The following is a 56966-nucleotide window of genomic DNA, read 5'->3' as shown; positions in this document are numbered from 1 at the left end:
TCGTTCCGAAGGTCCCATCACGCGTCACTGGCTGACGGATTGCCGAAGCACCGTGAAACACAAGGTGGCTCGCGACACGAAGCCGAGACGCTCATACAGCGCGATCGCGGCATGATTGTCGTCTATGACGTGGAGAAACGGCGTCTCGCCCCTGCCCCTGATGGCCGTCATCAGGACCGTGACGAGCCTCTGGGCATAGCCAAGGCCGCGATAGTCCGGATGGACACAGACCGCGCTGATTTCCGTGAACCCGTCGAGGCGCATGCGCTCCCCGGCCATGGCGGCCAGTCGCTCCCCGTCACGAATGCCGATGTAGCGGCCCAGCTCGCGGGTCCTGGCCAGGAACGGACCGGGTTTGGTCCGTGCAGTCAGCTCCAGCATCGCAGGGATGTCGCGCTCGTCCAGCACCTCGACCGCGGCATCCCCCACGGGATCGACCGCCCCGACGGCAACCATCTGGCGGACGCTGGCTCTGAGCCGGACGCCAAGGCCGCGCACATCGCCCGGGGGTACGGGGGTCACGATCGCAACCACATCCTCATTGGCAAGGTCGGCGAGTTCAGACCACGCCGCATCGCTGTCGTCCGACATGGCGGCAAATGGCGCAATCGCCGCCGGATAGCGACGAGCATGCGCGGCGCCCTCCGCAAGCGCTCGGTGCCCGGTGGTCAGGGCTGACCAGACGGGGCGATCCAGCGCTGCGTGCTGCTCGGCAGAAAGCTCCAATTTGGACATCGAACCAGCCTCCAGACGATCCGTCCTCAGCTCCGGTAGACCGGCTCTTCGAGGTCGAGCATGCGCTTGACGGCCTCGAGGTGCAACCGAGCCGATTCCGCATCTCCTTCGCGCATCTGGCGATAGGCGGCCTCGGCGATCTCGGGCGCGACCGGCACCACCTTGCGGCCGGTCGACAGCGCCAGGCACTGCACCTGGCAGGCGCGCTCAAGGTAGTAGAGATCGTCCCAGGCTTCGGCGATGGTCGGCGCCAGAACCATGACGCCATGATGCTTCATGAAGACGATGTCGGCATCACCGACAGCCCCGGCGATGCGATCCCCCTCCCGCGCGTCGAGCGCCAGCCCGTTGTAGTTCGCGTCGACCGCGGTTCGCCCATAGAATTTCAGCGCCGTCTGCCCGGCGAAGATCAGCGGGTCGCCTTCGGTCATCGACAGCGCGGTGGCGTAGGGCATGTGGGTGTGGAACGCGACCTTGGCGCGCGGCAGCGCCTTGTGGATGCGGGCGTGGATGTAGAAGGCGGTCGCCTCCGGGCGGCCGTCGCCGGCAACGACGTTGCCGTCGAAGTCGCACACCAGGAGCTTCGAGGCCGTCAGTTCGCGGAACGCATAGCCGTAGGGATTGACGATGAAGAGGTCGTCATAGCCGGGGACCAGCGCCGAGAAGTGGTTGCAGATGCCCTCTTCGAACCCGTGCCGCGCCGCCATCCGGAAACAGGCCGCGAGGTCGATCCGCGCCTGCCAGACGGCCTCCGAGTCGAGATCCGGCTGGTTCGGGCCGGGCCTCGACGACGACGCGGGTGTGAACGAATGGGCCATCATCTGTCCTTGGCAACGCGCATCCTTGCGCAGGTCCGGCATCGCCTTGAAACGGATCGGGCAAGGCGCGTCAACGCCCTGCCCGCATCATACCCGTCATGCAGTTGCCGACCGCCGCAGGTGGACGCGGCGGCGGCGAACGCGATCAGCCGCTCTGCTTGGCCACGAATGCGGCGAATGCATCCAAATATTGCTGCAACACCGTCTTGAGCGAATCCTTGACCAGCTCGCCCTGGGCGTCGAAGGCGTCGCCGACGCCATTCAGGTAGATTTCCGGCTGCCCCATGACCGGGCCAGAGATGCCAGGCATGATGTTCTGCAGATGCTTGGCCGCCGCCACGCCACCGAGCGGGCCCGGCGAATTGGAGATGAGGCCGACCGGCTTGCCCAGGAACGAACTCTGCCCATAGGGACGCGAGGCGACGTCGATCGCATTCTTGAGCACGCCGGGAATCGAGCGGTTGTATTCCGGCGTCAGGATCAGCACGCCGTTCGAGGCCTTCAGCTTCTCCCGCAGGGCGAGCCAGTCGGCCGGCGGATTGGCTTCGAGATCCTGGTTGAAGAACGACAGGCCGTTGAGCGTGGTCACGTCGATCTTCAGGCTGGCCGGCGCCAGCTTGGCGAGCGCATTGGCGATCTTCAGGGTGAAGCTCTCCTTGCGGAGACTGCCGACGAGGGCGACGATCGAATAAGGTGCGGGCATGGGGAATCCTTTGAGGAGCGGGGTGTGGAGCGCACTTAAGGCGCGCGAGCAGGAACATGCAAGTGCATGGACCATCCTCACGCGAAACACTGCGTTTCATCGCAAGCAACGCCCGAGTGTTCCCGACCCTTGCCCGCGTCGTGGAGCTCAGCCGGTCCCCTTGAGACAGCGCGTGAATTCCGCCACCGCCTGATGTGTGAGCCAGATCGCCTGCCCGTCGACCGGCTGCGCCCATGACGAGACCTTGGCGATCACGATGCCGTTGGCGGCATCGACGAACAGGTTCTGGCCGTGAATGCCCATCGCGAACATCAGCTGCGGCGCGTCGTTTGTGACGTACCAGCCGCTGCGATAGTGCATGTTGCGGCTGATCGCGGCAAAACTGTCGCGCCATTGGCCGTCGCGCCAGGCCTGCACATCGCCATTGTGCCTGATGTCGTCGATCCAACCTTCGGGAATGATCGTGTGAGAGCCCCGCCGCCCGCCTGACAGCACGAGCTGGCCGAGCCGGGCGACGTCGCGCAAGGTGGCGCAGAAGCCGCCGGTGCAGCGCGGCGCGCCGTTGCGGTCGAGGGTGATGAAGGCCTCGCCGCTCGCCCCCATCGGCTTCCACAGCAGGCTGCCGGCGAGGCTCGCGAAGCTGCGGCCGGTGGCGCGCTCGATCGCCCATCCCAGCAGATCGGTGTTGGACGAGACGTAGCTGAAGGCGCCGCCATGCGGCGCCGCCTGAGCGCGCATCGTCGCAAAGAAATCGTGCAGGTTCGGCGTCGTGCCCGGCGCGACCGGCTCCCAGCCCGCGGCGTCGGCATAGGCCTGCAGGCCGGCACCATCGAACACGACGCCCGCACGCATGTCGAGCAGCTGCCGGATCGTAGCGCCGCGATAGGCCGTGGCGGCCACTTCCGGCACATAGCGCGTGACCTCGGCGTCGACATCGAGCTCGCCGCGGCCGGTCAGGATGCCGGCCATGAGGCCGGTGATCGACTTGGTCGCCGACATCAGGATGTGCGGCGTGTCGCGGTCGGTGCCGCCGTCATACATTTCGAAGACGATGCGGCCGTCCTGCAGAATCAGGAGCCCGTCGGTCGCCGTCGCCTTCAGGAAACCGTCGAGATCGAGCGTGCCGCCCTTGGGCAGCCGCACGCTGAAATCGTCGAACGACACGAGGCTCGACGGCAGCGTCCAGGCGCTGCCCGGCGCGCTCTCGATGTCGGCGACCGGCAGGATCGCGCGGATGTTGTGAAAGGCCCAGCGGCTGAACGGCGCAGTGCGCCAGTTGGAGAGATCGGCGTTGGAGGGAGAGGGATCGGTCGACATACGAATCCTGCGGGATTTCCGAGGTGCTCGACATAGGGGTTCGCAACAGGCCCGGAAAGCCCGGCATTTCGCATATGCAAAAACGCTCAGGCCGCCCGAAGGCGGCCCCCTCTCTCCTCCGTCATTGCGAGCGAAGCGAAGCAATCCAGGGCTCGGTTGGGACTCTGGATTGCTTCGTCGCGGAGCCTGTCCTCGGGCTCGCCGGAGGCGAGACCCGGGGGCTCCTCGCAATGACGCTAACCGATATTCAGATCACCGGATTCCACGGCGCCGGAATCAGCCGGTACTTGGCGCCGTCCTTCTCGACATAGCCCACTGAAGGGAACGAGAAGTGGAAGCCGATCACCTTGGCCTTCTCGGCGGCGGCCATGTCGTAGAACCTGTGCCGCGTGGCCTGCGCCATCTCGGCATCGGTGTCGAACATCACGTGCCAGTCGGGGTTGCGCAGGAACAGCTCGGGAACGTTGGTGACGTCGGCCTGGATCAGGACCCTGGCGTTGCCGGACGCGACCGCGAACGAGGTGTGTCCCGGCGTGTGACCGGGCGTGCCGAGCGCGGTGATGCCGGGCGCGACCTCCTTGTCCCACTCGTACTGAGTGATATTGCTCTCGAGCCCGCCGAACACCTTCTTGAAGTTGGCGAAGTTGCCCTTCATCAAGTCGGTCTGCGCCTTGGCGGCGTTCTCGTCGCTATTCCAGAACGCCCACTCCTTAGCCGGCACCTTCAGCTCGGCGTTCGGGAACGCCAGCGAGCCGTCCGCGAGCTTGAGGCCGTTGATGTGGTCCCCATGCATGTGGGAGAGCACGACGACGTCGATGCTCTTCGGATCGACGCCGGCGGCAGCGAGGTTCTGCAGCGTGCGGCCAACCGCGCCCTTGCTGGCCTCGAAGGCGCCAGCGCCGTTGCCGGTGTCGATCAGGACCAGCTTGGAGCCGGTGTTGATCAGCTGCGGATTGAAGGGGATCGTGATCATGCCCTTCGGCATGTAGGCGCTTTCGGCAGCCGCGAGCGCGTCGTCCTTCGCCGTGTTGACGACGAACGTGTCGGGCATCGGGAAGGTGCGCGCGCCGTCATTGACGGAGGTGCATTCATAGTCGCCGACCTTGTAGCGATAGAAGCCGGGCGCCTGCGCGCCGGCGGGTGCAACCGCTGCGCGTGCCCGTCCGGCCAGCGGCGGCAAAGCGGTTGCAGCCCCGGCGAGGGCCGCACCGGCCAGAAATCGACGGCGATCCAATCGGGTCATGACAAATCTCTCCTCAGTGCTCCATGCGGCTGACACCGCCCCCAGACAAACGGGGCGGATTGTCTCCGCATGCGGGCCAAACGCAAGCCCGTCAGCAACGTCCGAGGAGCGACGTTAGGTCACTTCTCTTTGTTGGGGTCGATGAGGAATTTTTCGCCGGTGGCCCGTTTGGCGTACACGGCAAGGTTGGCCGGATCGAGCGCCTCGGACAAGGAAACCACCTTGGTGTAGTGGCTCGCAAAGGTCGTCTTCAGCTCGTCGACGACGCGCTGGCGCAGCCGCTCGGTATCCGCCTTGCCGATCTTCATCAGGAACGGAAACAGCAGCCAGCCGCCGACGCTCCAGGTCATGCCGAAGCCGCGCGTGATCTCGGTCGGGCGCGTGTCGAGGCTACCGTAGATGTAGACCTGCTTGTGCACGTTCGAGCCGTAGCGGCTGTAGGAATGCTTGCCGGACTTGTTGATCGCAGCTTCCATCGCGTTGAGGATCTGGCCGGCGAGCTTGCCGCCGCCGATCGCATCGAAGGCGATGGTCGCGCCGGTCTCGACCAGCGCCGCGATCAGGTCGTCCATGAAAGTCGGCGCCGTCGAATCCACGATGTATTTCGCGCCGATGCCGCGCAACAGCTCGGCCTGATCAGCGCTGCGCACGATGTTGACGAGCGGGATGCCGTCCTTGAGGCAGATCTTGTTGAGCATCTGCCCGAGATTGGACGCGGCGGCCGTGTGCACCAGCGCAGTATGGCCCTCGCGCCGCATCGTCTCGGTCATGCCGAGCGAGGTCAGCGGATTGACGAAGCAGGAGGCGCCCTCGGCCGGCGTGGTGCCGGCCGGCAGCGGCAGGCATTCGGAGAGCTTCAGGCAGCGATACTGGCTGTACATCGCGCCGCCGATGGCCGCGACCGTGCGGCCCATCAGCGCCTTGGCGGCATCCGAGGAGCCGGTCTTGACCACCACGCCCGCGCCCTCGTTGCCTACGGCCAGGGACTCGTCGAGCCGGCCGGCCATCGCCCGCATCCCCGCCTCCGACACCTTGGCGGTGATCACGGGCCGCTCCTTGGTGCCGGACGCCTGCATGGTCGCGAGGTCCGCCGCGCCGACGAGGAGGCCGAGATCGGACGGGTTGATCGGCGCCGCCTCGATCCGCACCACGACCTCGTCTGGTCCCGGCTCGGGGGTCGGCACGTCGACCAGCGAGAGCTCGAGCTCGCCGCTGCGCCTGATCAACGTCCGCAGTTGCAGGCCCTGTGTCTCGACACCCATGCGTGCCTCCCTTTTTCTTTGCTTTAGCTTGGTCCAGACTCAGGCCAGCGCCTTCAGCGCCGCCCTGCCCGCATACTTGGCCTGCGCGTCCAGCTCCTGCTCGATGCGCAGCAACTGGTTGTACTTGGCGGTGCGGTCGGCGCGCGCCAGCGAGCCGGTCTTGATCTGCCCGCAATTGGTGGCGACCGCGAGATCGGCGATCGTGGAATCCTCGGTCTCGCCGGAGCGATGCGACATCACGGCGGTGTAGCCGGCCTTGTAGGCCATCTCGACCGCGGCCAGCGTCTCGGTGAGCGTGCCGATCTGGTTGACCTTGATCAGGATCGAGTTGGCGCGGCCGTTGCGGATGCCGTCGGCGAGACGGTTGACGTTGGTGACGAACAGGTCGTCGCCGACGAGCTGGCACTTGTGGCCGATCAGGTCGGTCAGCTCCTTCCAGCCGTCCATGTCGTCCTCCGACATGCCGTCCTCGATCGAGGCGATCGGGTAGCGGGCGACCAGATCCGCAAGATACTTGGCCTGCTCGGAGCGCGAGCGCGACTTGTTCTCGCCCTCGTAGACGTACTTGCCGTCCTTGAAGAATTCGGTCGCGGCGCAGTCGAGCGCCAGCATGACGTCCTCGCCGGCGGTGTAGCCGGCCTTGCCGATCGCGCTCATGACGAAGTCGAGGGCTGCGTCCGCCGACGGCAGGTTCGGCGCGAAGCCGCCCTCATCGCCGACATTGGTGTTGTGGCCCGCCTTCTTCAGCTCGGCCTTGAGCGTGTGGAAGATCTCCGAGCCGCAGCGCAGCGCCTCCGCGAAGCTCGGCGCGCCCACCGGCATGATCATGAACTCCTGGAAATCGATCGGATTGTCGGCGTGGACGCCGCCATTGACGATGTTCATCATCGGCACCGGCAGGGTGCGGGCCGAGGTGCCGCCGACATAGCGATACAGCGGCATGTCGTAGGAGATCGCCGCGGCCTTGGCGCAGGCGAGCGAGACGCCGAGAATCGCGTTGGCGCCGATCCGGCTCTTGTTCTCGGTGCCGTCGAGCTCGATCAGGATCTGGTCGATCTGGACCTGGTCCTGCACCGACATGTCGCTGAGCGCCTCATAGACCTCGTCGTTGATGGCTTCGACGGCCTTCAGCACGCCCTTGCCGAGATAGCGGTGCTTGTCGCCGTCGCGCAGCTCGACCGCCTCGTGGGCGCCGGTGGAGGCGCCGGACGGCACCGCGGCGCGGCCGACCGAGCCGTCCTCCAGCACGACGTCGACCTCGACCGTGGGATTGCCGCGGCTGTCCAGGATTTCGCGGCCGATGATGTCGACGATGGCGGTCATGGGGTCCTCTTACGGCGTTTCCGGGTGGGCATTGCTGCGCCGCTTCTACCGCAAGGTCACGGGGGCGAAAAGGCCAAGTGGAGCAGAACTCGCGTCGAAATCACGAACCGGATGACGCACGCCCGGCGATTGGCTAAACGGGCGCCAATCGCGACAGGTGACACGACATATGGCGAAAAGATCCAACACCACCATGACATCGGCCGGCCTTCAGCTGGGCCGCCATGTGGCCGCCCCCGACAGTCCGGAAACGGCAACGCTCGACCGCGTTCCCAATCCGCAGAAGGACACGGATTACCTGGCCCGCTTCACGGTGCCCGAGTTCACCTCGCTGTGCCCGGTGACGGGACAACCGGATTTCGCCCATCTGGTCATCGACTATGCCCCCGGCCCCTGGCTGGTGGAATCCAAGTCGCTGAAGCTCTATCTGGCCAGCTTCCGCAACCATGGCGCGTTCCACGAGGACTGCACCGTCGCCATCGGCAAGCGCCTCGCCGCCGAGATCAAGCCGAAATGGCTGCGCATCGGCGGCTACTGGTACCCCCGCGGCGGCATCCCGATCGACGTGTTCTGGCAGACCGGCAAGCTGCCGAAGGGCCTGTGGGTGCCAGACCAGGGCGTGGCGCCGTATCGTGGGCGGGGGTGAAGCTGATCGAGGAAGGAGGTACGCCGTGAACGGCGCAGTAAAGCATGCCCGCCTGTCGGTGCACTGTCCCAAGTGCACCATAACCGTCACGTGGCCGCCCTCGCTGTCAGCAGAACACAAGGCGAGGATCGCAAGGGAAATCCGCCGCAGTCAGATTGCGGGCCACAAATTGCTCGCCGCCGAGTTCGGCTTCTCCATGGCGGAAGCAAAGGCCCTGACGCTACACGTCACACAGACCGCGGGCACGTGTCACCGCTGCCGCCGTCCCCTTTCCCGGAAGGACGATGTGATCGTCTGCGAGATGTGCCGGTCGGCAAATCTCGACTGGTAGTCGCCGATCGCGCGCGGGCCTGAAGGCCGCCGGTCCCCGGCGCCTCGTACGCACTTTCGCACTACCGCTAAACTACATTATTGAGAAGTGCTTCCAAACCTCTCCCAGGCGGGTCTTACGAGATTCAATTTGCATGGATTTGATCTCTTTCGTTTTTACATCTCTCCCCCGCATCACACATCCTTCTCCGCTTATGACAAACTTGCTTTCCTGCAAAAACGACTTCGGGAAAGGAGTCGCCAAAACGAAATCCAGGAGGGAGGCAAGATCGCTTTTCGATCGATTCGAGTTCTTCTTCGACCCCTTCAACATGATTACCCCGTACATTCTTCCGTTTGAAAACGGGTAGGCTGCATCATCATTGAAGTCGGTATCAAAAGAGACGAGCGTGTATCCGAGCCGCGAGCAGTACTGGAATGAAAGTCGTCAGACCGACCCTGATTGCCTAGCTCTACCGCACTAAGCACCTTCACCTTCTTTTTCCACCAAGATCGCTTCCTAAAATTATCAATGATCGACGCTGGAATATTTTCGTCGAAATACAAGAGCGGCTTCTGCTTGCCCGTTTCGCCGGTGCTTAGCCTAATACCACTCAAGCTCAACCGAGGTGCTTCGGCAACGCCAAAGGTTGCGCCACAAAGGCTTTCAATGACCGCCGGAACGAACCCAGTGAACTCCAAACGCTTCTTTGCTTGGGTCCTCGCGATGGCGTTGCAGCGTCGTGGGACGACCAGCGGTGGCGGACCGTAAATGCGGGTACAGCAGCCGCAGCCCAGCGTCGATCCATGGTTCTGAGTCGCCCGACGGGTGCGTTCCCGTTTGACTTTCCCGTTCTCTGCAACCACCAAACCGCTGCTCCTGAAAGCCGATTTTTCCTGCGCCTTCAAACCGATCACCCCTGTCCAGACCTTCCGCGAAAAATATTCTACTTTCGTTTTATCAGAATTCGTGATTGACTATCGTCGTCCCGTCTCGATCAGAGGGGCGCTTCGCGGTCGTCACGGACGTTGAGGCGGGATGCGGTGGGCGTGTCGGGTTCGCAGCGTGATCAGTCATGCGGACGAACGAGCCTGATACGCCGGCGAAGTCGTATGGTCCTGGCCTCCCGACGCTGAGGCTCCGCTGGCGGTGATGATGATCCGCCGGTCACGGGGGCAAGACAGCCCGGTCCCCGGGGAGAGTACGTATAAGCCGCCCAACCATCGCGCGGGGAATGCCGGGATGTCTCGGCTGAACCTGTGGTTCCTGCCGCCTGCATTTTTTTCTGCAGGCGGGCCATGGGGGCGGCCAGCTCCCGGCATTCCCCGCGCCCTCTTCTCAGAAAGAGGGCATGTCCCAAGGCAAAGCTCGGACGCAGACGCGCCGCGAGATGGCGGCGGTGCGTCCCGCGGCCAACGAAAGCGCCGATATGTCTCAGCCGCGCATCTTCAGCATCGAGAGCGAGAAACGCCCTCGGCGCACTTTCCCAGGACCATCGCAGCTAACGATGGGCATTTTGCCCTCGCCCGTCTCCACGTCGTCATGCCCGGGCTTGTCCCGCCTGCGCGGCGGAAGCCGCTTCGGCGCGGCGAAGGCCCGGGCATCCACGTCCTTCTCAGCGCACCGAACGACGTGGATGGCCGGGACAAGCCCGGCCATGACGGAGCAACAAATTAGCAGGCGTTGCTGCCGCGACGGGACCATGTCTTCAGATGCAATGGGCCCGCGCCCGTGTCCGACATGGCCGTCAGCTGACCGCCGCATCCGCCGGCGGCCGCTGCCGCAGCAGCGCGGCGCAGGCGAAGCCGAGCACGACCATCATGATGGCGGCGATCAGCAAGGTCGGCTGCTTGCCACCGTGGACCAGGCCGAAGCCGTAGGCGATCGGGCCGACCGTCTGGCCCATGAAGAAGAAGAACGAGTGCAGCGACATCGCGGTCGCGCGCGCCCCGATCGACAGCTCGCTGGCGAACACCTGCAGGCAGCCATGGATCATGTAGAAGCCCCAGCCCATCAGCAGCATGCAGCCGAACTGCAGCTTCCAGCCCGGGCCGAAGGCGAGCGCGGCAAGCTGCAGCCCGACCAGGGCAGCGCCCGTGATCATCATGCCCTTGACGCCGAGCCGCGGCAGGAAGTTCGAGACCGTGAACGTGTAGAACAGGCCGCCGACCGCGAAGCCCGCGATGACGATGCCCGCGATCGACAGCGAGGTCTCGCCGAGATCGAACAGGAACGAGGCGATGAACGGAAACAGCCCGAACACGCAGCAGCCTTCGACGAACACCGCCGAGAAGCAGAAACGCGAATTGGGGTTGGTGAAGATGGTGCGGTAGCCCTTCCTCAGCGCGGCGAGATCGGTGGTCGGCGCATGCGTGACCTTGGCGCCGCGAAAGCCTGCGGCCACCGCGAAGGAGGCGATCAGCCCGAGCGCGCCGAGGATCGCGAGCACGCCACGCCAGCCGATGAAATCGCCGATGATGCCGGATGCCGTCGCGCCGAGCAGGTTGCCCGCCATCGAGCCCGCGAGCGTGCGTCCGATCGCGACCTGCCGCTTGTCGGGCGCGACGAGATCGCTGGTCAGCCCGAGCGCCACCGGAAACACGCCGCCCGAGGCGATGCCCGCGAGGATGCGCGTCGCGAACAGCAGCGGAAACGAGGTGGCGAGCGCACCGAGGATGCTCGCGACACCGAGCAGCGCCAGGCACAGCGTCATCAGCCGCGCCTTGCCGAACAGATCGGCGGCGGCGCCGATCGCCGGCTGGATCAGCGCGTAGATCAGCGCATAGCCCGCGGCGATGCTCGCCGCCGTGGTGATGCTGATCGCGAAATCCTCAGCGACATGCGGCAGCACCGGATCGAGCGCCCGCGTCGACAGCGCCGCCGAGAAGCCCGCCAGCGCGATGATGTTCACCGCTGGTGGAAACTTTCCCGCGGACTTGGCGGCGGTCTGGTGCATCAGCGCCCGGCGTCCGCCGACGGCGCCTTGGCGAGTGCGTCGAAGGCCATCAGCGTTCGCAGCAGCCCCTCGAACTGCGCGAGCGGGACCATGTTCGGCCCGTCGGAGGGCGCGTGATCGGGATCGGGATGGGTCTCGATGAACACACCGGCGACGCCGACGGCAACGGCCGCGCGTGCGAGCACCGGCACGAATTCGCGCTCGCCGCCCGACGATGTGCCCTTCCCGCCGGGTTGCTGCACCGAATGCGTGGCGTCGAAGATGACAGGCGCGCCGGTGGTGCGCGCCATGATCGGCAGCGCGCGCATGTCCGAGACCAGCGTGTTGTAGCCGAACGAGACGCCGCGCTCGGTGACCAGCACGTTGCGATTGCCGGAGCCCGTGATCTTGGCGACCACGTTGGCCATGTCCCAGGGCGCCAGGAACTGGCCCTTCTTGACGTTGACGACCTTGCCCGTCGCCGCGGCCGCCAGCAGCAGGTCGGTCTGCCGGCACAGGAACGCGGGGATCTGCAGCACGTCGACGGCCTGCGCCACCTCGGCGCACTGGCTGGCGTCATGCACGTCGGTCAGCACGGGCAGGCCGAGCGAGGAGCGGATCTCGGCGAAGATCGGCAGCGATTGCGAAAGCCCCAGCCCACGGGCCGCCAAGGCGGAGGTGCGGTTGGCCTTGTCGAACGAGGTCTTGTAGACGAGGCCGATGTTCAGCCGCGTCGCGATCTCCTTCAGCGCCGAGGCGACCTCGAGCGCATGCGCGCGGCTCTCGAGCTGGCATGGGCCGGCGATCACGGCGAACGGCAGGTGGTTGCCAAACTTGACGGAGCCGAGGCTGACGACCGGCGCGGCAGAGATCGAAGCGTTCACGACATCATCCTCATGAGAGCGCGCGACCATGGCCCAGCGCCGGCTGCCGGATCAACCGGCGTTTGCCTGCGAATAGCAGGGTTGCGGGGATCGGTCATCCCAGCCCCTCCCCGGCCTCTATTTCAGCGCCGAAAACGCCGTCGGCACCAGGAACTGGCTGGTGATGTTGGCGACGATCTGGCCGTCCTCCTCGCTCTTGGCACGCGCCGAGATCCAGTCGGGATCGGACATGAACTTGGTCCACTTGGTCTCGCGCTCGGCGAGCGATTCCCAGGCCAGGAAATAGGTCAGGTCCTGGTTGGATTCGCCGATCAGGGTCGTGAAGAAGCCCACGGGGCGGATGCCGTGCTTCTCCCACAGCTTCAGCGTCGTGTTTTCGAAACGCTTCAGCAGCGCCGGCAGCCGGCCCGGAATGCAGCGATAGATGCGGCTCTCGTAGATCATCTGATCCTCCCTGATCTTTTCTGGCTTCGCGCGATCGGGGAGCGTTGTCGCAACAATCGTCGCGGCCGTCAAAGGTCGCGTTGCGCGCCTCGGCCGTCATTGCGAGGAGCGTCAGCGACGAAGCAATCCAGAGTCCCGCCCGCGACTCTGGATTGCTTCGCTCCGCTCGCAATGACGGCACTTGGCGACAAAGGCCTGCTACACAAGCCGGCTCTGCACCACCGCGGCCTGAATGAACGACGCGAACAAGGGATGCGGCTCGAACGGGCGCGACTTCAGCTCGGGATGGAATTGCACGCCGATGAACCAGGGATGGTCCTCGTATTCCACGATCTCCGGCAGCACGCCGTCCGGCGACAGGCCGGAGAACTTCAGACCGTGCTGCTCGAGCCGATCCTTGTAGGCGGTGTTGACCTCGTAGCGGTGGCGATGGCGCTCGGAGATCTCGGTGGCGCCGCCATACACCTCGGAGACGCGGCTGCCGCGCTTGAGCGCCGCAGGATAGGCGCCGAGCCGCATCGTGCCGCCCAGATCGCCGCTCTTGGAGCGCTTCTCCAGCTCATTGCCGCGCAGCCATTCCGTCATCAGGCCGACCAGCGGCTCCGGCGTCGGACCGAACTCGGTCGAATTGGCCTCTGTGATGCCGACGAGATTGCGCGCCGCCTCGATGACCGCCATCTGCATGCCGAAGCAGATGCCGAAATACGGCACGTCGCGCTCCCGCGCGAATTGCGCCGCACGGATCTTGCCCTCGGCGCCGCGCTGGCCGAAGCCGCCGGGCACCAGGATGCCATTGACGTGCTCGAGGAATGGCGCGGGGTCTTCGTTCTCGAACACCTCGCTCTCGATCCAGTCGAGCTTGACGCGCACCTTGTTGGCGATGCCGCCATGCGACAGCGCCTCGATCAGCGATTTGTAGGCGTCCTTCATGCCGGTGTACTTGCCGACGATCGCGATCGTGACGTCGCCTTCCGGGTTGCGGACGCGCTCGTTGATCGTGTGCCAGCTCGAAAGCGCCGGCGGCACCCGCGGCTCGATGCCGAACGCGGCCAGCACCTCGTCGTCGAGGCCGGCGGCATGATAGGCCTCCGGCACGGCATAGATGTTGTCGACGTCACGCGCCTCGATGACGGCGCTTTCGCGCACGTTGCAGAACAGGCCGAGCTTGCGCCGTTCCTCCTTCGGGATCGGGCGGTCGGTGCGACACAACAGGATGTCAGGCTGGATGCCGATCGAGCGCAGCTCCTTGACCGAATGCTGCGTCGGCTTGGTCTTCAACTCGCCGGCGCTCGGGATGTAGGGCAGCAGCGTGAGGTGGATGTAGATCGCGTGATGGCGCGGCAGCTCATTGCCGAGCTGCCGGATCGCCTCGAAGAACGGCAGGCCCTCGATGTCGCCGACGGTGCCGCCGATCTCGACCAGCACGAAATCGTACTCGTCATTCCCGGACAGGACGAAATCCTTGATCGCGTTCGTCACGTGCGGGACGACCTGGATGGTCGCACCGAGATAGTCGCCGCGCCGCTCCTTGGTCAGGATGTCCTGGTAGATGCGTCCCGTGGTGATGTTGTCGGCCTTGGTCGCGGGCCGCCCGGTGAAGCGTTCGTAGTGGCCGAGATCGAGATCGGTCTCGGCGCCATCGTCGGTCACGAACACTTCGCCGTGCTGATACGGCGACATCGTGCCTGGATCGAGGTTGAGATAGGGGTCGAGCTTGCGAAGCCGGACCTTGTAGCCGCGGGCCTGCAGCAGCGCGCCTAACGCGGCTGAAGCCAGACCCTTTCCGAGCGAGGAAACCACGCCGCCGGTGATGAAGATGTACCGCGCCATGGGACCCTACCTTTAATGCCGCGCGCTCGATTCGCCAAAACGAATCGCTTGCAGCCCGCAACGCTGTCGCGGACCTGTGGGTTACTTCAAAATCTGAATGGTCTCAGGTACTTGAGACCGCCTCATGACGCAGGACGCCAATTGCGTTCCTGCATGGCTTGCCCGCTTTATTGCGACTGCGGGGCCTGCGGTGCGCTCGGTGCCGCGGGGGCCTGCTGTTCGTCGGCCTTCTTGAGCTGGTCGAGCACGCCGCCGCTCGTCGGCGCTGCCGGGGTCGCCCCGCCAGACTGGGTCTGCCCCGGCAGGTTGTTCAGAATCGAGGTCGGCTTGCGATCCAGACCCGCGAGCCAAGTCAGCGCCAGGCTGGTGAGGAAGAAGAGGAGTGCCAGGATCGCGGTCGTGCGCGTCAGCAGGTTGGCCGTGCCGCGGCTCGACATGAAACCGGCGCCGCCGCCCATGCCAAGGCCACCGCCCTCGGATTTCTGCAACAGCACCGTACCGATCAGGACGGTAACAATCATGAGGTGGATGACGATCAAGACAGTCTGCATGGTGACCTTCCGTCACAAGCCCTCGCAGGCCCCGGCCGGAGGCCGGGATCGCGAGAGCTTCGCGGGCTATTCGGAAATTTGCGCGGTGTTACACGATCGTGTCGCGCAACGCCACCCCGCAGATAATTCCAACTGCGCTTCGCACAAGCGTCAACTCAGCCCTCGGAGTCGCCCCTTGCCGTCCGCCCCAATATCTATTATTAGAGACGAATGGATCAAATAATGGACGATTTCAGCCATCGGCTCGCGCGCCGCCTGCTGCTGGAACGGGACGCCCGCGGGTGGTCGCTGGCCGACCTGGCCGAGCGCTCGGGCGTGTCGAAGGCCACCATCAGCAAGATCGAGCGTGCCGAGGTCAGCCCGACCGCGGTCATCCTGGTCAAGCTCGCAAGCGCTTTCGATCTCACGCTGGCCGGCCTGATGCTCCGCGCCGAAGCCCAGTCGGAGCGCCTGTCCAAGGCGGCCGAGCAGCCGGTCTGGCGCGATCCGGACACGGGCTATGTCAGGCGCCAGGTCTTTCTCAGGCCGGATCATCCGATCGAACTGGTGACCGTCGAAATGCCGGCGCACCGCAGCGTGACCTTGCCGGCCTCCTCCTACATCCACATCCGCCAGCTTCTCTGGGTGCAGAGCGGGCAATTGACCATCACGGAAGGCGCGGACCGCCACGTCCTTGGCCCCGGCGACTGCCTCGGCTTCGGCCCACCGATCGACACCACCTTTGCCAACGAGTCGGACGCACCCTGCGTCTACGTCGTGGCGCTTGCCCGGAGTTGAGAATGTCCGCGATTCGAATTGCAGCCCTATCGGACACGCCGGTCGTTCGAAGCGCGCTTCGCGCAATGCTGATCGAAACGGTCGCCCATGGTGGCTCGGTCAGCTTCATGCATCCGCTTCGCGAGGAGGACGCCGACGCGTTCTGGCGGGAATCGCTTTCGGCCGCGGCCCGCGGCGAACGAGCCGTCCTCGGCGCCTTCGACGGTGAGGATGTGATCGCGACCGTGACGCTGCAGTTGAAGCTGCCGCCCAACCAGCCGCACCGCGCCGAGATCGCAAAGATGATGACGCGCATCAGCCACCGCAAACGCGGAGTTGCGACCGCGCTGCTGAGCGCGGTCGAAGACCTCGCCCGCGCGCATGGGCGGACGATGCTGGTCCTCGACACCGCCGAGGATGGGGGCGCCTCATGGCTTTATGAGAGCGTCGGCTTCCAGCTGAGCGGAACCATTCCGGACTATGCCTTGAAGCCGCATGGCGGCCTTACCGGCACGAAGATCTATTGGAAGCGAATCGAACGGGCGGACTGAGGCGCGCGCTTTCGCTCACGTTGCATCTCAACAGCCCTTCGCAATGGCGAGAAAGTCTGAGGCTTTCAGGCTGGCGCCGCCGACCAACGCGCCGTTGACATTCGCGACCGCCATCAGCTCGGCCGCATTGGAGGGCTTCACCGAGCCGCCATAGAGGATGCGCGTCCGCGCTCCCTCCTGCTTGAAGCGATCGATCAGCAGCTCTCTGATAAAGGCATGAATCTGCTCGACATCCTTGGCAGTCGGGGTCAGGCCGGTGCCGATCGCCCAAACCGGCTCATAGGCCACGACCAGGTTGCCGGCCCGTGATTCCTGCGGCAGGCTGAGGTTGAGCTGGCCGCGCAGGATGTCGAGCGTCTGCCCTGCATCGCGCTGCTGCTGGGTTTCGCCGACGCAAACGATCGCGACCAGCCCGGCGCGCCACACCGCCTCGGTCTTCTGGTGCACCACAACATCGCTTTCGCCATGATCGGCACGCCGCTCGGAATGGCCGACGATGATGGCGGTGGCGCCAGCATCGGCCAGCATCTCCGCCGAAATGTCCCCGGTATGGGCTCCCGACGCCTTGGGGTGGCAATCCTGAGCGCCAACCGCGATCGCGTGGGAGCCGCGCGCCCTTTCGGCGAAGCCTGCCACCAGGGTGGCGGGAGGACAGACCAGCAGGTCGGCCTTTCCGGTGACCTCGGCGGCTCCGGCCAGCATGGCGTCGAACTCGGCGGTCGAGGCCTTCAGGCCGTTCATTTTCCAATTGCCGGCGATCAGCGGCCGGATGCGGTCGGTCATGGCGGAATTCCAGCAAATGTTGTGACAGACATCGGCTAGCAGAGCCCTTCGACGAGCACCAGAGCGGGAGCCGTCTTCCCACCGCTTCAATCGGCCTCAGGGCCGAGGTTGCGACCGGGCGGCCGCCTCTTTATAAGCCGTTTCAACTCGGTGACGGCCTTTTGCGGAATCTGCTTTAAGGCGCGGCCTCTTCATCCTTTTTCCTGCAGACAGACTGGACCCATGCTTCGAGGATTACGCAAGGCCTCATCAAACTGGCTCGGCAAGACCATCATGGCGGTGGTCATGGGCGTTTTGATCGTCAGTTTCGGCATCTGGGGCATCGCCGACATCTTCCGCGGCTTCGGGCAGTCGACGGCTGCAACCGTGGGACGCACGGAGATCTCGGTCAACGAGTTCCGGCAGATCTATACCGACCGGCTGCAGCAGATCGGCCGCCAGCTCGGTCGTCCGCTGACCACCGAGCAGGCCCGCATGTTCGGGCTCGACCGCTCCGTGCTGCAGCAGACGATTGCGGAAGCCGCCCTCGATGAGCAGGCTCGCCGTCTCGGTCTCGCCCAGTCCGATGCGGAGACCATGCGGGTGATCCTCAGCGATCCCAACTTCAAGGGCCCGAACGGGGCGTTCGACCCGCAGCGCTTCCAGGCCATCATCCGCAATTTCGGCTTCACCGAGCAGCGCTACCTGGCTGACCAGCGCCGACAGTCGCTGCGGCGGCAGATCACCGGCACGATCGCGGCCGGGCTGGAGCCATCCAACACGATGCTCGAGGCGCTCGGCCGCTTCCAGAACGAGCAGCGCTCGATCGATTACATCAAGCTCGACGCGGCGCAGGCCGGCACCATCGATGCGCCCTCGCCCGAGGTTCTCGCGTCCTATTTCGAAGAGCACAAAGCCCAGTTCAAGGCGCCGGAATATCGCAAGATCTCCTTCGTCGTGGTGACGCCCGAAGAGATCGGCAAGTGGACCGACGTATCTGACGAGGACGCCAGGAAGCTGTTCGACCAGCGCAAGGCGCTGATGGGCACGCCGGAGAAGCGCCAGGTCCAGCAGATGACCTTCCCCACCATGGAGGAGGCGCAAGCGGCGCGCGCCCGGATCGCCGCGGGTGAAGTCACGTTCGACGAACTCGCCAAGGAGCGCAACCTCAACCCAGCCGATCTCGATCTCGGTCTGGTGACGAAATCGGCGATTCTCGACCCTGTCGTTGCCGATACCGCCTTCTCGCTGCCGACCGGCGAGGTCAGCCAGCCCGTCAAGGGCGCATTCAACGTGGCGCTGGTCAAGGTCAGCGCGATTCAGCCGGGCCAGCAGCCCGAATATGAGAGCGTCGCTGCCGACATCAAGAAGGAGATCGCAGCCGACCGCGCCAAGTCGCAAGTCGCCAATCTTCGCGACAAGATGGAAGACGAGCGCGGCGGTGGCGCCAGCGTCGCCGAGGCCGCCAAGAAGCTCGGTCTCAATGCCATCACACTCGAAGCCGTCGACAGGTCCGGCAAGCAACCCAACGGCCAGCCCGTTTCGAACATCCCGCTTGGCCTGGATGTCGTTGCGCAGGCCTTCACCAGCGACGTCGGTGTCGACAACGAGCCGATCTCGTTCCGCGGCGGCTATGTCTGGTTCGAGGTTCTCGGCATCACCCCGCCGCGCGATCGCCCCCTCGACGAGGTCAAGGATCAGGTCGCCGCGCGCTGGCGCGACGACGAAGTCGCCACCAAGCTGCGCGCGAAGGCCACCGAGCTGGTCAAGAAGCTCAGCGAGGGCGGCAAGCTCGCCGACGAGGCGGCATCGCTCGGCGTGAAGGTCGAGACGGCCAGCGCGTTCAAGCGCGACGCCTCGGTGCCCGGCGTCCCCACCGGCGCGATCACCGCCGCATTCCGCACGGCGAAGGACGGCGTCGGCCAGACCGAGGCTGATGGCGGCCGGCGGTGGATTGTGTTCCGTGTCACCGACATCATCGAGCCGAAGGTCGACCTCGCGTCCGAAGACACCAAGAAGCTGAAGGACCAGTTGCAGCGCGCGCTCGCCGACGAGCAAGGCACGGCCTATGTCATGAAGCTCGAGAAGGACATCGGGACGACGATCAACGAGGCTGCGGTGGCCCAGGTGGTCGGCGGCAACAATCAGTGACGGGTTTGCTAGGGGCACGCGTGATGGACGATCTCAAGTCGATCATTGGCAAGGTGGCGACCGGCGCGCCGCTGTCCCGCGAGGAGGCGGCGTCCGCCTTCGACAGCATGATGTCGGGCGAGGCGACGCCGTCGCAGATGGGCGCGCTGCTGATGGCGCTGCGCGTGCGCGGCGAGACGGTCGAGGAGATCACCGGCGCCGTCAGCGTGATGCGGGCGAAGATGCTGCGCGTCGATGCGCCGGCGAGCGCGGTCGACATCGTCGGCACCGGCGGTGACGGCTCCGGCTCGGTCAACGTCTCGACCTGCGCCTCCTTCATCGTGGCCGGCGCCGGCGTGCCGGTCGCCAAACACGGCAACCGCGCACTGTCGTCCCGCTCCGGCGCCGCCGACGTGCTCGCCGCGCTCGGCGTCAAGATCGACCTGAAGCCTGACCAGGTCGGGCGCTGCGTGCGCGAGGCCGGCATCGGCTTCATGTTCGCACCCGCGCATCATCCGGCGATGAAGAACGTCGGGCCGACCCGGGTCGAGCTCGCCACCCGCACGATCTTCAATCTGCTCGGTCCCCTGTCCAATCCGGCCGGCGTCAGGCGCCAGATGGTCGGCGTGTTCTCGCGGCAATGGGTCGAGCCGTTGGCCCACGTGCTGAAGAATCTCGGCTCGGAGGCCGCCTGGGTCGTGCACGGCTCCGACGGGCTCGACGAGATCACCTTGACCGGCCCGACCTTTGTCGCCGCGCTGGAGAACGGTCATATCCGCACCTTCGAGGTCACGCCCGAAGAGGCCGGGCTTGGCCTGTGCGGCAGCGACGGTCTGAAGGGCGGCGACGCCGAAGCCAACGCGGTGGCCCTGCAGAGCGTGCTGGACGGCCTGCCGAGCCCCTATCGCGACGTGGCGCTGCTGAACGCCGCGGCGGCGCTGGTCGTTTCCGGACGCGCCAAGACGCTGAAGGAAGGCGTCGCAATCGGCCGGGATTCGCTCGACAGCGGCGCCGCGGCGGCGCGGCTGAAGCAGCTGATCGAGGTCTCCAACAGCTGATCCACCGGAGCGTGCCATGTCGGACATCCTGACCAAGATCGAAGCGTATAAGCGCGAGGAGATCGCGGCCGCCAAGCGGGCATGCCCGTTGCCGGAGCTCGAGGCCCGCGCGCGTGACGCTTCGCCGCCGCGCGGCTTCGTTGCCTCGATCCGAGCCAAGCATGCGAACGGCGACTACGCGCTGATCGCCGAGGTGAAGAAGGCCTCGCCGTCCAAGGGACTGATCCGCGCCGATTTCGATCCGCCGGTGCTTGCCAAGGCCTACGAGGCCGGCGGCGCGGCCTGCCTGTCGGTGCTGACAGATACGCCGTCGTTCCAGGGCCATCTCGACTTCATGGTCGCCGCGCGGGCCGCGACCGCCCTGCCCGTGCTGCGCAAGGACTTCATGTTCGACACCTACCAGGTGATCGAGGCGCGTGCTCACGGCGCCGACTGCATCCTCATCATCATGGCCGCGCTGGACGATGCCGCCGCTGCGGACATCGAGGCTGCCGCGCTCGCCCACGGCATGGATGTGCTGATCGAAATCCATGATCGCGCCGAGCTCGATCGCGCGCTGAAGCTGCGCTCGCCGATGATCGGCATCAACAACCGCAACCTGCGAACCTTCGAGACCACGCTGGCGACCTCCGAAGCGCTGGCGCCGCTGGTCCCGGTCGAGCGTCTTCTGGTCGGCGAGAGCGGCATCTTCACGCCGGCCGATCTCGCGCGCCTGGCGCGCGTCGGCATCCAGACCTTCCTGGTCGGCGAGAGCCTGATGCGGCAGGCGGACGTCACGGCGGCGACGCGCGCGCTGCTTGCGCGCAATGCCGCCTCCGCCAGCGCGGCTGAGTGACCATGGCCGACAAGTCGCCCGACGCTCCCGCCCTGACCCACATCGACGCCCGCGGTGAAGCCCGCATGGTCGACGTGTCGGACAAGGCCGCGACCGAGCGAACCGCGACCGCCGAGGGCCGCGTCGTCATGAGCCCGGCGACGCTCGAGCTCATCCTGTCCGGCAACGCCAAAAAAGGTGACGTGCTCGGAACTGCCCGCATCGCAGGCATCATGGCCGCCAAGCGGACCTCCGAGCTGATTCCTCTGTGCCACCCGCTGGCGCTGTCCAAAGTCACCGTCGACATCACGCCCGATGCCGCACTACCCGGCTGCCTCGTCAGCGCCACCGTCAAGGTGACCGGGCCGACCGGCGTGGAGATGGAAGCCCTGACGGCCGTGTCCGTCGCCTGCCTGACCATTTACGACATGATCAAGGCGGCCGAGCGCGGCGTACGCATCGAAGGTATCCGCTTGACCGAAAAGATCGGCGGCAAGTCCGGGCACTATCGCGCTTGAAGAGATTACCAAGCCAAATACAACTTCGAATTAATTGTTCGCTAACTCAACTTCCTAACCTCACTTCCATTGCGGACCGATAGCAATGGTTGTGGGAGGGACATCGTAGCGGTTCCATCCCGAAGCGCCGATCGCAAGCGTATTCAGGACCGATGACGACCAACGCTAGTCCAGGGAATGCCCTCAGAGCTTCGACCGACCGCGGTGGACCGATCCGCTGGCTGGTCGGCGGAGGCCTCGTGCTGATTGCAGCCATCGCGATCGGTACGACCATCATGGCCGACAGTTTCCGGGAACGCGCGCTGAACAGCGCGACGCGTGAGCTGGAGAACACCGTCCTTCTGCTGGCGCGCCATTTCGATCAGCAGATGGAGGATCTCGGCGCGATCCAGCGCGATCTCGCCAACTACGTCCGACAGAACCACATCGACAGCGGCGCCCGCTTCAAGGAGCAGATGGGAAGCGCCGCCGTCAATGCCATGCTGAAGGACAAGCTGAGCGCGGTGACCTATGTCGGCGGTTTGAACATCTTCGACTCCGACGGCAACCTGATCAACTCCGGAGCGGCCTGGCCGGTGCCGCCCGTCAACATTGCCGATCGCACCTTTTTCAAGCGGCTGAAATCCGATCCGACCGCGCCGCAACTGCTGATCGAGCCGGTGGTGGGCCGGATCACCGGCACATATGTCGCAGTCATCGCCCTGAAACTGACCAGTCCCAACGGCGAGTTCCTGGGCATCATCAGCCGCAGTCTCGAACCCATCAATGTCGAGCGGTTCTTCGCCTCGGTCGCGCTCGGGCCCGACGCGGCGATCTCGATGATGCATCGCGACGGAACCCTTCTGGCTCGCCATCCACGCCATGAGGGCATGCAGAACCAGAACTACAAGAGCGCGCCGATCTTCCGCCAGATCCTGGCCGGCGATGGCAACACCACGGGCATTTTCAGCAGCCCCGTCGACGGCGAGCACCGCATCGGCGCATCGCACCGGCTGACGAGCTATCCCTTGATCGTGACCGCGACGACGACGGTCTCGGCGGCGCTCGCCGACTGGCGCGAGCAGATGCGCTTCCTGATCGCCGTCGGCGTGACGTCGGTCCTGCTGATCGCCGGCATGCTTTACGTCGTGGTGCGCCGGCTGATCAGCGACCACGACGCCTCCAGCCGCCGCTTGACGCTGGAGAAGGAACGGCTCGACAAGGCCGTCAACAACATGACCCAGGGCCTCTTGCTGTTCGATGCATCGGAGCGCCTGGTCATCAGCAACCAGCGCTACGTCGACATGTACGGCCTGTCTGCCGACGTCGTGAAACCAGGCTGCACGTTTCGCGCGCTGATCGCGCACCGCAAGGCCACCGGCTCGCTGGCGGGCGACGACGTCGAATATGCCGATGCGGTGCTGCGCGACATCGGCCGCAAGACCTCGCAGATCATCGAGACCACGGACGGTCGCTGGATCCAGATCGTCAACGAGCCGATCGCGGGCGGCGGCTGGCTCGCCACCCACGAGGACATTACCGAGCGCAAACGGTCCGAGGAGCAGATCACGCATCTGGCGCACTACGACGCCCTGACGGATCTGCCGAACCGCACCCTGTTCCACGAGCGCCTCAAGGAGGAGCTGACCGGCGTCCCCCACGGCCGGCGCCTCGCGCTGCACTACATCGACATCGACGAGTTCAAGGGCGTCAACGATTCGCTCGGCCACCTCATCGGCGACGAGCTGTTGAAATCCGTCGCGGCGAGCCTGAGCGCCTGTGTCGGCAGCGCAGGGTTCGTCGCCCGCCTTGGCGGCGACGAGTTCGCCGTGGTCCAGACGGCGATCCGCAACCGGGAGGATGTCGAACAGCTGATCGAGGATATTCTCGGCGCGATCCGCGCCCCGCGTGACTGCCTCGGCCATCAGCTCACGACCGACGCCTCGATCGGCGTGGCGTTGATCCCCGAGCACGGCACCGATCTCGACCAGATCATGAAGAACGCCGATCTGGCGATGTACGCCGCCAAGGCCGCGGGACGCCGCACCTGGCGCTTCTTCGAGCCCGAGATGGACGCCCAGATCAAGGCGCGCCACCAGCTCGAGGTCGACCTGCGCCAGGCCATGGCCGACGATCGACTCGAGGTCTACTACCAGCCTTGTCTGAGCCTGCAGGACGACCGCATCGTCGGTTGCGAGGCGCTGGTGCGCTGGAAGCATCCGACCCGCGGCGCCGTCTCGCCGGCCGAGTTCATTCCGATCGCCGAGGACACCGGCCTCATCAACCTGCTCGGCGAACGCGTCCTCCAGGTCGCCTGCACCGAGGCGGTGAGCTGGCCGGACGACATCCGGCTCGCCGTCAACGTCTCGCCGGTGCAGTTCAAGAGCGGCACCCTGGCGCTCAAGGTCGCCAATGCACTTGCGACCTCCGGCCTGCCGCCGCATCGGCTGGAGCTCGAGATCACCGAAGCGGTGCTGATCCGCGACGACGACGCGCTCGACACCCTGCACCAGTTGCGCGCGCTCGGCGTCCGCATCGCGCTCGATGATTTCGGCACCGGCTATTCGAGCCTCAGCTATCTCCAGCGCATTCCGTTCGACAAGATCAAGATCGACCGCTGTTTCGTCAAGGACATCACCGAGAGCGAGGGTTCCGCGGCGATCGTCCAGGCCGTGGTCAACATCGCCGCCATCCGCAAGATGTCGACGACCGCCGAGGGCGTCGAGACCGAGGCGCAGCGGCAGGTGCTGAAGCGGCTCGGCTGCTCGGAGATGCAGGGCTATCTGTTCAGCCCTCCGAAGCCCGCAGCCGACGTGCGGCAATTGTTCGCCGCGCAGCGCGCCAATCCCTCATCCGGCCGCCGTTCGCGCTCGGACGCCGCCTGAGCCGGTTCCGAACCGATAAATACCGTTGCAATTTGAGGCTTTTCCGCAAGCCAGATTCAAACCCTGCCGACCGGTCATGCCTTGAAGTCCACGGCTCCGCCATGATCTACGGGACACAGACGGACATACTCCGTGTTCGCCTGTACACGCTGGTCGAAAACCACGGCGGGACGGCCTCAGGGCCGCCCCGTCGGGTGTGAGCATCGCGCGTCGCAAGCCGCGCACCCGCCCGCTTCGCAGATCAGTTCGGCACCGCCGCCTTGGCGCGGACGTCGGCGTTCACCGTGACGCCCCGCAGCACGTTGAATGCGGCGTGCAGCGCCTTGTCGTCCTTCTCGTCCGGCGGAACGTAGGACTGCGAGCCGGTCTGCTCGGTGCCGTCGGCAGCGGAGAGATGGCCGCGCATGCCGGCCTCGCCCTTGAGGTCGCCGCGATCCTTCAGTTCGTCCGGCACGTCCTGCTTCACCTCGATGTCCGGCGCGATGCCCTGCGCCTGGATCGAGCGGCCCGACGGCGTGTAGTAGCGCGCCGTGGTCAGCGCCAGCGCGCCGTTGCCAGCGCCGAGCGGAATGATGGTCTGCACCGAGCCCTTGCCGAACGAGCGCGTGCCGACCAGGGTCGCACGCTTGTGATCGTGCAGCGCGCCGGCCACGATCTCCGACGCCGAGGCCGAGCCGCCATTGATCAGCACCACGAGCGGCTTGCCCTTGGTGAGGTCGCCGCCGCGCGCGGTGAAGCGCTGCGTCTCCTCCGGATTGCGGCCGCGGGTGGAGACCACCTCGCCCCGCGGCAGGAACGTGCTGGAGACCGACACGGCCTGATCGAGCAGCCCGCCCGGATTGTTGCGCAGGTCGACCACGTAGCCGGCGAGCTTCTCCTGCGGGATCTCCTTGGAGATGCTGGCGACCGCCTTGCGCAGACTCTCGGTGGTCTGCTCGTTGAAGGATGTGATGCGGATATAACCGATGTCGCCGCCTTCGGTGTGATAGCGCACCGGGCGCACCTTGATGATCTCGCGCGTCAGCGTAACGTCGAGCGGTGCGTCCTTGCCCTTGCGCATGATGGTGAGCTTGGTCTTGGTGTTGACGCCGCCCTTCATCTTGGCGACGGCCTGCTCGAGCGTCAGTCCCTGCACCGCCTCGCCGTCGATCTTGGCAATGAGATCGCCCGAGAGAACGCCGGCCTTGGACGCGGGCGTGTCATCGATCGGCGCGACGACCTTGACCAGGCCCTCCTCCATGGTGACCTCGAGACCGAGTCCGCCGAACTCGCCGGACGTGGTCTCCTGCATGTCGCGCCAGGACTTGTCGTTCATGTAGCGCGAATGCGGATCGAGCGACGACACCATGCCGTTGATGGCGCCTTCGATCAGCGCGGGATCGCTGGGCTTCTCGACATAGTCGGCGCGGACACGCTCGAACACCGCACCGAACAGATTGAGCTGCGAATAGGTGTCGGCCATGCCGGCCGCGGCCTTGGCCTTGGCCACGAGTTGCGCGCCGTCGGGACCCGTCACCATCAGGGTCAGACCGACGCCGGTCATCGTGCCCGCCAAGAACAGCCAGTTTTTCCGCATTGTTTGCTTCCCGAGCGTTTGTTGGATGGCCGGCCGATCTAAAGGGTCCGCACGCATCGCCGGCGCGATTTGTGTTGCGAACTCACACCACATTTCCGGTTTCTTCAAGGCCGATATTGCGCCGCCGTACCGGAGCCCGACCGCCGGCGCCGTATCCGAAATGGACGTTCGCAGGCTGAAATCAAGATCAGGGCTGCGCCTGTCGTCCTCCAGGGCCCGGCTGCACATATCCGGTCTTTCACGGCACCTGTCATCACAATTCGACGAGCCGTGTGCAGCGACGCGATTGATGGCCTGCGCCTGCGGCGGCGCCCCCGCGCGCGGCGGCGAACTCCAGTTCGGAATGCCTTGCACCCGGACCGCTCGATGGGCAATGCTCCGCGGCAAAACCGCAAACAGGACAGTCGCTGGGAGGCAACCATGAACCAACGGACCCCGATCGAGGCCGGGTGGAGGAACGTCGAGCTCGGTTCGAGCGACGAGAAGTTCCAGAACCTTCACGAGTTCATCCGCAAGGCGCGAGCCCAGCTCAACCAGAATGCCTGGGACTACATCATCGGCGGGGCCGAGACCGAGACGACGCTGCGCCGGAACCGGATGGCGCTCGACGAGATCGCATTCCGTCCGCGCGTGCTGCGCGACGTCTCCAGGGTCGATGCCTCGGTCGAAACTTTCGGCCGCAGGCTCCGCCTGCCGGTGGTCATGGCCCCGGTCGGTGCGCTCGAAATCTTCGATCCGGCAGGCGCCGCCAGCGTGGCCCGTGGAGCGGGCCGGTTCGGGGTCGCGCACATGCTGAGCTCGGTGTCCGAGCCCGGGCTGGAGAAGACCGCCCAGGCCGCTCCCGACGCGCTGCGCATCTTCCAGCTCTATGTCCGCGGTGACGACGCCTTCGTCGAGGACTATGTGAGCCGCGCCATCGCCAACACATACACGGCGTTCTGCCTCACCGTCGACACCGCCCATTACAGCCGGCGCGAGCGCGACATCGCCAAGCGCTACGTGCGCGAAAGCCGGCTGCGCGCGACCGGCGGCGATCATCAGAAGGCGCTGAGCTGGCATACCGTCAAGCTGATCAAGGACAAGTTCAAGCTGCCGCTGATCATCAAGGGCATCGCGACCGCCGAGGACGCACAGATCGCCGTCGATCACGGCGTCGACTGGATCTACGTCTCGAACCATGGCGGCCGCCAGCTCGATCATGGCCGCGGCGCGATGCACGTGCTGCCGGAGATCGTCGCGGCGGTGAAGGGCCGGGCCAGGATCATGGTCGACGGCGGCTTCTGCCGCGGCACCGACATCGTCAAGGCGATTGCGGCCGGCGCCGATCTCGTCGGCATTGGCCGGCTGCAATGCTGGGCGCTGGCGGCCGCAGGCGAGGACGGCATCCTGCGCATGCTCGAGCTGCTGGAGGACGAGGTGATCCGCACGCTCGGCCTGCTCGGCGTCACCTCGTTCGCGGAGCTGAACGCGTCCTATCTGCATCCGGCGGCCGCCACCAACCTGCCCAGCGTGGTCAGCGCGTTTCCGCTGGTCGACATCGAGCCCTACCGTTATTGAGGAGGCGCCGCTTCCGTCCCACGCAAGGCATCGTCGACCCGCCCCATGCCCGCCTCCGCTCTCCGCCCCGGCGTCGCCGACGCGCTGCTGTTCGACCTCGGCCGCGTCGTCATCGACATCGATTTCGTCCAGGTGGTCTCGCGCTGGGCAGCGCATGCCGGCTGTCCGCCGGAGCGCATCGCCGCGCGCTTCGTGCGCGACGAGATCTATCACGGGCACGAGCGCGGCACCGTCTCCGATGCCGCGTTCTTCGCCAACCTGCGCCGGCAGCTCGGCATCGACATCACCGACGCGCAGTTTCTCGAGGGCTGGAACGCGATCTTCGTCGGCCCGATGCCGGGCATCGCCCCGCTGCTCGCACGCGCGGCTTCGAGACTGCCGCTCTATGCCTTCTCCAACACCAACCAGCCGCACATCGATCACTTCTCGCCGCGCTATGCCGACTTGCTCGGTCACTTTCGCGAGATCTTCCTGTCGTCGTCGATCGGCCTGCGAAAGCCGGATGCCGAGGCGTATGATCACGTCGTGCAGGCGATCGGCGTGCCGGCCGAGCGGATCGTTTTCTTCGACGATCTCGCTGAAAACATCGACGGCGCGCGGACGAGCGGGCTGCAGGCGGTGCTGGTGCGCTCGACGGCCGACATCGCCGCGGCGCTGGAGGCGCTCGGGATCTGATCGCGTCGCGCAAGGGTGCGTCATGGCCAGCGGCGTGACGTTCTGAAGGGCTGCGCTCGCAATGACGGTGCCCACTCCTGCAAAATTGTTCTCGCGGCACGATGTGCCCGAGCTTTGCTGCTCTCATTTCACCCTCCTCCAATCGGAGGGCGCAGGGAATGCCGGGCTGCAGGCCGCAACCCATGGCCCGCCTGCAGAAAAAAAGCAGGCGGCAGTCACCACAGGTCCAGCCGACATCCGGCATTCCCTGCGCGATGGTCTTCACGCTTATACGCGATCTCCCCGGTGCTCGGCTTGTTGGCCACCGTCGCCGACGGGATCATCAGTACCCGCCGGCTTGGCATCAGCGTCGGGATGCCAGGACCACGCGACTTCACGTCCGCGCCATGCCGTTCGTCCGCGCGCCATCAGAGCACGCTGCGACACGTCGCGGCCACCGCATCCCGCGCTCCACGTCCGTGACGATCGCGAAGCGCCCCTCCTGTCGAGCACGGGACCAAATCAGCATAGCAGCTTTTTCCGAAAAAGCGAATCCTAAATGCGACGGCCGGCAACGGCACCATCCGGCCCGTCTCCCGCGACGATCAACGCGCCGGCACGACGCGCTCGTCCAGAAATCCGATCACCGCGTCGAACGCCTGCCGTCGATTCCGCTCCATCAGGATCATGTGCGTGCCCTGCCCGATCTCGACCAGGCGCTTGTATGGCGCGCTCACCAGGCGAACGAACAGGTCGTGCGCCATCGCGAAGCGGACATCCACATCCCATTCCGCCGCGAGCACGAGAACCGGGCAGTCGATCGTGCTGGGATCGTAGATCGGCTGGTCCACGGTCCAATGCTCGCGCACGTCCTGCACCGCGCCCGAAGGCGCGCGGATCGCGCCGGGGTACGGCGAGTCCGGATCGGTCGCGAGCGTCGCCTCCGCCCAGGACTCGAACCAGCCGTCCGGAATCAGCTTGTCCCGCGCCTGCTCCGGAGCGGCGCCGCGCCACACAGCCTCGAACGCGCGCGGGCTGACGATCCGATAGGCGCCGAGCGGTCCGCCGGCGTCGATGCGCAGCGGCTCGCTGGACAGCCAGAGCGGCGTCACCAGGATCAGCTTCTCGAGCTTCGCGCTCGCCGCGCTCGCGAACATGCCCGCGACCGTGGCGCCCCAGGACATGCCGAGCACGTTGGCCCGCGGGACGTCGCGATGCCGGCAGATGAAGTCCACTGCCGCGCCGAAATCGTCCACGGCGGTCCGCGCATTGACCAATGGAGATCCCTCCTCGGCCGCCCGCGACATCTCTGGCGGCCGGCTGGAGCCGCCATAGCCGCGCGCATCGACGGCCCAGACGTCGTAGCCGGCCTGCGCCAGGACATCCATGAAGGAGGCGCCGCCGACCGCGACGTCGAACAGGCTGGCGGATGAAAAGGTGGCGCCGTGCATCATCACCAGCGTACGGTCGGCCGAGAACCGTTGCACGTCATGCCGGCGCTTGTTGATGAGCTGAAGCTGGACATCGGACACCGGCCCTTCGATCAGGCGGTGCTGGGAAACGATGCGCGAGGAGGACGTTGCGTTCTCGGTCATGGTCACCTCGGATCAGGCGAAGTGCCACGCGAACCGGTCGCCGTCGCGGCTGATCCGCCCGGCCGAGGACTCGGCGAAGTGGGTCGTGAACACGAGGGAGCCGATCTCGGCGGCATGGTTCATCGCCCATCGGCGTGAGGTCCGCGCCGCATCCGGGAATTCGCAATAGACCGAGTTCCAGTCCGGACGCGCGACCTGCAGCGGATGATGCATCACGTCGCCCCAGAACAGCGCGCGCTCGCCACGTGAGCTGAAGCTGATGCAGGCGTGATCGATGCTGTGACCGGGGCTCGGCAGAAAACGGAAGCCGTCGGCGACCTCGCTGCCATCCACCGCGATCTCGCGCGCGAGGCCGGCCTCGACGATCGGCAGCACGCTGTCTTCGTAGACCCCTGGCATCGGTGGATGCAGCATGGGGCCAAGCCCAGCTGCGTCCCTGATTGCGGCGTCCGAGCCGTTGCCGGCCGAGAGTGCGGCGACATAGGCGCGCTCGCGGCCTGAGAAGACGTGCTGGGCGTTGGGAAACACCGGCGTCCAACGGCCATCGACAAGCTGCGTATTCCAGCCCACGTGATCGGCGTGCAGATGCGTCATCAGGACGAGGTCGACATCGTCGGGGGTGACGCCGGCTGCCCGCAGCCGGTCCAGAAACGGCTCGTTCAGGCGATGCAGGACGGCCGCGTCGGGTCGCTCCTTGTCATTGCCGGTGGCGGTGTCGATCAGAACCACCCGCTCCGGCGTCCGCACCAGCCAGCTATGGATGCTCAGGCGCAACGATCCCGTGCGCGGATCGACTGATCCCGGCCCGAACCGGCCGCGTTCCCGGGCAATGCTGGCGGCGTCCACACCAGGAAACAGAAACTCCCCCTCGACCGCATCGAGGCCGATCTCGAAGATCCTCGTGATGGTGGCGTCTCCGACGCGATAGGTCGTGATGTCCTGCATGTCTGGCGGCCTCGATCCGAACGGTGGTCTTGTCTGGGCCGAGATCTAGGACTAGGTCATACATTCCTCAAATCGATCCAGCTCATGCAGTCCATCGATCACTTCGATCTTCGCTCCTTCGACCTCAATCTGCTGGTCGCATTCGACGCGCTGATGCAGGAGCGCAGCGTGACGCGCGCGGCGGCGCGCCTCAAGGTGGGGCAGCCGGCAATGAGCCATTCGCTGTCGACGCTTCGCGTGCTGCTGCAGGATGAGCTGTTCGTCCGCGTCGGCACGATCATGCAACCGACGCCGCGGGCGGCGGCGCTCGCCGGGCCGGTTCGGGCGGCGCTGGGGCAGATGCAGGCTGCGCTGCACGCCGCACCGGAGTTCGACCCGGCGACCGAGCAGCGCACCATCCGCTTGGGATTTTCGAGCGAGGTGGAGCTGCTGCTGATCCCCGAACTTGCGGCGCAGCTCCGTCGAACCGCGCCCGGCGTGCGGCTGCTCAGCCGGCCGACCGAGCGAAACGAGGTGCATCGGCTGCTCGACGATGGCGCCTTGGATGTTGCGGTCGGCTGCTTCGAGGCCGTGGCACAGCGGCACAGATCGCAATTCCTGTTCGAGCAGGCTCTGAGCTGCGTCTACAATCCAAAGCGCATCGCGATGAAAACGCCGATCAGCCTCGCCGACTATCTGTCGCTTCCGCACGCGCTGGTGACGCTGACCAACAGCCTGCAGGGCTGCCTGGAGGCGGCGCTGGATGAGATCGGCACCGAGCTCAACGTGGTCTCGGCCTCCTCGGAATTCCTCAGCGTGCTGGCGACGGTCGCCGCATCACCGGTGATCACGACGATACCGACCAGGATGGCGAAGCTCTACGGGCCGCGGTTTGGGCTGGCGCTCTGTCCCGCGCCGTTGAAGCTGCGGCTGCCGGCCGTCTCGATGGTCTGGCCGCTGCAGCTCGATCGTGATGCAGCATCGGTCTGGCTGCGGAACATGGTGGCGGACATCCTGCACACGACCGAGCGCGCCGCCTGTCGCGCGGCTGCGGGATAGCATTCAAAATGAACTCTCTGCATCACGTCTGCTCCGGCCGCGCGCGGCTCGCCGCCGAGGTTGCCGGCCAGGGAGACCCTGTCGTCTTCCTGCACGCCGCAGTGTTCGACCGCTCCATGTGGCGCGCGCAGATCGAGGGCGTCGCGGCAACGCATATGGCGATCGCCTATGACCGGCGCGGATTTGGTGAGACGGTCGCCTATGAGGAAGCTCATTCTCCGGTCGAGGACCTGCTCGCCGTCGTCGACGCGTTCGCGCCGGGGCGGCCGGCGACGCTGATTGCCTGCTCGCAAGGAGGCCGCATCGCGCTCGACTTCGCGCTTCGCCATCCGTCACGTATGGCATCGCTGGTGCTGATCGCACCTTCGATCAGCGGCGCGCCGGAGCCGGTCTATCCACCGGAGATCAAGGCGCTAACGGCGTCGTTGGCCGCTGCCGAGGCCGCACAGGATTGGGATCGGGTCAGCGCTATCAAGGCGCATCTGTGGGTCGACGGTCCCTTGCAGCGCGAGGGACGCATCTCCGGCGAGCCGCGCGAGACGTTCCTGAAGAAGAACGCCGCCGCACTCCGCGCGCCGCCAACCGGCGCGACTCTCGATATGGCACCAGCCTTCCCGCGCCTCGCGGAGATCGTCGCGCCATCGCTCGTCATCTGGGGGGACTTGGACTTTCCTCACATCCAGCAGCGAAGCAGGCTGCTCGCCGCAACAATGCCGAACGGGTCAGGACATGAGCTGGCCGGAACGGCGCACCTGCCGAGCCTGGACCGTCCGCAGGAGGTCACGCGGTTGATTGCAGACTTTCTCGCGCGATCGTGAGGCCGCGCCCCGGGCACGGCCCACAGCAGACGGTCGGAACGCAGGGAGCCGGCCTAGGCCCTTGGCCGCGCCGTGCGCGTTCGGTTAGAAGGCGATTCATTCGATCTGCCGTCTCCGTCCGAAGGAACTCCCATGGCCCTGATGCCGGTGTCTGATGCGTTGTCCGCCGTGCTCGCCGGCGCCGAGCCGCTGGCCGAGGAGCAGGTCGGGCTGGACGAAGCGTTTCACCGCATCCTGGCGCGGGACCTCGCGGCGCTGCGGACGCAGCCGCCCGAGGCGATGTCGGCGATGGACGGCTATGCCGTGCGCGCGGCGGACGCCGCCCAGGCCAAGGCGCGGCTGAAGGTCATCGGGGAGGTCGCGGCGGGGCGGCCGTTCGATCGCGTGGTTGGACCCGGCGAGGCGGCGCGGATCTTCACCGGTGGCGTTGTTCCGGAGGGCGCGGACGCGGTGGTGATCCAGGAGGACACGATCGCCGAAGATGGCCACGTCGTGATCACCGAGGCCGCGATCAAGGGCCGGCATATCCGGCCGGCGGGCGTCGACTTTCACCAGGGCATGGTGCTGCTGAAGTCCGGGCGCCGGCTCAGCGACCGCGACCTGTCGCTGGCGGCCAGCATGAATCATCCGGCGCTGCCGGTGCGGCGCCGGCCGAAGGTGGCGCTGCTCGCCACCGGCGACGAGCTGGTGATGCCGGGCTCGACGCCCGGCCCGGGCCAGATCGTCTATTCCAACGGCTACGCCTTGCGGGCGCTGGTGCGCAACGAGGGCGGGACCCCGATCGATCTCGGCATCGCCGCGGATACGATGGAGGCGACGATCGCCGGCATCCGCCGGGCCCGAGAGGCCAAGGCCGACATCTTGATCACGACCGGCGGCGCCTCGGTCGGCGATCACGACCTGGTCAAGCAGGCGCTCGAAGCCGAGGGCGTCGAGATGGCGTTCTGGAAGATCGCGATGCGGCCGGGCAAGCCGATGATGCACGGACGGCTCGGCGACATCAGGGTGATCGGACTGCCCGGCAATCCGGTGTCGTCCTATGTCTGCGCCCTCCTGTTCCTGGTGCCGCTGATTCGGCGGCTGCTCGGCCGCGACGAGGCCGTGATGCCGCGCGAGACCGCCCTGCTCGGCCGCGAGCTCGGGCCGAACGATTCGCGCGAGGACTATCTGCGGGCGCGGCTCGAAGAGCGCGCCGACGGCACGCTGATCGCCACCCCGGTGAGCCAGCAGGATTCGTCGCTGCTCGGCAATCTCGCGCTCTCGCAGGCTGTGGTGATCCGGCCGGCGTTTGCGCCGAAGGCGCCTGCCGGCAGCCCGTGCGAGATCCTGCGCCTGCCGAATTGAGCCGCTTCCCCGGTAAAGCCCGGTCTGTTCATCATATTTTTAGGATTGCGGAACACACATCGAACATATAGTGTCCGTTCATGATTTGTTTTTAGTATGTTGCGGGCGACGCGATGACGGTCCGACTCCAGGGCGCTCTCAGCCGGTTTGTGCGCGAGGCGCAGCTCTTGGACTCGGACGACAACAAACCGGGGACCAGGTCGAGATGCTGACGCGCAAACAGTACGAACTTCTGCGGTTCATCAACGAGCGGCTCAAGGAAGCCGGCGTGCCGCCGTCCTTCGACGAGATGAAGGATGCGCTCGATCTGCGCTCGAAGTCCGGCATTCATCGCCTGATCACGGCGCTCGAGGAGCGCGGCTTCATCCGCCGGCTGCCCAACCGCGCCCGCGCGATCGAGGTGATCAAGCTGCCCGAGCTGTCACAGGCCGCCAACAACCGCCGCGGCTTCACCCCATCGGTGATCGAGGGCAATCTCGGCAAGGTGCGCACCAGCACTCCCGCGCTGGACGATGGCGAGCGCCCCGTCGCAGTGCCGGTGATGGGCCGCATCGCCGCCGGTACTCCGATCGAGGCGCTACAGACGCGCAGCCACACCATCAGCGTGCCTGCCGACATGCTCGGCAACGGCGATCACTATGCGCTCGAGGTGCGCGGCGACTCCATGGTCGATGCCGGCATCCTCGACGGCGACATGGCGCTGATCCAACGCAACGAGACCGCCGACACCGGCGACATCGTGGTGGCGCTGATCGACGATGAGGAAGCGACGTTGAAGCGCTTCCGCCGCCGCGGCGCATCGATCGCGCTGGAGCCGGCCAACACCGCCTACGAGGTACGCATCCTGCCGCCGAACCGGGTGAAGATCCAAGGCAAGCTGGTCGGGCTGTACCGCAAGTACTGATCGCGAATGGGATCGGTCGATGGGCGGCGGGCGCACGCGCTTTCGCCGCCGATCGGAGGCTGCCCAGCAAAATACGTCACGCGCGAATGCACCTCATGATGTGCAGCGCGGCATGCTCAAACGCTTGTGATCGGCTGCGGGCACACGCGATGCAGATCAGCGCAGAATTGCCGCGAAGCGCGCGCTAACATCACCATCGATGTCCACTCTGATAGAGGCCTGCGCCTGTCCGGGGGGAGCGTGGGTCGGCTATCTCTCAACGAGGAGCGATCCGATGTGTGACTACAGCCTCCATGCGGTTGCGTCCCGTCCCGCCAAGGTCGGCGAGACGTTGATCTCGATGATCTTCCGTGGCACCGCCACCCGCGGCTTCGCGCTGGAGAGCGAGCCGACCGTCGCAGTCTGCATGCTGCCCGGCACCGAGTTGGCCTTCGCCGAGGACGTCCGCTACGACAGCCGCTGGCTCTGGACCCGGACGATCCGCGAGCGCGTCGCAAAGTTCAACAGCATCGAGACTCACATTCCCGATCGCCATCACGACGCGATCGAATTCGCCGATGGCCGCCACGTGCTGGTGACCCAGCTCTGCGAGGGCCAGCGCGTCACCGTGCTGCAATTGCCGGTCAGCAAGCAGCCGGCGGAGCGACGCCCGGACATCGCCGAGGACGTGCCGCCTTCGCAGGCCACACCGATTCGCCGCATCAGCATCACCTGAGGGGTCTCCGCATCGGCATTTCTCTCGGTCGTGAGCGAGCTTTCGACCGTGGGAGATTTGGGTTCTGCAAGCGCAAAGTCCTCTCGGGCGAACCTCACGCCCCGGCATCGCATCGGATAGGAACGACATCCCTCGGCCGCCATGATGTGCCGGGGGAGCCTGCTGCCGTGGTCAACAAGATCGATTGGAACAAGGCCGCCGGGATCACCGAGCCCGGCTGCAATATGCTTGTGTTCGGATGGCTGACAGTCACGGCTGACGACATCGCCATCTGGCAACGTTATCCGCGCGCTGCGTTCACGCTGGCCGAAAGCCCCTCGCTGTTCGATGGACTTGGCAACATGGACCCTGGCGACACAGAGTATCATCTCGGTACGTTCGAGCTGCCCGGCACTCAGTCTTCTTCGCCCTGCTCCGTCTCCGGCGGCGTCGCGTCCTGAGGCCGCACGGCCGGCGCGCGCGGCGTCAGCGTCGTGTCGAACTCGCCGGCCTCGGCGGGCGCCGGCCACCATGGGCGGTCAGTGCCGCCGGCGCGCGCCGGCGTGACGGCGAAGCTCCTGCCCTGCCGCACCAGCATCAAGGCGCCCTGCTGCCGCAGCCGCTCGCGATCGATGACGGCCGCCGCGCAGGATGACGGCGCGGCGCGCGCGGTGACGATGAGCGCGGCACGGGCGCAATCATCGGCGAGCGCCTCGGCGCGCAGGGTCAGGGCGGCGAATCGGCCGTCGGCCATCGCGACCACGCAGCCCGCCTCGTCGCAGGAGACGCCATCGGTGAGCGATGAATCCGCCGGCAGCCGGGCATCGGCGTCGGCCGCGAGCCACTCCTTGGTGGCGAACACGTCCTTGCCGGTGCGCATCACATGCAGGCGTCCGTCACGACCGCGCACCGCCACCGCGCGCCCATCGCCGGCGATCAGCACGTCGGGCAGCGGCGTCGCGGCGGCCCACGCGGCGGCCACCACGAGCCCCACGGCGCCCGACCAGCGCAGCGGGGTGCGCAGCAGGCCGATCAGGATGACACCGAGGCTGGCCAGGATCAGTGGACCGATGCCGAAGGCCGGGATGCGCCCGACCGCGCCGGGCAGCGCCGCCACCCAGCGCGTCACCGCGATCATCCAGTCGATGCCGAGGCCCATCAGCGTCCACCAGGGACCGTCGAGTCCGAACGGCGCCGCCACGAGGCCCATCAGGCCGGCCGGCATCACCAGCGCCGAGACGACCGGCATCGCTGCGAGATTGGCGAGCACGCCATAGGGCGTGACGCGATGGAAATGGAAGGCGGCATAGGGCGTGGTGGCGAGCCCCGCGATCAGCGAGGCCAGCAACAGCATCGCAAGCTCGCGGCCGCCCCACAGCGCGATGCGCTGGGTGGCCGAGCTGTCCGGCGTCGCGAACAGTCTGGGCAGGCCGAACTGCACCAGCGCGACCAGGCCGAGCGTTGCCGCGAACGACATCTGGAAGCTCGGATGCACGAGCGCTTCCGGGGCCGCCGCCAGCACGATCATCGCCGCGACCGCGAGCGTGCGGAAGGTGACGGCGCGGCGGTCGACCATGACCGCGATCAGCACGACGGCCGTCATGAAGAACGACCTTTGGGTCGCGACCTCCGCGCCTGAGAGCAACAGATAGAACGCCGCCGCGACCAGCGCCGCGGCCGCCGCCCATTTCTTGATCGGATGGCTGATGGTGAGGCCGGGGATCAGCGCCAGCAGCGCGCGCACGGCGAAGAACACGACGCCGGCGACGACCGCCATGTGATAGCCGGAGATCGACAGCACATGGCCGAGACCGGAGACGAACATCGCGTCGTTGACATCGGGCGTGATGGCGTCGCGCCGGCCGGTCAGCAGCGCGGTGGCGATGGCGCGCTCGTCGCCCGACAGGCGGCCGCGGATGCGTGCGTCGATCGCATCGCGCAGACCCTGCATGGCCGCCGCATAGCCCAGGCCGAAGCCGGCGGCCTGCGGCGGCGTCGCCGTCGTGATCGCGCCCATCACGAAGCCGGAGGCGCCGATGCCCTGGAAGAACATGTCGCGCGCGAAGTCGTAGGATCCCGGCCGCACCGGGGCCATCGGCGGCAGCAGCCGCGCCTTGAGCTGCACGAAGCTGCCGACCTCGGGCGCCGCGCCCTTGCGCACCGCGAGCCTGACACGCGCGATGGTGACGGCGTTGCGCGGGCTCTCCATCGACGTCACCCGCAGCACGATGCGGTCGCTGCGCTCGCGGATGTCGCGCGCCTCGACGAAGCCGGACAGCGCCACCGAATACAACGGCCGCGCCAGCACCGGATGCGCGACGCGCGCGGTCTTGACGGTCGCCGCGGCGAAGCCGCACGCCGCCGCCGCGATCATCACGGCAACCGGAAACAGCCGATGCCGCCGCATCATGATGGCGACGATGCCGAGCAGCGCCGCGGTGGTGGCGGCAATCCAGAGCACGGGCTCGTGATCGGCGGTGAAGTACAGCGCGATGCCGGCCCCGAACGCCACCGGCACCCAGGGTAGCAGCCGGCCCGCCCCGGCCTCCTCGGCCGCCCAGCTCTTCAGGCGGGCGGCGAACACCGACGACGCACCGGCCCCGATCGCGGGCCAGCCGCCGGCCAGCGCGCCGCGCGGCGGCCAGACATCGGCCATCACGCCCGCGATCCCGCGACGCCCTCCCGGCGGCCTGACCGGCTCCGCCATTGCCCCCACACCACCCGTTACCCGACGGGCGGAAAGGCTACCGGAAGCTGCGCGAGCGCGCCTAGCAGAACGGAACGGGAATCCTGGAAATCTGCACGGCCGCTGCGGGGGAACTTTTTGCGCCGCACGTGCTTTTCAGGGGATGGACGCCCACGACCCTGAAGACCCCTTCGCCGACCTCGCGCTCGAGAAGGCGATCCACCTGCGCTGGACTCTCCGGGACATCAAGGCCCACCGGCTGACGCTGTCCCCTGTCGCCGACGAAGATCTTTCGCTGCTCACCGAGCGCGGCCTCGTCGAACTCACCGACGGCGTGCCGACGCTGACCGAGGCCGGGCAGGACGCGATCAGCTGAGCCACACGCGTCCCGCGGTCTCCGCTTGCCTCACCCCTTCGCGACTTCCTTGGCGAAGGTGTCGCGCAGGCCGATGGTGCGGTTGAACACGAGCTTGTCGGGTGTCGAATCCGGATCGCGCACGAAGTAGCCCTGGCGCTCGAACTGCATCGGCGCGTCGGAATTGCTCTCGGCGATCGCCGGCTCGATGCGCGCGTCGGTCAGGACCTCGAGCGAGTTGGGATTGAGATCGGCGGTGAAGTCGGCCGCATTGGGGCTCGGATTGGCGAACAGCTGGTTGTAGAGGCGGATCTCGGCGGTCAGCGACTGTGCAGCGGGCAGCCAGTGCATCGTCGCCTTGACCTTGCGGCCATCAGGCGCGTTGCCGCCCTTGGTCGCCGGATCATAGGTACAGCGCAGCTCGACGATCTCGCCGGCGTCGTTCTTGATGACGTCGCGGCACTTGATGAAATAGGCGTAGCGCAGCCGCACCTCGTTGCCCGGCGACAGGCGGAAGAACTTCTTCGGCGGATTCTCCATGAAGTCGTCCTGCTCGATATAGAGCTCGCGGCCGAACGCGATCCTGCGCGTGCCGGCTGCGGGATCGTCGGGATGGTTGATCGCCTCGAGCTCCTCGACCTGGCCTTCCGGATAGTTCTCGATCACCACCTTCAGCGGCCGCAGCACCGCCATCCGGCGCAGCGCCGTGCGGTTCAGCTCCTCACGAATGCAGAATTCGAGCATGCCGACGTCGACGATGCTGTTCGCCTTGGCGATGCCGATGCGCTTGATGAACTCGCGCACCGCCGCCGGCGGCACGCCGCGCCGCTTCAGGCCGGCGATGGTCGGCATGCGGGGATCGTTCCAGCCGGAGACATGGCCGTCCTGCACCAGCCGCGTCAGCACGCGCTTGGATAGCAGAGTATAGGTGAGATTGAGGCGCGCGAACTCGTACTGGTGCGGATGCGACGGCACCGGCAGCTTGTCCAGGAACCAGTCGTAGAGGGGCCGGTGATCCTCGAACTCGAGCGTGCAGATCGAGTGCGTCACGCCCTCGATCGCGTCGGACTGCCCGTGCGCGTAGTCATAGCTCGGATAGATCTTCCAGGCGTCGCCGGTGCGCGGGTGGTGGGCGTGCAGGATCCGGTACAGCACGGGGTCGCGCAGGTTGATGTTGCCGGCGGCCATGTCGATCTTGGCGCGCAGCACGCGCGCGCCGTTCGGGAATTCGCCGGCCTTCATGCGCCGGAACAGGTCGAGATTCTCCTCGACCGAACGGTCGCGGAACGGGCTGTTCCTGCCGGGCTCGGTCAGCGTGCCGCGCGACAGCCGAATGTCTTCCTGAGACTGGTCGTCGACATAGGCCAAGCCGGCCTTGATCAGGCCCTCGGCCCAGTCGTAGAGGCGTTCGAAGTAATCCGAGGCGAAGAACAGGTTGTCGCCCCAGTCATAGCCGAGCCAGCGCACGTCAGCCTGGATGGAATCGATATATTCCTGCTCTTCCTTGGTCGGATTGGTGTCGTCGAAGCGCAGATTGCAGCGGCCGCCGAACTCCTGGGCAATGCCGAAGTTGAGGCCGATCGACTTGGCATGGCCGATATGCAGGTAGCCGTTCGGCTCCGGCGGGAACCGGGTGACGACCGTCTTGTGCCTGCCGCTGTCGAGATCGGCCTGGACGATGTCGCGGATGAAGTCGCGCCCTGCCTCTGCCGTCGCCGCCGTGTCTGTCGTCGTGGTCATCAAGAATATCCTGCTCCGGAATTTGGCAGCCTATCTGCCAAATCCGCTTCCCCCAAGGAAGGCTTTAGTTATGCGATAGGCCTGCTATACACCCCCCGCCCTCTTGAGCCCCTGCCTGGATTTCGTGCTGCCGCCCATGACCACCCCGATCGTCACGCGCTTTGCCCCCTCCCCGACCGGCTTTCTCCACATCGGAGGCGCCCGGACGGCCCTGTTCAACTGGCTGTATGCGCGCGGCCGCGGCGGCAAGATGCTGCTCAGGATCGAGGACACCGACCGCGAGCGCTCGACCAGTGCGGCGATCGACGCCATCCTCGACGGCCTGAAATGGCTCGAGCTCGATTGGGACGGCGAGGTCATCTACCAATATAGCCGCGCCGCGCGCCATCGCGAGGTCGCCGAGCAACTGCTCGCCAGCGGCATGGCGTATCGCTGCTATGCCACCGCCGAGGAGCTGGCCGCGATGCGCGAGAAGGCGCGCGCCGAAGGCCGCACCCGGCTCTACGACGGCATGTGGCGCGACCGCGATCCCAAGGAGGCGCCCGAAGGCGTCAAGCCGACGATCCGGCTGCGCGCGCCGCTGACCGGCGAGACCGTGATCGAGGATCAGGTCCAGGGCCGCGTGGTCTGGCAGAACGAGAACCTCGACGACCTCGTGCTGCTGCGAGGCGATGGCAATCCGACCTACATGCTGGCGGTCGTCGTCGACGACCACGACATGGGCGTCACCCACGTCATCCGCGGCGACGACCATCTGATCAACGCCGCGCGCCAGAAGCAGATCTACGATGCGCTCGGCTGGACGGTGCCGTCGATGTCGCACATCCCGCTGATTCACGGGCCCGATGGCTCGAAGCTGTCGAAGCGCCACGGCGCGCTCGGCGTCGACGCCTACCGTGCGATGGGATATCTGCCGTCGGCACTGCGCAATTACCTGGTGCGGCTCGGCTGGAGCCATGGCGACCAGGAGATCTTCTCGACCGAGGAGATGATCAAGGCGTTCGACCTGCCGGCGATCGGCCGCTCGGCGGCGCGGTTCGACTTTGCCAAGCTGGAAAATCTCAACGGCCACTACATCCGCCACAGCGACGATGCGGCGCTGGTGCGCCAGTTCGAGGACGTGCTGAATTACGTGCCGAACGGCGCGGCTCTCAAGGCCAAGCTCAACGACGCCACGCGCGCGCAGCTCACTTTGGCGATGCCGAGCCTGAAGGAGCGCGCCAAGACGCTCTTGGAGCTGATCGACGGCGCCGCCTTCATCTTTGCCGACCGGCCGCTTCCGATCGACGCCAAGGCCGCCGCCCTGCTGACGCCGGACAGCCGCGCCTTGATCGGCCGGCTGCGTGACGCGCTGGCTGCTGTCGCGTCCTGGAGCGGACCGGCCACAGAAGCCGCGCTGCGTGCGTTTGCTGAAGCCAACAATCTCAAGCTGGGCGCGGTGGCGCAGCCGCTCCGCGCGGCGCTCACCGGCCGAACCACCTCACCCGGTATTTTCGACGTTCTGGCGATCCTGGGGCGTGATGAATCCTTGGGCCGTCTGGAGGACCAGACCACCTCATAAGGTCTCATGGCCCCCCATCTTGCAGCGCACAGGGCAATACGATACGCATTTGCGCGGCACCCACTGGTTTTCCCGGCTCGAACATCCTTCACACGTTGCGGCGGGCTCGTTGACGGATGTTAGGGCCGAAGGACACTAGTAAGTATAAGATTCCAGTACGGTTTCGGATTTGACCTTCGCTTAAGCTGTTGGCAGCGACAGTGACGCGAATGTCAAAGCCACCGCACTGGATAAAGTCCACCCGCCCTGCCATCTCTCAAAAAGAACAAGGGCCAAGCCTAACGATCTCATCGGGGACAAACGATGGACGCAAAATCCGCAAGCAAGACCGCGACCCTCACCGTCGGCAACAAGAATTTCGATCTTCCGATCCTGAGCGGCACCGTGGGTCCCGACGTCATCGACATCGGCAAGCTCTACGCCCAGACCGGGATGTTCACCTATGATCCCGGCTTCACCTCGACCGGCAGCTGCCAGTCCAAGATCACCTATATCGACGGCGATGCCGGCGTCCTGGAATACCGCGGATATCCGATCGAGCAGCTCGCCGAGAAGGGTGACTTCCTGGAGACCTGCTATCTGCTGCTGTACGGGGAGCTTCCCACCAAGGCCCAGAAGCAGGATTTCGACTATCGCGTGACCCACCACACGATGGTGCACGAGCAGATGTCGCGCTTCTTCCACGGCTTCCGCCGCGACGCGCATCCGATGGCGGTCATGGTCGCTTCGGTCGGCGCGCTCGCCGCGTTCTACCACGACTCCACCGACATCAACGATCCGAAGCAGCGCATGATCGCGTCGATGCGGATGATCGCGAAGATTCCGACCCTGGCGGCGATGGCCTACAAATACACCATCGGCCAGCCTTTCGTTTATCCGAAGAACTCGCTCTCGTTCGCCGAGAACTTCCTGCACATGTGCTTCGCGGTGCCGTGCGAGGAGTACAAGCCGAACCCGGTTCTCGCCGACGCGCTCGACAAGATCTTCATCCTGCACGCCGATCACGAGCAGAACGCCTCGACCTCGACGGTGCGCATCGCCGGCTCGTCGGGCGCCAACCCGTTCGCGTGCATCGCCGCCGGCATCGCCTGCCTGTGGGGTCCGGCGCATGGCGGCGCCAACGAGGCGGCGCTGAACATGCTGGCCGAGATCGGCACCGTCGACAAGATTCCGGACTTCATCGCCAAGGTGAAGGACAAGAACAGCGACGTGCGCCTGATGGGCTTCGGCCATCGCGTCTACAAGAACTACGACCCGCGCGCCAAGATCATGCAGAAGATGTGTCACGCGGTGCTCAAGGAGACGGGCCACGCCGACGATCAGATGCTCAAGGTTGCGATGGAGCTCGAGAAGATCGCGCTCAGCGATCAGTACTTCATCGAGCGCAAGCTCTATCCGAACGTCGACTTCTACTCGGGCATCACCCTGAAGGCGATGGGCTTCCCGGTGTCGATGTTCACCGTGCTGTTCGCCGTCGCCCGCACCGTCGGCTGGATCAGCCAGTGGAGCGAGATGATCGAGGATCCGCAACAGAAGATCGGCCGTCCGCGCCAGCTCTACACCGGCGTCGCGACGCGCGACTATGTCGAGATGGACAAGCGCGGCTGAGCGCAGCGCAACTCCGCTTTCGAACGGCGCCGTCGATCCCGACGGCGCCGTTTCGTTTGTGAGGTCGCACCTTTCTGACTCGCGGCATCGGCCGGGAGTGCATCAGGCCAGCGCCTCGAGATGAGACCTGAGCTGCTCGGCCCCGTATGGCTTAGCAAGGAAGCGCGCGCCGGACGGCAGTTCCGAAGGGGTCACCTGACCTGACGTCACCAGGAGCGCGACCGGAGGCCAGCGGTCCCTGATGACGGCGACCAGCCGCAGGCCATCCATCGACCCCGGCATTTGGACGTCCGTGAAGACCACCGATATGCGGTCACATCGTTCGAGAAGCGAAATGGCCTGATCGGCGTCAGCTGCCTCGATGACTTCGAAACCGAGGTCTCTGATCATGTCGACAGCGTTGGCGCGGATCAGCCCCTCGTCCTCAACGACCAGAACTGTTTTTCTTGTGAGCCGAACGCGGGACACTCTGTCTCCTGTCCAATCTCATTCAATCGCACGACGATCATTTTGTTCCGGCGAACGTTCCGGGGCTGAATGCGTTGAACGGTGCAAATCGAAGACACGACTTGCATCCTGGATCGGGGACCAGCTCGAGCATACGATGACGACCAATCCCAACCCGGACGTCGACGCTGTCCAGCAGCTCGACGCCGTTCCCAAAATTCTGGACTCGGTGAGCAGGATCACCGGGATGGGATTCGTCGCGGTCGCGCGCGTGACCTCGGATCGATGGGTCTGTTGTGCGGTTCGCGACGACATCAATTTCGGCCTGAAAAAGGGTGGCGAGCTGCGCGTCAAGACGACGATCTGCAGCGAGGTCCGGGAGCGAGGCAAAGCTGTCGTCATCTGTGACGTCGAGACGGATCGCATGTTTCGCGATCACCCGACGCCAAAGCTCTACGGCTTTCGCAGCTATATCTCCGCTCCGATCACCCTGTCCGACGGGACCATCTGGGGCACCCTGTGTGCGATCGATCCAGCGCCGCGCGAGCTGGACCGGCCCGAGATCGTCAGCACCTTTCAGCTGTTCGGGGAGTTGATCGCGGCCCAGCTGGAGCTTCATCAGCGCTTCGCGCTCAGTCAGGCCAGCCTCGGCCTCAGCGAGAAGCGCAGGTTTTCGACCGAGGAACGGCTGAAGATCACCCAGGCTGACCTGCTCGACGAGCGCCGGACCGCCGAGCTGAGAGAGCAATTCATCGGCGTTCTCGGCCATGACCTCCGCAATCCGCTGGCCTCGATCGACGCCGGAATGCGCGTGCTGCTCCGCAGTCAGGACAGCGCCAGAGCGCCTGAGATCATTTCCATGATTCAGAAATCAGTCATGCGCATGGCCGGACTGGTCGACAACATCATGGATTTCGCCCGGGGGCGCCTCGGCGGCGGCCTGACGATCAAGCCCGACGCGCGGCAACCGCTGGCGCCGGTGATCGAGCAGGTCATCTCCGAGATCCGTCTGGCCTGGCCCGATCACGAGATCGAGACCCGGATCAACATCGCGGAGCCGGTCAAATGCGACCGCAGCAAGATCGGGCAATTGTTCTCGAACCTGCTCGGCAACGCCATCTCCTACGGCGACAAGGACAAGCCGATCCAGGTCTCCGCAACGACGAGCGAGGGCTCTTTCGTGCTCGCCGTCACCAATCACGGACCGCCGATCTCGGACAAGGCGATGCAGAATCTGTTCAAGCCCTACATGCGTGGCGAGCGTCCGAGCCAGCATGGTCTCGGGCTCGGACTCTACATCGCCTCTGAGATTGCGCGAGCGCATGGCGGCACGCTCCAGGCCACGTCGACCGGCGACAGAGCGACCTTCGAATTCAAGATGCCGCTTCAGGCCTGATCAGCGCCGTCCGCTGCGCATCGTCGCCAGCACGATGTCGGCCGCGCGCACGCTTGGCGAGGCCGCGCCCGTGGACATGATCGCGTCGAGGCGATTGAATGCCTCGACCTGGCGCGAACGTATCGGACCGTCGCCCAGGAGATCGGCGAGAACGGGCGCGAGATTGTCGGCGGTGCAGGCTTCCTGAAGGAATTCCGGAATGACGTTCTCGCCGATCACGAGATTGGCCAGAATGACCGATTGCACGTTGACGACTCGCCGGAGAATGAACGCCTCGATCTCGCCGACGCGATACGCCGTCACCATCGGCACGCCGGACAGCGCGAGCTCCAGGGTCACCGTGCCGGACTTGGCGAGCGCGGCGCGCGCGCGCCTGAAGGCTGCCCGCTTCTCGGCCTCGCCCGTGATGATCTCCGGAACGAGCGGCCAGTTTGCGACTCCAGCCCGCACCGCGGCTTCGAGATGCGGCGTGGTGGGCAGCACGGCTTCGAAGGCCAGGTTTTGGGCGCGCAGCCGCGCCAATGTCTCGCCGAACACGGCGATGTGGCGAGCGACCTCGCTGCGCCGGCTGCCAGGAAGCACCAGCAGAACGGGAGGGTCGGCATCTCGGCGCGCCTGCTCTGCCGCATTGGGGCGCAGGTTGGCGAGCTGTTCGATCAGGGGATGGCCGACATAGGTGCAGGGCGGACCATTGAGCCTTCGGAACGCCTCCGGCTCGAACGGCAGCAAGCCCAGCACGTGATCGACGTAGCCGCGCATCGCGCGCGCCCGGCCCGGGCGCCACGCCCATACGGTCGGCGCCACGTAGTTCACGATCGGAATCTCGGGATCGCGCGCGTGAACCCGCTTCGCCACGCGCTGGGTGAAATCGGGACTGTCGATGATGACGAGCACGTCGGGCTGGTCCGCAACGATCGCATCGACGGTGCCGCGGATCAGACGGAGGATCTTGGGCAGCTGCTTCAGCACCGCCGCGAAGCCGACGATCGAGAGCTCCTCGATCGGAAACAGCGAGGCGAGTCCCTCGCGTGTCATGCCGCGGCCACCGACGCCGGAGAATTCGACGCCGTCGCCGAGCCGCTGGCGCAGCACCTTCATCAGGCTGGCGCCGAGGCGATCACCGGACTCTTCGGTCGCGACCAGGCAGATCCTGCGCATGGCCGGGCCTGCCGGAGGCCGGGGCGTCACGCCGTGACACCCGTGATGAACACGCCTGCCCGATCGGCGACAGCCACTGTCTCCTGGGGATCGGCGAGCAGAGTATAGGCGGCAGCGACGGCGACTCCGGCGAGACCCGCGGCCGAAAGCCCCTCGACGGTGCGCGGACCGATGGTCGGCAGGTCGTAACGCAGGTCCTGGCCGGCCTTGGGCGCCTTCACCAGCACGCCGCGCCCGGCAGCAGCACGAATGCGGCGATCGGCGCGCAGCCGCGCCACGCGGGCCAGCAGCCCGTCGGTGCCCTCGATGTCCTCGAGCGCAACGACGTGGCCGTCGATCACGACCACGGCCTGCCCGACATCGAACGGCGCCATGGCGCGGAGCACGGACATTCCTTTGGCGATGTCGCCGGTCACCAGATCGTTGGGCCCGCTCCGCGTCAGCCGCCCTTCGGGGACGAGCAGATTGGGGGCGACGTCCTTGACGCCGATCATGTGAAAGCCGTGACGCTCGAAGATGCGGCCGACGCCGGACAGCAGATGATCGTCACCGCCGCGAAAGGCCGACCAGATGTAGGGCAGCTCGCGCAGCGTGCCCCAGTCGAAGCGGATCTCCGACACGGCCGGACGAACGAGATTGCCGATGAACATGAGATCGCGAACGCCCTCGGCCTTCAGGAGCTTCAGGGCATTGCCGAGTTGGCCGAGGCCGATCCAGTGATGACGAAAGCGCGCCAGCGGCTTTGGATCGCAGATGCCCTTCAGGGCGAACAGCACCGGCGTCTGGCCGCGCGCGACGATGGCATCGGCGACCGCGAAAGGCAGCACCCCGCCCGCGGCGATCATGCCGATCGGCGGAGAGGTCTCGGCGGCCGGCGTCGCCATGGCGCTACGGCTCGATGGCCGGCCTGCCGATCTCGGGCAGGCACAAGGCGCGATGTCGGCCGCCATCGATGAAGGCGAGGATCTCGGCAATGGCGGGATCCTCGCCGGCCAGCGGTCGCACCGCCGCGAGGCGATCGGCGAACACGCCGGGGCCATGGAAAAGCTTTTGATAGAAGGCACGCACCGTGGCGAGGCGCTCGCGTGTGAACTTGCGGCGCTTCATGCCAATGACGTTGAGACCTTCGAGCGCGGCATACTGGCCGTTGGCGAGGCCATACGGAATGATATCGCCGCGTACGCCGCAGACGCCGCCGACCATCACGCCATGGCCGATGCGGGTGAACTGATGCACCGCGGACAGGCCGCCGATGTAGACGGAATCACCGACCTCGACATGGCCGCCAAGTGTCGCCGAGGTCGCGAAGATCACGTTGTCGCCGACAACGCAATCGTGGGCGACATGGGCATTGTTCATGAAGAACCCGGCATTGCCGACCTTGGTCAGGCCGCCGCCTTTCGTGGTGCCGATGTTCATCGTCACGCCTTCACGGAAGGTGCAGCCGGAGCCGATCTCGAGCCGATGCGGCTCGCCGCGATAGCTGAGATCCTGCGGCGCGCCGCCGAGCACGACGAAGGGCGAGATCACGTTGTCATCGCCGAGCGTGGTGTGGCCCATGATCTGGACGTGGCTGATCAGCTTGCAGTTGGCCCCGATCACGACGTTGGGGCCGACGATGCAGTAAGGACCGATCACGGTCCCCTCACCGATGACGGCGCCATCCTCGACGCGTGCGGTGGGATCAATCTTGCTCATTTCGACGCAATCAACTTTCTACCAGCCCGTCAGTCGGTCAGCATCGCGCCGACATCGGCCTCGGCGACGACGACGCCGTCGACCTTGGCATCGCCGTGGAACCACCACATCGTCTTGCGCCGGCCGATCGAGCGCATGTGATACTCGATGGTCTGGCCGGGCAGCACCGGCTTGCGGAACTTGCACTTGTCGATGGTGAGGAAATACACCGCGCGCGGCTTTTCCGTGCCCTCGACCGACTTGATGCCGATCACGCCGGCGGTCTGGGCCATGCCCTCGATCATCAGCACGCCCGGATAGACCGGCCGCTCCGGAAAGTGCCCCTGGAAGCAGGGCTCGCCGATCGAAACGTTCTTGACGCCGATGCCGCTGTAGTCGGCCCGGATGTTCTTCACGCGGTCGATCAGGAGAAATGGATAACGGTGCGGCAGCGTCTTGAGAATCTCGTTGATGTCGACGTCCGCAAACCTGATGGGTGACTCCTCCATCACTCCCGTCCCTCGTCCCTGTTCGTCGCGGTCGAATCTCGCACCAGCCGCTCCACCGCAACGATCTCGCGGAACCACTGCTTGGTCGGCTTGGCGAAGAAACCGCCCCACCGGCCGTTCGGCGGAATGTCGTCCTTGACGCCGCTCATCGCCGTCACCTGCGCACCATCGCCGATCGTCAGGTGATTGTTGATACCAACCTTCGCCCCGAGCGCGACGTTGTCGCCGATCGTGAGACTTCCTGCCAGCCCGATCTGGGCCGCCAGCAGGCAATGCCGTCCGATTGTGACATTGTGGCCAATCTGCACCTGGTTGTCGATCTTGGTGCCCTCGCCGATCACCGTGTCGCGCAGGCTGCCACGGTCGATCGTCGTGCCGGCGCCGACCTCGACATGGTTCTGGATCAGCACCCGCCCGGTCTGCGGCACCTTGGTGTGCCCATCCGCGCCGAAGAAGATGAAGCCGTAGCCATCCTGGCCGATGCTGCAGCCAGGATGGATCAGGACGTCATTGCCGATCAGCGCGCACTGGATGACGGTACGGGCACCGACATTGCAGTCGCGACCGATCTTGACGTGAGGGCCGATCACGGCACCCGCACCAACGATCGTCCCCGAGCCGATCTCGACATGGGCGCCGATCACCGCGAGCGGCTCGACGATGACGCCGTCCTCCAGCCGCGCAGTGGGATCGATGATGGCTTGAGGCGAGATTCCATCGTCGCCGAACCAGGGCTGCGGCCGCAGTGCGTCGGCATGGAACTCGCGCGCGAGCTGCACGAAGGCGCGGAACGGCTGATTGGCGCGAAGCACTGCGACATGGGACGGCACGCGCGCCTCGAATCGCGGACTGACCAGGCAGGCGCCCGCTTTGGTCCCGGCGAGCTGGCCTGCGTATCTGAGGTTGTCGAAGAACGCCAGATGCATCGGGCCGGCCTCGTCGAGCGACGCCAGTCCCTTGACGACCTGCTCGCCGCGGGATGGGTCGACCAGGGTGGCCTTGGCGGCGGCGGCGATCGCCGCCAGGGTCGTGGGCGGCGGCGATTGGAAGAAGGTCGGCTGGGCCATTCCGTCGTACTCTCAAGACAAAAAGTCAGAGCCCGGCTCCGGTGTCCCGGAACCGAGCTCCCATTTCTTACACCGGCGAGGTTGGTCGATGCCAACCCGGATTCGATCGGCCCAGGCTCAGAACGAGGTACCGCCGCCGAACCGGAATTCCTGCGTCCGGTCGAACTGACCCTTGGTGAGCGGGATCGCGTAGTCGAAGCGCAGCGGACCGAACGGCGACGCCCACACCAGACCCACGCCGACCGAGGTCCGGACCTTGTTCTGGTCATCGAACTGCAGACCAAGGCAGGTGCCGGCGTTGTTCGGGTTGCGCGTCGGCTTGATACAGCCGGGGGTATTAACCTCGCCCGTCGCAGCCCAGGACGTCGGACCCTGATAGCCCCACAGGCCGCCAGCGTCGGCGTAAACGGCACCCTTCAGGCCCGTCTCCTTGGGCAGGAACCAGAACGGCATCTGCAGTTCGAGCGAAGCGCCCCAGTACTTGGTGCCGCCCAGCGCGTCCTGCGTGCCGAATGGATTGATATCGCGCGGACCAATGCCGTTCGGAGCGAAGCCGCGAACCAGGTTCGGACCCATCTGGAAGTGATCGAGCATGCGCAGCTGCGTATTGCCGATCTTGTTCAGGATGCCGCCCTGGAGGTGGACGATGCTGACGATGTCCGACACCAGCGGGGTGAAGTACTTCGCATCGAACGCGGTCTTCAGGTACGACACATCGCCGCCGACACCCGCGAAGTCCTGCTTGAAGTCGACCAGCAGGCCGTCGGTCGGGTTCTTGTTGTTGTCGAGCGTGTTGTAGTTCAGCGTGTAGCCGAGTGCCGAGGTCAGCGTCGCGCCGTTCGCCAGCTCCTGGCGGACCGGCAGCGAGGCCTCGCCATTGGCAAAGCAGCCGAGACCGCCGTTCGGATCGGCGAGACCATTCGCATTGATGAACGCCGGCGTCGGATTGAACGGCACGAAGCGGTTGCCGATCAGGGTGCCGGCCGCGACGTTGTTACAGTCCGACAGCGTCGCCGGCAGCGAGATCTCCTGGCGATAGATCGAGTAGCGCAGCTGCAGCGACAGGTCTTCCCGCAACTGGAAGCCGAGGCGCGGGCTGAAGCCGAGCGTCTTGGTGCCGTAGGAGATGAAGTTGTTGGCGAGCTGCTGGCGCTGGTACAGGTCGAGGCCCAGCGCGACCCGGTAGTCGAGCAGATAGGGCTCGACGAACGACAGCGAGTAGCCGCGGGCGAACTGTCCGTAGGTCACCGACGCCTTGGCGAACAGGCCGCGGCCGAGGAAGTTGCGCTCGGAGATAGAGACCTCGGCGAGCGCACCGTCCGTGGTCGAATAACCGCCGGAGATCGAGAAGTCGCCGGTCGACTTCTCTTCCAGGTTGACGTTCAGGACCACGCGGTCGCTGGAAGAGCCCGGCTCGGTGACGATCTTCACGTCCTTGAAGAAGTCGAGGTTCTTCAGGCGGCGCTCGGCACGGTCCACCAGGGCGCGGTTGTAGGCGTCGCCCTCGGAGATATCGAACTCGCGGCGAATGACGTAGTCACGGGTGCGGGTGTTGCCGCGGATGTTGATGCGCTCGATATAGGTGCGCGGGCCCTCGTCGATGGCGAACACGACCGAAACCGTATGAGCCTCGAAGTTGCGATCGCCGCGCGGACGGACCACCGCGAACGCGTAGCCGCGCCGCGAGGCCTCGATCTGCATCTCCTCGACCGACTTCTCGATGTTCTCGACGTTGTAGAGCGAGCCGACGCTGACGCGCGAATATCCGCGCAGCGTGGTGGCGTCGAGCGTCGCGATCGACGACTGGAAGTCGACCGAACCAACCCGGTACTGCTGGCCTTCCTCGATCTTGAAGGTCACGAGGAAGCCCTTGCGCTCCGGATCGTACTCGCTGAGCGCAGCCACGACCTGCACGTCGGCATAGCCGTTCTTCAGGTAGAAGCGGCGAATCAGGTCGCGGTCGGCCTCGACACGGTCCGGATCGTAGACGTCGCCCGAGCCGAGGAAGCTCAGGAGGTTGGTCTCACGGGTCTTGATGACGTCCTTGAGGCGATAGGACGAGAAGGCGTTGTTGCCGACGAACTCGATCGACTTCACGCCGGTCTTCGCGCCTTCCTCGATCGTGAAGATCAGGTCGACGCGGTTGTTCGGCTGCTCGATCATTTCCGGCGTGACGCGCACGTCGTAACGGCCCGAGCGGCGATAGATCTCCGCGATGCGCTGGGCGTCGGACTGCACCATCGGGCGCGACAGCGTGCCGCGCGGCTTCGACTGCACTTCCGCCTGGAGCTGCTCGTCCTTGACCTTCTTGTTGCCCTCGAACGCGACGCGGCCGATCACCGGATTCTCGACGACCGTGACGATCAGGCGTCCGCCCTGGCGGTTGATCTTCACGTCGGAGAACAGGCCGGTCTCGATCAGCGCCTTGAGGCCGTCATCGACCCGGCCGGCGTCGAGCGTCCCGCCGGGGCCCGGCTTGAAGTACGATCGGATGGTCTCCAGCTCGACGCGGCGGTTACCGACCACTTCGATCGAGTTGACCGTCTGAGCCGCAGCTGGCGACGAAAGAACCACGCTCGCCAGCGGCAAAGCCACCGGGCCGGCGAACATGATAAAGGCGGCCGCCAAGCCCCCCCGCACCCGCAATCCGAACTTCATGCGCTACGCGCCCTTATATTCCGTTGCCGGTTCCGTACCCCTACGAACCCGACAGATTCCCATTTGTCGTTCGCTTGTAGCCAATTTGGACCCGGCGGCAAACGCCGGATCTCTCTGAATTTTCAAATTCGTTTCAAAACGTTGCCCAACGGCCACGTCGTAAAAAAGCCGCGCTCAGGACCCGGCGAGGTGAAGGATATCGTTATAGGTTGCAAAGACCATGAGCATGAGGACCAGCCCGAGGCCGATTCGGAACCCCATCTCCTGCGCCCGCTCCGACAGCGGCCGGCCGCGGACGGCCTCGACCCCATAGAACAACAGGTGTCCGCCATCGAGCAGCGGAACCGGGAACAGGTTCAGGAGCCCGATCGAGACCGACAGCGTCGCGCACAGTTGCACAACGAACTGGAAGCCGAGGCTGGCTGCCTGTCCCGAGAGTTGTGCGATTCGGATCGGACCGCCGACGTCGCCGGCGCTCCCGGCGCCCGCGAACAGCGAGGCGATGAATTTGAAGGTCGTGGAGATGATGAACCAGACCTGCTCGAAACCGATCTTGATCGACTCGAGGAACCCGACCGGGATCGACCGCGATTCGTCCGGCTTGGCGTTGTACTGGATGCCGAGCACGCCGATCCGGTGGCTGTTGCCGAACAGGTCCTTGACCTCCTTGAGCGCCGGCGTCGCCTTCAGGGTGAGTTCTGTGCCATCCCGCTTGATCAGGAAGGACAATTCCGTGCCGGCGCTGACCGAGACGACGCGCTGCATGTCGGCGAAGGTCTCGATCGCCCGGCCGTCGATGGCGGCGACGACGTCACCGTCCTTGAAGCCGGCCTGGGCCGCGACGCTGTCCGGCTGGACGGCATCTACCCGCGGGGTCGTGTTCGGCTTGCCGAAATACAGCGCCATGCCGGCGAAGATGATCACCGCGAGGATGAAATTGGCGATCGGGCCGGCCGCGACGATCGCAGCGCGCTGACCGACGGTCTTGTGGTGGAAGCTGTCGGCCCGCTCCTCGGCCGTCATCTTGGCGAGCGCCTCGGCCGACGGCGTCGAGGCCTCGGATTCGTCGCCGAAGAACTTCACGTAGCCGCCGAGCGGGATCGCCGAGATCTTCCAGCGGGTGTTGTGGCGGTCGTTGAAACCGATCAGTTCTGGGCCAAATCCGAGCGAAAACGTCAACACCTTCACGCCGGCCCAGCGCGCGATCAGGAAATGGCCGAGTTCGTGGAAGAACACCACGATCGTCAGCACGAACAGGAACGGGACGATGTAGCCGAGAAGGCCGTGGCTCAACGTATTGAAGATATGGTGGAAAAATTCCGACATCGATGACCTTCCCGATGGGCCAGTGGCCCGTCCAACCCTTTAAGATGCTTTTGCGGCGATTTGAGGCAAGAGGCCGGAGGCCCTTTTTCGCGCGTCATGGTCAATGGCGATGGCGTCGTCCGCCGAGGTCAACGGTGCCAGATTACCCGAACGCGTCCAGTCCTCGAGGGTCGCCTCGACCAGCCGGGCGATCGCACCGAACCGGATGTGACCAGCGATGAAGGCCGCGACGGCGACCTCGTTGGCCGCGTTGAACACCGTCGTCGCGCCGCGCCCGGTGCGCAGCGAATCGTACGCCAGCCGCAGGCCGGGGAACCGCTCGAAGTCCGGGGCCTCGAAGGTCAGCGTGCCGATCTTGGCGAGATCGAGCCGGGCCGACGGCCCCTTGATGCGCTCCGGCCAGCCGAGGCAGTGGGCGATCGGAATCCGCATGTCCGGCGCGCCGAGCTGCGCCACCACCGAACGGTCGGAGAACTCGACCATGCCGTGGACGATCGACTGCGGGTGGACCAGGACGTCGATCTCGTCGGGCGACAGCGCGAACAGGTAGGACGCCTCGATCACCTCGAGGCCCTTGTTCATCATCGAGGCCGAATCGATCGTGATCTTCTGACCCATGCTCCAGTTCGGATGTTTCAGGGCCTGGGCCAAGGTCGCCTGCTCGATATCGGCCGGCGCCCAGGTGCGGAACGGGCCGCCGGAGGCGGTGATGATCACCCGCACCAGTTCCTCGCGATTGCCCGAGGACAGCGCCTGGAACAGCGCGTTGTGCTCCGAATCGGCCGGCAGGATGCAGGCGCCAGCCCGCGCGGCCCGCTCCATGAAGAAATCGCCGGCACAGACCAGGCATTCCTTGTTGGCGAGCGCCACGGTCGCGCCGCGGTCCACCGCGGCGAGCGCCGGCTTGAGGCCGGCGGCACCGGAGACGGCGGCCATGACCCAGTCGGCGGGACGGGCTGCCGCCTCGATGATGGCGCTCTCCCCTGCCCCGCATTCGATCCCGGTGCCCGCCAGCGCGTCGCGCAGCTCGTCGAGGCCGGCCGGATCGGCCACCGCCACGAAGCGCGGGTTGAATTCCCGGGCCAGCTTCACCAGGCCCTGGACGTTGCTGTTGCCGGTCAGCGCCTCGACGCGGTAGCGCTCCGGCGCGCCGCGCACGAGGTCCATGGTCGAATCGCCGATCGAGCCGGTGGCGCCGAGCACGGTGACGCTGCGCACCTCCGCGAGACCGGCCTTGTTGTTCCGCAATGGCACTGCGCTCATGTTCTCACCAAACAATCTCGACCGGCCAGCCGCGCTGCCGGTCACCAAACCAGAAGACCGCGGCCGACGCCATCGAGGCCGCCGCGCAGCAAACCGAGCAACGCGGCGACGACGATCGCCGCGACATAGCCGTCCAGGCGATCCAACAGGCCGCCATGGCCGGGAATGATGTGACTGGAGTCCTTGACCCCGAACTGCCGCTTCACCGCAGATTCGAGCAGGTCGCCGAGCTGCGAGACCACCGACAGCGCCGCGGCGAGCATGAGCATCGCCATCAGGCCGCCGGCGCCGGCCATCGACCAGGCGGCCGCGGCGACGAGGCTGGCGGCGAAGCCGCCGACGGCGCCGGCCCAGGTCTTGTTCGGGCTGATCCGCGGCGCGAGCTTCGGCCCGCCGATGCTGCGGCCCGCAACGTAGCCGCCGATGTCGCTGGCCCATACGACCAGAAACACCAGCACCAGCGCATGCCATCCCTCGGCCGCATCGAAGCGCACCAGCACCGAGCCGAGCTCGGCGGCCGACGCGTAGGCGAAGCCGGCGGCCACCCAGGCGCGACGTCCCGCAGCGAGCGCCGTGACCGCGACCAGGCCGAGCCCAAGCACGACGACGGCGAAGTCGATCAGGCCATAGGCGCAGCAAAGGCCGGCAACGCCGATGGCCAGTGCGCCGGCCGTGCCGACGCTGGCCGTGCGAACCTCGCCCACCACCATCAGCCATTCGAGATACAGGCCGACCGCGACCACCGTGACCAGTGCGGTCCAGAATACGCCGCCGGCATAGGCGGCGCCGAGCGCCAGCGGCACCAGCACCAGCGCCGCGGCAACCCGCATCACCAGATTGCTGGTTGCAGCCTTTTTCGGCGGCGCGGGATCATTGCGCTGCGCGGCGTTGGCGGCGTCTCTCACGGCAGCGGTATCCGGTTTGGTCACGAGGCGGTTTTCGCCACGAGACCGCCGAAGCGGCGTTCACGCCGGCCGAACTCGGCGATCGCGCCCTCCAGCGCGGCCTTGTCGAAGTCGGGCCAATGGATCGGCACGAACACCAGCTCGCTATAGGCCGCCTGCCACATCAGGAAGTTGGACAGCCGCTGCTCGCCGCTGGTGCGGATGATGAGATCGGGATCTGGAATATCGGGCGCATCGAGATGAGCGCCGATCGCATCGGCATCGATCGAAGCCGGATCGCGCCGGCCCTCGGCGACCTCGCTGGCCAGACGCTGCGCCGCGCGCGCGATCTCCTGGCGCGAGCCGTAGTTGAAGGCGACCACGAGCGTCAGCTTCGTGTTGCCCCGGGTCAGTTCCTCGGCCTCGCTGAGGAGCGCGCAGATGTCGGGCTCGAGCCCGTCGCGCTCGCCGATCACCCTGACACGCACGCCGTCGCGATGCAGGGTCGCGAGATCGTTGCGGATGAAGCGGCGGAGCAGCCCAAACAGGTCGCCGATCTCGCTGGCCGGACGCGACCAGTTCTCGGACGAGAACGAGAAGATGGTGAGATAGCGAATGCCGAGCTCATGCGAGGCGCGCACCACGCGGCGCAACGCCTCGACGCCACGGCGATGCCCTTCCGCGCGCGGCAGCCCGCGGGCCGCAGCCCAGCGGCCGTTGCCATCCATGATGATGGCAACATGGGCCGGTCCGTCGGACCGGTCCGGCGCCTCCGTCATCGGGGCCGCGGCATTGGACATCAAGCGCATCCTTCAGACGGTGAGGATTTCCTTTTCCTTCGCCGCCAGCAGCTGGTCGATCTCCGAGATCACGCTGTCGGTCGCCTTCTGCACATCGGCAGCGAGGCGCTCCTGATCGTCCTCGGACATCTCGTGATTCTTCTCGAGCTTCTTGAGGGTATCGAGACCGTCGCGGCGGACATGGCGGACGGCGACACGGGCAGCTTCCGCATATTTATGCGCGACCTTGACCAGCTCCTTGCGCCGCTCCTG

At 66.0% G+C, this 56966-nt stretch carries 52 protein-coding genes (1 of these 52 only partly in view); 21 read left to right on the top strand and 31 right to left on the bottom strand.

All coding sequences use genetic code 11. The annotated features are described in order from the left end of the window. Positions 1 to 24: 24 nt before the first annotated feature. The 7 genes from ACQR0U_RS25900 to eno form a co-directional block, all read right to left on the bottom strand. Positions 25 to 735, bottom strand: coding sequence for a GNAT family N-acetyltransferase (locus ACQR0U_RS25900; RefSeq protein ID WP_434872315.1), 711 nt, complete (start codon positions 733 to 735; stop codon positions 25 to 27). A 26-nt stretch (positions 736 to 761) separates the two neighbouring features. Then, on the bottom strand, positions 762 to 1553 hold the full coding sequence (locus tag ACQR0U_RS25895) for an aldolase (RefSeq protein ID WP_316186102.1): 792 nt from the start codon (positions 1551 to 1553) through the stop codon (positions 762 to 764). Positions 1554 to 1698: 145 nt separating this feature from the next. Beyond that, positions 1699 to 2256: an NADPH-dependent FMN reductase gene (locus ACQR0U_RS25890; RefSeq protein WP_434872314.1), complete on the bottom strand. Its 558-nt coding sequence runs from the start codon at positions 2254 to 2256 to the stop codon at positions 1699 to 1701. 147 nt (positions 2257 to 2403) lie between these two features. Further along, positions 2404 to 3573 carry a serine hydrolase domain-containing protein gene (locus ACQR0U_RS25885; protein WP_315750946.1) on the bottom strand — a complete coding sequence of 390 codons (1170 nt, stop codon included), beginning with the start codon at positions 3571 to 3573 and terminating at the stop codon, positions 2404 to 2406. Positions 3574 to 3820: 247 nt separating this feature from the next. Further along, complete coding sequence (locus ACQR0U_RS25880) at positions 3821 to 4816, bottom strand: MBL fold metallo-hydrolase (RefSeq protein WP_315750944.1); 996 nt, start codon at positions 4814 to 4816, stop codon at positions 3821 to 3823. A gap of 119 nt (positions 4817 to 4935) precedes the next feature. After that, positions 4936 to 6078: a zinc-binding dehydrogenase gene (locus ACQR0U_RS25875; RefSeq protein ID WP_434872313.1), complete on the bottom strand. Its 1143-nt coding sequence runs from the start codon at positions 6076 to 6078 to the stop codon at positions 4936 to 4938. A gap of 39 nt (positions 6079 to 6117) precedes the next feature. Then, complete coding sequence (gene eno, locus ACQR0U_RS25870) at positions 6118 to 7401, bottom strand: phosphopyruvate hydratase (protein ID WP_315738192.1); 1284 nt, start codon at positions 7399 to 7401, stop codon at positions 6118 to 6120. A 169-nt stretch (positions 7402 to 7570) separates the two neighbouring features. Here eno and queF point away from each other — a divergent pair, with 169 nt between their 5' ends. Together queF and ACQR0U_RS25860 are read left to right on the top strand one after the other, a co-directional pair. Continuing rightward, positions 7571 to 8047 (top strand): preQ(1) synthase, encoded by a 477-nt coding sequence (queF, locus tag ACQR0U_RS25865; RefSeq protein ID WP_316165282.1) that lies wholly within the window; start codon positions 7571 to 7573, stop codon positions 8045 to 8047. A gap of 25 nt (positions 8048 to 8072) precedes the next feature. Then, a complete protein-coding gene (locus tag ACQR0U_RS25860) occupies positions 8073 to 8378 on the top strand; it encodes a hypothetical protein (RefSeq protein ID WP_316165280.1) in 306 nt (101 codons plus the stop codon). 314 nt (positions 8379 to 8692) lie between these two features. Here the strand turns inward: ACQR0U_RS25860 and ACQR0U_RS25855 are convergent, their stop codons facing one another. The 6 genes from ACQR0U_RS25855 to secG all read right to left on the bottom strand — a co-directional run bounded on the left by ACQR0U_RS25855 (position 8693) and on the right by secG (position 15001). Further along, positions 8693 to 9274 (bottom strand): hypothetical protein, encoded by a 582-nt coding sequence (locus tag ACQR0U_RS25855; RefSeq protein ID WP_316165278.1) that lies wholly within the window; start codon positions 9272 to 9274, stop codon positions 8693 to 8695. Between the two features lie 830 nt (positions 9275 to 10104). Continuing rightward, positions 10105 to 11313 (bottom strand): MFS transporter, encoded by a 1209-nt coding sequence (locus ACQR0U_RS25850; protein WP_434872312.1) that lies wholly within the window; start codon positions 11311 to 11313, stop codon positions 10105 to 10107. Beyond that, positions 11313 to 12176 carry a 3-deoxy-8-phosphooctulonate synthase gene (gene kdsA, locus ACQR0U_RS25845; RefSeq protein WP_434872311.1) on the bottom strand — a complete coding sequence of 288 codons (864 nt, stop codon included), beginning with the start codon at positions 12174 to 12176 and terminating at the stop codon, positions 11313 to 11315. The genes ACQR0U_RS25850 and kdsA overlap by 1 nt, the downstream gene beginning before the upstream one ends. A gap of 117 nt (positions 12177 to 12293) precedes the next feature. Further along, positions 12294 to 12620, bottom strand: a complete 327-nt coding sequence (locus ACQR0U_RS25840) for an NIPSNAP family protein (RefSeq protein ID WP_315827488.1) — start codon at positions 12618 to 12620, stop codon at positions 12294 to 12296. Positions 12621 to 12818: 198 nt separating this feature from the next. Next, entirely contained in the window at positions 12819 to 14450 is a 1632-nt protein-coding gene (locus ACQR0U_RS25835; RefSeq protein WP_316188250.1) for a CTP synthase, read from the bottom strand. 167 nt (positions 14451 to 14617) lie between these two features. Next, positions 14618 to 15001 carry a preprotein translocase subunit SecG gene (secG, locus tag ACQR0U_RS25830; RefSeq protein WP_434843761.1) on the bottom strand — a complete coding sequence of 128 codons (384 nt, stop codon included), beginning with the start codon at positions 14999 to 15001 and terminating at the stop codon, positions 14618 to 14620. 210 nt (positions 15002 to 15211) lie between these two features. Between secG and ACQR0U_RS25825 the strand changes: the two genes are divergently transcribed. After that, positions 15212 to 15778 carry a helix-turn-helix domain-containing protein gene (locus tag ACQR0U_RS25825; RefSeq protein ID WP_434843762.1) on the top strand — a complete coding sequence of 189 codons (567 nt, stop codon included), beginning with the start codon at positions 15212 to 15214 and terminating at the stop codon, positions 15776 to 15778. 2 nt (positions 15779 to 15780) lie between these two features. Continuing rightward, positions 15781 to 16308, top strand: a complete 528-nt coding sequence (locus ACQR0U_RS25820; protein WP_434843763.1) for a GNAT family N-acetyltransferase — start codon at positions 15781 to 15783, stop codon at positions 16306 to 16308. A 27-nt stretch (positions 16309 to 16335) separates the two neighbouring features. Here the strand turns inward: ACQR0U_RS25820 and tpiA are convergent, their stop codons facing one another. Continuing rightward, complete coding sequence (gene tpiA / locus ACQR0U_RS25815) at positions 16336 to 17091, bottom strand: triose-phosphate isomerase (RefSeq protein WP_315750930.1); 756 nt, start codon at positions 17089 to 17091, stop codon at positions 16336 to 16338. Positions 17092 to 17313: 222 nt separating this feature from the next. Between tpiA and ACQR0U_RS25810 the strand changes: the two genes are divergently transcribed. From ACQR0U_RS25810 to ACQR0U_RS25790, 5 genes are all read left to right on the top strand, one after another. Continuing rightward, on the top strand, positions 17314 to 19221 hold the full coding sequence (locus ACQR0U_RS25810; protein WP_315750928.1) for a peptidylprolyl isomerase: 1908 nt from the start codon (positions 17314 to 17316) through the stop codon (positions 19219 to 19221). Between the two features lie 23 nt (positions 19222 to 19244). Then, positions 19245 to 20258, top strand: coding sequence for an anthranilate phosphoribosyltransferase (trpD, locus tag ACQR0U_RS25805; RefSeq protein ID WP_315711632.1), 1014 nt, complete (start codon positions 19245 to 19247; stop codon positions 20256 to 20258). A 16-nt stretch (positions 20259 to 20274) separates the two neighbouring features. Then, positions 20275 to 21093, top strand: a complete 819-nt coding sequence (trpC, locus tag ACQR0U_RS25800; RefSeq protein WP_434843766.1) for an indole-3-glycerol phosphate synthase TrpC — start codon at positions 20275 to 20277, stop codon at positions 21091 to 21093. Positions 21094 to 21095: 2 nt separating this feature from the next. After that, positions 21096 to 21590: a cyclic pyranopterin monophosphate synthase MoaC gene (gene moaC / locus ACQR0U_RS25795; protein WP_316165272.1), complete on the top strand. Its 495-nt coding sequence runs from the start codon at positions 21096 to 21098 to the stop codon at positions 21588 to 21590. Between the two features lie 152 nt (positions 21591 to 21742). Further along, a complete protein-coding gene (locus ACQR0U_RS25790; protein WP_434843767.1) occupies positions 21743 to 24454 on the top strand; it encodes a bifunctional diguanylate cyclase/phosphodiesterase in 2712 nt (903 codons plus the stop codon). Between the two features lie 241 nt (positions 24455 to 24695). Here ACQR0U_RS25790 and ACQR0U_RS25785 read toward each other — a convergent pair whose 3' ends face one another. Then, positions 24696 to 26030: a S41 family peptidase gene (locus ACQR0U_RS25785; protein ID WP_315827483.1), complete on the bottom strand. Its 1335-nt coding sequence runs from the start codon at positions 26028 to 26030 to the stop codon at positions 24696 to 24698. Positions 26031 to 26450: 420 nt separating this feature from the next. On the opposite strand from ACQR0U_RS25785, the gene ACQR0U_RS25780 reads away from it, so the two are divergent. Together ACQR0U_RS25780 and ACQR0U_RS25775 are read left to right on the top strand one after the other, a co-directional pair. After that, a complete protein-coding gene (locus ACQR0U_RS25780) occupies positions 26451 to 27587 on the top strand; it encodes an alpha-hydroxy acid oxidase (RefSeq protein WP_315711627.1) in 1137 nt (378 codons plus the stop codon). Between the two features lie 45 nt (positions 27588 to 27632). Continuing rightward, positions 27633 to 28262: an HAD family hydrolase gene (locus tag ACQR0U_RS25775; RefSeq protein ID WP_315711626.1), complete on the top strand. Its 630-nt coding sequence runs from the start codon at positions 27633 to 27635 to the stop codon at positions 28260 to 28262. A 584-nt stretch (positions 28263 to 28846) separates the two neighbouring features. On the opposite strand, the gene ACQR0U_RS25770 is transcribed toward ACQR0U_RS25775, so the two are convergent. Next, on the bottom strand, positions 28847 to 29836 hold the full coding sequence (locus ACQR0U_RS25770) for an alpha/beta hydrolase (protein WP_315711625.1): 990 nt from the start codon (positions 29834 to 29836) through the stop codon (positions 28847 to 28849). Positions 29837 to 29848: 12 nt separating this feature from the next. Next, positions 29849 to 30781, bottom strand: coding sequence for an MBL fold metallo-hydrolase (locus ACQR0U_RS25765; RefSeq protein WP_315711623.1), 933 nt, complete (start codon positions 30779 to 30781; stop codon positions 29849 to 29851). Positions 30782 to 30865: 84 nt separating this feature from the next. Between ACQR0U_RS25765 and ACQR0U_RS25760 the strand changes: the two genes are divergently transcribed. The 6 genes from ACQR0U_RS25760 to ACQR0U_RS25735 all read left to right on the top strand — a co-directional run bounded on the left by ACQR0U_RS25760 (position 30866) and on the right by ACQR0U_RS25735 (position 36040). Then, positions 30866 to 31819 carry a LysR family transcriptional regulator gene (locus ACQR0U_RS25760; RefSeq protein ID WP_315711622.1) on the top strand — a complete coding sequence of 318 codons (954 nt, stop codon included), beginning with the start codon at positions 30866 to 30868 and terminating at the stop codon, positions 31817 to 31819. 8 nt (positions 31820 to 31827) lie between these two features. Further along, on the top strand, positions 31828 to 32637 hold the full coding sequence (locus ACQR0U_RS25755; RefSeq protein ID WP_434843769.1) for an alpha/beta fold hydrolase: 810 nt from the start codon (positions 31828 to 31830) through the stop codon (positions 32635 to 32637). Positions 32638 to 32769: 132 nt separating this feature from the next. After that, positions 32770 to 33981, top strand: coding sequence for a molybdopterin molybdotransferase MoeA (locus ACQR0U_RS25750; protein WP_434843770.1), 1212 nt, complete (start codon positions 32770 to 32772; stop codon positions 33979 to 33981). A 205-nt stretch (positions 33982 to 34186) separates the two neighbouring features. Then, the gene (lexA, locus tag ACQR0U_RS25745) at positions 34187 to 34885 is read left to right on the top strand and encodes a transcriptional repressor LexA (protein WP_172109545.1); all 699 of its coding nucleotides are present in this window, start codon (positions 34187 to 34189) and stop codon (positions 34883 to 34885) included. Positions 34886 to 35159: 274 nt separating this feature from the next. Further along, entirely contained in the window at positions 35160 to 35600 is a 441-nt protein-coding gene (locus ACQR0U_RS25740; RefSeq protein WP_434843771.1) for a hypothetical protein, read from the top strand. Positions 35601 to 35767: 167 nt separating this feature from the next. After that, complete coding sequence (locus ACQR0U_RS25735) at positions 35768 to 36040, top strand: hypothetical protein (protein ID WP_434843772.1); 273 nt, start codon at positions 35768 to 35770, stop codon at positions 36038 to 36040. On the opposite strand, the gene ACQR0U_RS25730 is transcribed toward ACQR0U_RS25735, so the two are convergent. After that, positions 35995 to 38286, bottom strand: coding sequence for a ComEC/Rec2 family competence protein (locus ACQR0U_RS25730; RefSeq protein ID WP_434843773.1), 2292 nt, complete (start codon positions 38284 to 38286; stop codon positions 35995 to 35997). The two genes, ACQR0U_RS25735 and ACQR0U_RS25730, sit on opposite strands and share 46 nt — an antisense overlap. Positions 38287 to 38428: 142 nt before the next feature. On the opposite strand from ACQR0U_RS25730, the gene ACQR0U_RS25725 reads away from it, so the two are divergent. Continuing rightward, on the top strand, positions 38429 to 38641 hold the full coding sequence (locus ACQR0U_RS25725) for a hypothetical protein (RefSeq protein WP_315711615.1): 213 nt from the start codon (positions 38429 to 38431) through the stop codon (positions 38639 to 38641). Between the two features lie 30 nt (positions 38642 to 38671). Here the strand turns inward: ACQR0U_RS25725 and ACQR0U_RS25720 are convergent, their stop codons facing one another. Beyond that, complete coding sequence (locus ACQR0U_RS25720; protein WP_315750914.1) at positions 38672 to 40360, bottom strand: glutamine--tRNA ligase/YqeY domain fusion protein; 1689 nt, start codon at positions 40358 to 40360, stop codon at positions 38672 to 38674. A 136-nt stretch (positions 40361 to 40496) separates the two neighbouring features. Here ACQR0U_RS25720 and gltX point away from each other — a divergent pair, with 136 nt between their 5' ends. Next, a complete protein-coding gene (gene gltX, locus ACQR0U_RS25715) occupies positions 40497 to 41921 on the top strand; it encodes a glutamate--tRNA ligase (RefSeq protein WP_316165253.1) in 1425 nt (474 codons plus the stop codon). Between the two features lie 303 nt (positions 41922 to 42224). Beyond that, positions 42225 to 43529: a citrate synthase gene (gltA, locus tag ACQR0U_RS25710; protein WP_315711611.1), complete on the top strand. Its 1305-nt coding sequence runs from the start codon at positions 42225 to 42227 to the stop codon at positions 43527 to 43529. 102 nt (positions 43530 to 43631) lie between these two features. Here the strand turns inward: gltA and ACQR0U_RS25705 are convergent, their stop codons facing one another. Continuing rightward, positions 43632 to 43997: a response regulator gene (locus ACQR0U_RS25705; RefSeq protein ID WP_315711610.1), complete on the bottom strand. Its 366-nt coding sequence runs from the start codon at positions 43995 to 43997 to the stop codon at positions 43632 to 43634. A 136-nt stretch (positions 43998 to 44133) separates the two neighbouring features. Between ACQR0U_RS25705 and ACQR0U_RS25700 the strand changes: the two genes are divergently transcribed. Beyond that, positions 44134 to 45372, top strand: coding sequence for a GAF domain-containing sensor histidine kinase (locus ACQR0U_RS25700; RefSeq protein WP_434843774.1), 1239 nt, complete (start codon positions 44134 to 44136; stop codon positions 45370 to 45372). Here the strand turns inward: ACQR0U_RS25700 and lpxB are convergent, their stop codons facing one another. From lpxB to frr, 11 genes are all read right to left on the bottom strand, one after another. Further along, positions 45373 to 46530, bottom strand: coding sequence for a lipid-A-disaccharide synthase (lpxB, locus tag ACQR0U_RS25695; protein ID WP_434843775.1), 1158 nt, complete (start codon positions 46528 to 46530; stop codon positions 45373 to 45375). It abuts the gene before it with no gap. Positions 46531 to 46556: 26 nt separating this feature from the next. Then, entirely contained in the window at positions 46557 to 47414 is an 858-nt protein-coding gene (locus ACQR0U_RS25690) for an LpxI family protein (RefSeq protein WP_434843776.1), read from the bottom strand. Positions 47415 to 47418: 4 nt separating this feature from the next. Beyond that, entirely contained in the window at positions 47419 to 48228 is an 810-nt protein-coding gene (gene lpxA / locus ACQR0U_RS25685; RefSeq protein WP_315711606.1) for an acyl-ACP--UDP-N-acetylglucosamine O-acyltransferase, read from the bottom strand. Between the two features lie 29 nt (positions 48229 to 48257). Continuing rightward, on the bottom strand, positions 48258 to 48716 hold the full coding sequence (gene fabZ / locus ACQR0U_RS25680) for a 3-hydroxyacyl-ACP dehydratase FabZ (protein WP_284418776.1): 459 nt from the start codon (positions 48714 to 48716) through the stop codon (positions 48258 to 48260). Further along, entirely contained in the window at positions 48716 to 49783 is a 1068-nt protein-coding gene (gene lpxD, locus ACQR0U_RS25675) for a UDP-3-O-(3-hydroxymyristoyl)glucosamine N-acyltransferase (RefSeq protein ID WP_315711605.1), read from the bottom strand. The genes fabZ and lpxD overlap by 1 nt, the downstream gene beginning before the upstream one ends. A 117-nt stretch (positions 49784 to 49900) precedes the next feature. Beyond that, positions 49901 to 52441, bottom strand: a complete 2541-nt coding sequence (gene bamA / locus ACQR0U_RS25670; RefSeq protein WP_315711604.1) for an outer membrane protein assembly factor BamA — start codon at positions 52439 to 52441, stop codon at positions 49901 to 49903. Between the two features lie 174 nt (positions 52442 to 52615). Next, the gene (gene rseP / locus ACQR0U_RS25665; RefSeq protein ID WP_315750909.1) at positions 52616 to 53767 is read right to left on the bottom strand and encodes an RIP metalloprotease RseP; all 1152 of its coding nucleotides are present in this window, start codon (positions 53765 to 53767) and stop codon (positions 52616 to 52618) included. Between the two features lie 39 nt (positions 53768 to 53806). Then, a complete protein-coding gene (dxr, locus tag ACQR0U_RS25660; RefSeq protein ID WP_315711602.1) occupies positions 53807 to 55030 on the bottom strand; it encodes a 1-deoxy-D-xylulose-5-phosphate reductoisomerase in 1224 nt (407 codons plus the stop codon). Between the two features lie 41 nt (positions 55031 to 55071). Continuing rightward, positions 55072 to 55959, bottom strand: coding sequence for a phosphatidate cytidylyltransferase (locus ACQR0U_RS25655; protein ID WP_315827148.1), 888 nt, complete (start codon positions 55957 to 55959; stop codon positions 55072 to 55074). After that, positions 55956 to 56714, bottom strand: a complete 759-nt coding sequence (locus ACQR0U_RS25650; protein WP_315750907.1) for an isoprenyl transferase — start codon at positions 56712 to 56714, stop codon at positions 55956 to 55958. The genes ACQR0U_RS25655 and ACQR0U_RS25650 overlap by 4 nt, the downstream gene beginning before the upstream one ends. A 12-nt stretch (positions 56715 to 56726) precedes the next feature. Continuing rightward, positions 56727 to 56966, bottom strand: the 3' portion of a protein-coding gene (gene frr, locus ACQR0U_RS25645; protein ID WP_315711599.1) for a ribosome recycling factor. The gene runs 324 nt beyond the window's last position; 240 of the gene's 564 nt are visible here — the last part of the coding sequence; its start codon lies off the right edge, out of view — the gene reads right to left on this strand; it ends in the stop codon at positions 56727 to 56729.

The sequence above is a fragment of the Bradyrhizobium sp. HKCCYLRH3097 genome, from assembly GCF_051167875.1.
GTDB lineage: Bacteria > Pseudomonadota > Alphaproteobacteria > Rhizobiales > Xanthobacteraceae > Bradyrhizobium.
Note: the sequence above shows the minus strand (reverse complement) of the source record. Positions and strands in the feature narration are given on the sequence as shown.

Coding starts and splice junctions, on each gene's coding strand:
- ACQR0U_RS25900 (WP_434872315.1), bottom strand. CDS start 735: ATGTCCAAATTGGAGCTTTCTGCCGAGCAGCACGCAGCGCTGGATCGC.
- ACQR0U_RS25895 (WP_316186102.1), bottom strand. CDS start 1,553: ATGGCCCATTCGTTCACACCCGCGTCGTCGTCGAGGCCCGGCCCGAAC.
- ACQR0U_RS25890 (WP_434872314.1), bottom strand. CDS start 2,256: ATGCCCGCACCTTATTCGATCGTCGCCCTCGTCGGCAGTCTCCGCAAG.
- ACQR0U_RS25885 (WP_315750946.1), bottom strand. CDS start 3,573: ATGTCGACCGATCCCTCTCCCTCCAACGCCGATCTCTCCAACTGGCGC.
- ACQR0U_RS25880 (WP_315750944.1), bottom strand. CDS start 4,816: ATGACCCGATTGGATCGCCGTCGATTTCTGGCCGGTGCGGCCCTCGCC.
- ACQR0U_RS25875 (WP_434872313.1), bottom strand. CDS start 6,078: ATGGGTGTCGAGACACAGGGCCTGCAACTGCGGACGTTGATCAGGCGC.
- eno (WP_315738192.1), bottom strand. CDS start 7,401: ATGACCGCCATCGTCGACATCATCGGCCGCGAAATCCTGGACAGCCGC.
- queF (WP_316165282.1), top strand. CDS start 7,571: ATGGCGAAAAGATCCAACACCACCATGACATCGGCCGGCCTTCAGCTG.
- ACQR0U_RS25850 (WP_434872312.1), bottom strand. CDS start 11,313: ATGCACCAGACCGCCGCCAAGTCCGCGGGAAAGTTTCCACCAGCGGTG.
- ACQR0U_RS25840 (WP_315827488.1), bottom strand. CDS start 12,620: ATGATCTACGAGAGCCGCATCTATCGCTGCATTCCGGGCCGGCTGCCG.
- ACQR0U_RS25835 (WP_316188250.1), bottom strand. CDS start 14,450: ATGGCGCGGTACATCTTCATCACCGGCGGCGTGGTTTCCTCGCTCGGA.
- secG (WP_434843761.1), bottom strand. CDS start 15,001: ATGCAGACTGTCTTGATCGTCATCCACCTCATGATTGTTACCGTCCTG.
- ACQR0U_RS25825 (WP_434843762.1), top strand. CDS start 15,212: ATGGATCAAATAATGGACGATTTCAGCCATCGGCTCGCGCGCCGCCTG.
- ACQR0U_RS25820 (WP_434843763.1), top strand. CDS start 15,781: ATGTCCGCGATTCGAATTGCAGCCCTATCGGACACGCCGGTCGTTCGA.
- tpiA (WP_315750930.1), bottom strand. CDS start 17,091: ATGACCGACCGCATCCGGCCGCTGATCGCCGGCAATTGGAAAATGAAC.
- ACQR0U_RS25810 (WP_315750928.1), top strand. CDS start 17,314: ATGCTTCGAGGATTACGCAAGGCCTCATCAAACTGGCTCGGCAAGACC.
- trpD (WP_315711632.1), top strand. CDS start 19,245: ATGGACGATCTCAAGTCGATCATTGGCAAGGTGGCGACCGGCGCGCCG.
- trpC (WP_434843766.1), top strand. CDS start 20,275: ATGTCGGACATCCTGACCAAGATCGAAGCGTATAAGCGCGAGGAGATC.
- moaC (WP_316165272.1), top strand. CDS start 21,096: ATGGCCGACAAGTCGCCCGACGCTCCCGCCCTGACCCACATCGACGCC.
- ACQR0U_RS25790 (WP_434843767.1), top strand. CDS start 21,743: ATGACGACCAACGCTAGTCCAGGGAATGCCCTCAGAGCTTCGACCGAC.
- ACQR0U_RS25785 (WP_315827483.1), bottom strand. CDS start 26,030: ATGCGGAAAAACTGGCTGTTCTTGGCGGGCACGATGACCGGCGTCGGT.
- ACQR0U_RS25780 (WP_315711627.1), top strand. CDS start 26,451: ATGAACCAACGGACCCCGATCGAGGCCGGGTGGAGGAACGTCGAGCTC.
- ACQR0U_RS25775 (WP_315711626.1), top strand. CDS start 27,633: ATGCCCGCCTCCGCTCTCCGCCCCGGCGTCGCCGACGCGCTGCTGTTC.
- ACQR0U_RS25770 (WP_315711625.1), bottom strand. CDS start 29,836: ATGACCGAGAACGCAACGTCCTCCTCGCGCATCGTTTCCCAGCACCGC.
- ACQR0U_RS25765 (WP_315711623.1), bottom strand. CDS start 30,781: ATGCAGGACATCACGACCTATCGCGTCGGAGACGCCACCATCACGAGG.
- ACQR0U_RS25760 (WP_315711622.1), top strand. CDS start 30,866: ATGCAGTCCATCGATCACTTCGATCTTCGCTCCTTCGACCTCAATCTG.
- ACQR0U_RS25755 (WP_434843769.1), top strand. CDS start 31,828: ATGAACTCTCTGCATCACGTCTGCTCCGGCCGCGCGCGGCTCGCCGCC.
- ACQR0U_RS25750 (WP_434843770.1), top strand. CDS start 32,770: ATGGCCCTGATGCCGGTGTCTGATGCGTTGTCCGCCGTGCTCGCCGGC.
- lexA (WP_172109545.1), top strand. CDS start 34,187: ATGCTGACGCGCAAACAGTACGAACTTCTGCGGTTCATCAACGAGCGG.
- ACQR0U_RS25740 (WP_434843771.1), top strand. CDS start 35,160: ATGTGTGACTACAGCCTCCATGCGGTTGCGTCCCGTCCCGCCAAGGTC.
- ACQR0U_RS25730 (WP_434843773.1), bottom strand. CDS start 38,286: ATGGCGGAGCCGGTCAGGCCGCCGGGAGGGCGTCGCGGGATCGCGGGC.
- ACQR0U_RS25725 (WP_315711615.1), top strand. CDS start 38,429: ATGGACGCCCACGACCCTGAAGACCCCTTCGCCGACCTCGCGCTCGAG.
- ACQR0U_RS25720 (WP_315750914.1), bottom strand. CDS start 40,360: ATGACCACGACGACAGACACGGCGGCGACGGCAGAGGCAGGGCGCGAC.
- gltX (WP_316165253.1), top strand. CDS start 40,497: ATGACCACCCCGATCGTCACGCGCTTTGCCCCCTCCCCGACCGGCTTT.
- gltA (WP_315711611.1), top strand. CDS start 42,225: ATGGACGCAAAATCCGCAAGCAAGACCGCGACCCTCACCGTCGGCAAC.
- ACQR0U_RS25700 (WP_434843774.1), top strand. CDS start 44,134: ATGACGACCAATCCCAACCCGGACGTCGACGCTGTCCAGCAGCTCGAC.
- lpxB (WP_434843775.1), bottom strand. CDS start 46,530: ATGCGCAGGATCTGCCTGGTCGCGACCGAAGAGTCCGGTGATCGCCTC.
- ACQR0U_RS25690 (WP_434843776.1), bottom strand. CDS start 47,414: ATGGCGACGCCGGCCGCCGAGACCTCTCCGCCGATCGGCATGATCGCC.
- lpxA (WP_315711606.1), bottom strand. CDS start 48,228: ATGAGCAAGATTGATCCCACCGCACGCGTCGAGGATGGCGCCGTCATC.
- fabZ (WP_284418776.1), bottom strand. CDS start 48,716: ATGGAGGAGTCACCCATCAGGTTTGCGGACGTCGACATCAACGAGATT.
- lpxD (WP_315711605.1), bottom strand. CDS start 49,783: ATGGCCCAGCCGACCTTCTTCCAATCGCCGCCGCCCACGACCCTGGCG.
- bamA (WP_315711604.1), bottom strand. CDS start 52,441: ATGAAGTTCGGATTGCGGGTGCGGGGGGGCTTGGCGGCCGCCTTTATC.
- rseP (WP_315750909.1), bottom strand. CDS start 53,767: ATGTCGGAATTTTTCCACCATATCTTCAATACGTTGAGCCACGGCCTT.
- dxr (WP_315711602.1), bottom strand. CDS start 55,030: ATGAGCGCAGTGCCATTGCGGAACAACAAGGCCGGTCTCGCGGAGGTG.
- ACQR0U_RS25650 (WP_315750907.1), bottom strand. CDS start 56,714: ATGTCCAATGCCGCGGCCCCGATGACGGAGGCGCCGGACCGGTCCGAC.